General features: G+C 68.3%; 48 protein-coding genes (1 of these 48 running past the window's edge). 31 read left to right on the top strand and 17 right to left on the bottom strand.

The annotated features are described in order from the left end of the window. Both QC765_RS14690 and QC765_RS14685 read right to left on the bottom strand, forming a co-directional pair. On the bottom strand, positions 1–1,081 hold the beginning of the coding sequence (locus tag QC765_RS14690; RefSeq protein WP_278315188.1) for a beta-ketoacyl synthase N-terminal-like domain-containing protein. The gene continues 3,374 nt to the left of window position 1, outside the view; the window shows 1,081 of its 4,455 coding nt (coding positions 1–1,081); the start codon lies at positions 1,079–1,081; the stop codon falls past the left edge of the window. Between the two features lie 8 nt (positions 1,082–1,089). Beyond that, positions 1,090–7,842, bottom strand: coding sequence for a type I polyketide synthase (locus QC765_RS14685; protein WP_278315187.1), 6,753 nt, complete (start codon positions 7,840–7,842; stop codon positions 1,090–1,092). Positions 7,843–8,230: 388 nt separating this feature from the next. On the opposite strand from QC765_RS14685, the gene QC765_RS14680 reads away from it, so the two are divergent. Continuing rightward, positions 8,231–8,575 (top strand): cupin domain-containing protein, encoded by a 345-nt coding sequence (locus QC765_RS14680; RefSeq protein WP_278315186.1) that lies wholly within the window; start codon positions 8,231–8,233, stop codon positions 8,573–8,575. 161 nt (positions 8,576–8,736) lie between these two features. On the opposite strand, the gene QC765_RS14675 is transcribed toward QC765_RS14680, so the two are convergent. Further along, entirely contained in the window at positions 8,737–9,201 is a 465-nt protein-coding gene (locus QC765_RS14675) for a DoxX family protein (RefSeq protein WP_278315184.1), read from the bottom strand. A 94-nt stretch (positions 9,202–9,295) separates the two neighbouring features. Here QC765_RS14675 and QC765_RS14670 point away from each other — a divergent pair, with 94 nt between their 5' ends. The 4 genes from QC765_RS14670 to QC765_RS14655 all read left to right on the top strand — a co-directional run bounded on the left by QC765_RS14670 (position 9,296) and on the right by QC765_RS14655 (position 13,560). Then, positions 9,296–9,739, top strand: a complete 444-nt coding sequence (locus tag QC765_RS14670) for a Fur family transcriptional regulator (RefSeq protein WP_278315183.1) — start codon at positions 9,296–9,298, stop codon at positions 9,737–9,739. An 18-nt stretch (positions 9,740–9,757) separates the two neighbouring features. After that, entirely contained in the window at positions 9,758–11,986 is a 2,229-nt protein-coding gene (gene katG, locus QC765_RS14665) for a catalase/peroxidase HPI (protein WP_373876768.1), read from the top strand. 150 nt (positions 11,987–12,136) lie between these two features. Continuing rightward, positions 12,137–12,754: a class I SAM-dependent methyltransferase gene (locus tag QC765_RS14660; protein ID WP_278315182.1), complete on the top strand. Its 618-nt coding sequence runs from the start codon at positions 12,137–12,139 to the stop codon at positions 12,752–12,754. 62 nt (positions 12,755–12,816) lie between these two features. Further along, positions 12,817–13,560 carry an AAA family ATPase gene (locus QC765_RS14655; RefSeq protein ID WP_278315181.1) on the top strand — a complete coding sequence of 248 codons (744 nt, stop codon included), beginning with the start codon at positions 12,817–12,819 and terminating at the stop codon, positions 13,558–13,560. Between the two features lie 33 nt (positions 13,561–13,593). On the opposite strand, the gene QC765_RS14650 is transcribed toward QC765_RS14655, so the two are convergent. Then, positions 13,594–14,151, bottom strand: coding sequence for an MOSC domain-containing protein (locus QC765_RS14650; protein WP_278315180.1), 558 nt, complete (start codon positions 14,149–14,151; stop codon positions 13,594–13,596). Between the two features lie 185 nt (positions 14,152–14,336). On the opposite strand from QC765_RS14650, the gene QC765_RS14645 reads away from it, so the two are divergent. The 5 genes from QC765_RS14645 (at position 14,337) to QC765_RS14625 (ending at position 18,206) form a co-directional block, all read left to right on the top strand. Next, on the top strand, positions 14,337–15,536 hold the full coding sequence (locus QC765_RS14645; RefSeq protein ID WP_278315179.1) for an alpha/beta hydrolase family protein: 1,200 nt from the start codon (positions 14,337–14,339) through the stop codon (positions 15,534–15,536). 262 nt (positions 15,537–15,798) lie between these two features. After that, positions 15,799–15,987: a hypothetical protein gene (locus QC765_RS14640; protein WP_278315178.1), complete on the top strand. Its 189-nt coding sequence runs from the start codon at positions 15,799–15,801 to the stop codon at positions 15,985–15,987. Between the two features lie 119 nt (positions 15,988–16,106). Continuing rightward, entirely contained in the window at positions 16,107–16,646 is a 540-nt protein-coding gene (locus QC765_RS14635; RefSeq protein WP_278315177.1) for an RNA polymerase sigma factor, read from the top strand. Between the two features lie 107 nt (positions 16,647–16,753). Beyond that, complete coding sequence (locus QC765_RS14630; RefSeq protein WP_278315176.1) at positions 16,754–17,161, top strand: DoxX family protein; 408 nt, start codon at positions 16,754–16,756, stop codon at positions 17,159–17,161. Between the two features lie 490 nt (positions 17,162–17,651). Next, on the top strand, positions 17,652–18,206 hold the full coding sequence (locus QC765_RS14625) for a C40 family peptidase (protein WP_278315175.1): 555 nt from the start codon (positions 17,652–17,654) through the stop codon (positions 18,204–18,206). A 73-nt stretch (positions 18,207–18,279) separates the two neighbouring features. On the opposite strand, the gene QC765_RS14620 is transcribed toward QC765_RS14625, so the two are convergent. Beyond that, complete coding sequence (locus tag QC765_RS14620; RefSeq protein ID WP_278315174.1) at positions 18,280–19,467, bottom strand: hypothetical protein; 1,188 nt, start codon at positions 19,465–19,467, stop codon at positions 18,280–18,282. Positions 19,468–19,695: 228 nt separating this feature from the next. On the opposite strand from QC765_RS14620, the gene QC765_RS14615 reads away from it, so the two are divergent. After that, the gene (locus QC765_RS14615) at positions 19,696–20,754 is read left to right on the top strand and encodes a beta-ketoacyl-ACP synthase III (protein WP_278315173.1); all 1,059 of its coding nucleotides are present in this window, start codon (positions 19,696–19,698) and stop codon (positions 20,752–20,754) included. Here the strand turns inward: QC765_RS14615 and QC765_RS14610 are convergent. Further along, positions 20,751–21,953 carry a PrsW family intramembrane metalloprotease gene (locus QC765_RS14610; protein ID WP_278315172.1) on the bottom strand — a complete coding sequence of 401 codons (1,203 nt, stop codon included), beginning with the start codon at positions 21,951–21,953 and terminating at the stop codon, positions 20,751–20,753. The genes QC765_RS14615 and QC765_RS14610 overlap by 4 nt on opposite strands. A gap of 81 nt (positions 21,954–22,034) precedes the next feature. Between QC765_RS14610 and QC765_RS14605 the strand changes: the two genes are divergently transcribed. Beyond that, complete coding sequence (locus QC765_RS14605) at positions 22,035–22,526, top strand: M15 family metallopeptidase (protein ID WP_278315171.1); 492 nt, start codon at positions 22,035–22,037, stop codon at positions 22,524–22,526. A 77-nt stretch (positions 22,527–22,603) separates the two neighbouring features. Continuing rightward, positions 22,604–22,912 (top strand): hypothetical protein, encoded by a 309-nt coding sequence (locus QC765_RS14600; protein WP_278315170.1) that lies wholly within the window; start codon positions 22,604–22,606, stop codon positions 22,910–22,912. 18 nt (positions 22,913–22,930) lie between these two features. Here QC765_RS14600 and QC765_RS14595 read toward each other — a convergent pair whose 3' ends face one another. Beyond that, positions 22,931–23,656, bottom strand: a complete 726-nt coding sequence (locus QC765_RS14595; protein WP_278315169.1) for a cupin domain-containing protein — start codon at positions 23,654–23,656, stop codon at positions 22,931–22,933. 89 nt (positions 23,657–23,745) lie between these two features. On the opposite strand from QC765_RS14595, the gene QC765_RS14590 reads away from it, so the two are divergent. The 4 genes from QC765_RS14590 to QC765_RS14575 are packed head-to-tail and all read left to right on the top strand — an operon-like array spanning position 23,746 to position 30,283. Then, positions 23,746–25,671: a hypothetical protein gene (locus tag QC765_RS14590; RefSeq protein ID WP_278315168.1), complete on the top strand. Its 1,926-nt coding sequence runs from the start codon at positions 23,746–23,748 to the stop codon at positions 25,669–25,671. A gap of 9 nt (positions 25,672–25,680) precedes the next feature. Then, positions 25,681–27,186, top strand: a complete 1,506-nt coding sequence (locus QC765_RS14585) for a hypothetical protein (protein ID WP_278315167.1) — start codon at positions 25,681–25,683, stop codon at positions 27,184–27,186. A gap of 17 nt (positions 27,187–27,203) precedes the next feature. Next, the gene (locus QC765_RS14580) at positions 27,204–28,655 is read left to right on the top strand and encodes a glycosyltransferase (protein WP_373876767.1); all 1,452 of its coding nucleotides are present in this window, start codon (positions 27,204–27,206) and stop codon (positions 28,653–28,655) included. Beyond that, positions 28,652–30,283 carry a glycosyltransferase family protein gene (locus tag QC765_RS14575; protein ID WP_278315165.1) on the top strand — a complete coding sequence of 544 codons (1,632 nt, stop codon included), beginning with the start codon at positions 28,652–28,654 and terminating at the stop codon, positions 30,281–30,283. Before QC765_RS14580 ends, QC765_RS14575 begins: the two co-directional genes overlap by 4 nt. Here the strand turns inward: QC765_RS14575 and QC765_RS14570 are convergent. From QC765_RS14570 to QC765_RS14560, 3 genes are all read right to left on the bottom strand, one after another. Further along, positions 30,276–31,409 carry a cellulase family glycosylhydrolase gene (locus QC765_RS14570; protein ID WP_278315164.1) on the bottom strand — a complete coding sequence of 378 codons (1,134 nt, stop codon included), beginning with the start codon at positions 31,407–31,409 and terminating at the stop codon, positions 30,276–30,278. The two genes, QC765_RS14575 and QC765_RS14570, sit on opposite strands and share 8 nt — an antisense overlap. Before the next feature lie 42 nt (positions 31,410–31,451). Then, positions 31,452–31,787 carry a hypothetical protein gene (locus QC765_RS14565; protein ID WP_278315163.1) on the bottom strand — a complete coding sequence of 112 codons (336 nt, stop codon included), beginning with the start codon at positions 31,785–31,787 and terminating at the stop codon, positions 31,452–31,454. A 65-nt stretch (positions 31,788–31,852) separates the two neighbouring features. Further along, the gene (locus QC765_RS14560; RefSeq protein WP_278315162.1) at positions 31,853–33,088 is read right to left on the bottom strand and encodes an NADH:flavin oxidoreductase/NADH oxidase family protein; all 1,236 of its coding nucleotides are present in this window, start codon (positions 33,086–33,088) and stop codon (positions 31,853–31,855) included. Between the two features lie 154 nt (positions 33,089–33,242). Here QC765_RS14560 and QC765_RS14555 point away from each other — a divergent pair, with 154 nt between their 5' ends. Further along, positions 33,243–34,715: a bifunctional phosphatase PAP2/diacylglycerol kinase family protein gene (locus QC765_RS14555; RefSeq protein WP_278315161.1), complete on the top strand. Its 1,473-nt coding sequence runs from the start codon at positions 33,243–33,245 to the stop codon at positions 34,713–34,715. A 76-nt stretch (positions 34,716–34,791) separates the two neighbouring features. Further along, positions 34,792–35,277 carry a VOC family protein gene (locus QC765_RS14550; RefSeq protein ID WP_278315160.1) on the top strand — a complete coding sequence of 162 codons (486 nt, stop codon included), beginning with the start codon at positions 34,792–34,794 and terminating at the stop codon, positions 35,275–35,277. Positions 35,278–35,361: 84 nt separating this feature from the next. Here the strand turns inward: QC765_RS14550 and QC765_RS14545 are convergent, their stop codons facing one another. From QC765_RS14545 to QC765_RS14535, 3 genes are all read right to left on the bottom strand, one after another. Further along, entirely contained in the window at positions 35,362–35,817 is a 456-nt protein-coding gene (locus QC765_RS14545) for an SRPBCC family protein (protein ID WP_278315159.1), read from the bottom strand. A gap of 73 nt (positions 35,818–35,890) precedes the next feature. Next, on the bottom strand, positions 35,891–36,358 hold the full coding sequence (locus QC765_RS14540) for an SRPBCC family protein (protein WP_278315158.1): 468 nt from the start codon (positions 36,356–36,358) through the stop codon (positions 35,891–35,893). Positions 36,359–36,484: 126 nt separating this feature from the next. Further along, positions 36,485–38,701, bottom strand: a complete 2,217-nt coding sequence (locus QC765_RS14535; RefSeq protein ID WP_278315157.1) for a DEAD/DEAH box helicase — start codon at positions 38,699–38,701, stop codon at positions 36,485–36,487. A gap of 100 nt (positions 38,702–38,801) precedes the next feature. On the opposite strand from QC765_RS14535, the gene QC765_RS14530 reads away from it, so the two are divergent. Both QC765_RS14530 and QC765_RS14525 read left to right on the top strand, forming a co-directional pair. Continuing rightward, positions 38,802–39,566, top strand: coding sequence for an arsenate reductase/protein-tyrosine-phosphatase family protein (locus tag QC765_RS14530; protein ID WP_278315156.1), 765 nt, complete (start codon positions 38,802–38,804; stop codon positions 39,564–39,566). Then, positions 39,563–40,225, top strand: coding sequence for an arsenate reductase ArsC (locus tag QC765_RS14525; RefSeq protein ID WP_278315155.1), 663 nt, complete (start codon positions 39,563–39,565; stop codon positions 40,223–40,225). Before QC765_RS14530 ends, QC765_RS14525 begins: the two co-directional genes overlap by 4 nt. 190 nt (positions 40,226–40,415) lie before the next feature. Here QC765_RS14525 and QC765_RS14520 read toward each other — a convergent pair whose 3' ends face one another. Next, positions 40,416–41,654, bottom strand: coding sequence for an APC family permease (locus QC765_RS14520; RefSeq protein ID WP_278315154.1), 1,239 nt, complete (start codon positions 41,652–41,654; stop codon positions 40,416–40,418). Positions 41,655–41,862: 208 nt separating this feature from the next. On the opposite strand from QC765_RS14520, the gene QC765_RS14515 reads away from it, so the two are divergent. After that, positions 41,863–42,750: an endonuclease domain-containing protein gene (locus tag QC765_RS14515; RefSeq protein ID WP_278315153.1), complete on the top strand. Its 888-nt coding sequence runs from the start codon at positions 41,863–41,865 to the stop codon at positions 42,748–42,750. A gap of 154 nt (positions 42,751–42,904) precedes the next feature. Here the strand turns inward: QC765_RS14515 and QC765_RS14510 are convergent, their stop codons facing one another. Both QC765_RS14510 and QC765_RS14505 read right to left on the bottom strand, forming a co-directional pair. Beyond that, on the bottom strand, positions 42,905–43,840 hold the full coding sequence (locus tag QC765_RS14510) for a patatin-like phospholipase family protein (protein WP_278315152.1): 936 nt from the start codon (positions 43,838–43,840) through the stop codon (positions 42,905–42,907). Positions 43,841–43,916: 76 nt separating this feature from the next. Beyond that, the gene (locus QC765_RS14505; protein WP_278315151.1) at positions 43,917–44,744 is read right to left on the bottom strand and encodes a tRNA (adenine-N1)-methyltransferase; all 828 of its coding nucleotides are present in this window, start codon (positions 44,742–44,744) and stop codon (positions 43,917–43,919) included. Positions 44,745–44,959: 215 nt separating this feature from the next. Between QC765_RS14505 and QC765_RS14500 the strand changes: the two genes are divergently transcribed. The 5 genes from QC765_RS14500 (at position 44,960) to QC765_RS14480 (ending at position 53,261) form a co-directional block, all read left to right on the top strand. After that, positions 44,960–45,754, top strand: coding sequence for a RecB family exonuclease (locus QC765_RS14500; RefSeq protein WP_309297308.1), 795 nt, complete (start codon positions 44,960–44,962; stop codon positions 45,752–45,754). 182 nt (positions 45,755–45,936) lie between these two features. Next, on the top strand, positions 45,937–47,823 hold the full coding sequence (locus QC765_RS14495) for a non-ribosomal peptide synthetase (RefSeq protein WP_278315150.1): 1,887 nt from the start codon (positions 45,937–45,939) through the stop codon (positions 47,821–47,823). A 7-nt stretch (positions 47,824–47,830) separates the two neighbouring features. After that, positions 47,831–49,042, top strand: a complete 1,212-nt coding sequence (locus QC765_RS14490; RefSeq protein ID WP_278315149.1) for a cytochrome P450 — start codon at positions 47,831–47,833, stop codon at positions 49,040–49,042. Then, on the top strand, positions 49,039–52,371 hold the full coding sequence (locus tag QC765_RS14485) for a non-ribosomal peptide synthetase (RefSeq protein ID WP_278315148.1): 3,333 nt from the start codon (positions 49,039–49,041) through the stop codon (positions 52,369–52,371). The genes QC765_RS14490 and QC765_RS14485 overlap by 4 nt, the downstream gene beginning before the upstream one ends. Next, a complete protein-coding gene (locus QC765_RS14480) occupies positions 52,368–53,261 on the top strand; it encodes an ATP-grasp fold amidoligase family protein (protein WP_278315147.1) in 894 nt (297 codons plus the stop codon). Before QC765_RS14485 ends, QC765_RS14480 begins: the two co-directional genes overlap by 4 nt. A gap of 20 nt (positions 53,262–53,281) precedes the next feature. Here the strand turns inward: QC765_RS14480 and QC765_RS14475 are convergent, their stop codons facing one another. Next, on the bottom strand, positions 53,282–53,884 hold the full coding sequence (locus QC765_RS14475; protein WP_278315146.1) for a TetR/AcrR family transcriptional regulator: 603 nt from the start codon (positions 53,882–53,884) through the stop codon (positions 53,282–53,284). Positions 53,885–53,982: 98 nt separating this feature from the next. Between QC765_RS14475 and QC765_RS14470 the strand changes: the two genes are divergently transcribed. The 4 genes from QC765_RS14470 to QC765_RS14455 all read left to right on the top strand — a co-directional run. Then, on the top strand, positions 53,983–54,918 hold the full coding sequence (locus QC765_RS14470; RefSeq protein ID WP_278315145.1) for a sterol desaturase family protein: 936 nt from the start codon (positions 53,983–53,985) through the stop codon (positions 54,916–54,918). Next, positions 54,915–56,018 (top strand): DUF6670 family protein, encoded by a 1,104-nt coding sequence (locus tag QC765_RS14465; RefSeq protein ID WP_278315144.1) that lies wholly within the window; start codon positions 54,915–54,917, stop codon positions 56,016–56,018. The genes QC765_RS14470 and QC765_RS14465 overlap by 4 nt, the downstream gene beginning before the upstream one ends. A 33-nt stretch (positions 56,019–56,051) precedes the next feature. Then, positions 56,052–56,921, top strand: coding sequence for an SDR family NAD(P)-dependent oxidoreductase (locus tag QC765_RS14460; protein WP_278315143.1), 870 nt, complete (start codon positions 56,052–56,054; stop codon positions 56,919–56,921). Between the two features lie 109 nt (positions 56,922–57,030). Next, the coding region (locus QC765_RS14455) for an acyl-CoA thioesterase domain-containing protein (protein ID WP_278315142.1) at positions 57,031–57,671 on the top strand (641 nt) is incomplete at its 3' end.

Here is a 57,671-nt window from a genome sequence, read left to right as displayed (position 1 = left end):
GGAGCTCGGCGCTGTCGCCGGCGACGGTCCCGGTGCCGTGGGCCTCGAGCAGGCCGATCGCTCCGGGCGCGGTGGGGTCGAGCGCGGCAGCCTCCCAGGCCCGCTGCACGGCGGTGACCTGGCCGGAGGGGTCGGGGTTGAACAAGCTGGCGGTGCGCCCGTCGCTGGCCACGCCGGTTCCGGTGATGACGGCGTAGACGCGGTCCCCGTCGCGCTCGGCATCGGCGAGGCGCTTGAGCGCGATGATGCCGGTGCCCTCGCCGATGAGGACACCGTCGGCGCGGGCATCGAAGGGGCGGATCTGTTGTGCCGGGGAGAGGGCGCCGAGCTGGTTGAACACGCTCCACAGCGTGACATCGTGGCAATGGTGGACCCCGCCTGCGAGCATCATGTCGCAGCGGCCGCTGGCGAGCTCGGCGATGGCCTGGTCGATGGCAACGAGGGAGGAGGCGCACGCGGCGTCGACGGTGTAGGCGGGACCGCGCAGGTCGAGCCGGTTGGCGATGCGCGAGGCGGAGAGGTTCGGCACGAGCCCGATCGCCGCGTCCGAGGTGGGCGGGCGCAGCTGTGCCTGGAAGGCTTCCTTGACCTGCTGCAGTTGCTCGCCCGTCATGTCCGGCATGATCTCGCCGAGGGTGCGGACGAGCTGGTGGGCGGTGCGCACCTGCTGGTCGAGGCGCACAAGGCCAGGCGTGAGGTAGCCGCCGCGCCCGAGGACCACGCCGATGCGGGACCTGTCGTGCGGCAGCGCGCCGTTGCCACCGGCGTCATCGATGGCATCGGCGGCGACGCGCAGGGCGATCAGCTGGTCGGGCTCGATGTCGTCGACGCTGTTGGGCATGATCCCGAATCGCGCCGGGTCGATGTCGGCCTCGACGAATCCGCCGCGCCGGCAGTAGAAGGCATCGGCGCGGGGATGATCGCGGGCAGCCGGATCGTAGAGCGATTCGTCCCACCGGTCCGCGGGCACATCGGTGACGCTATCCACGCCGCGCACGAGGTTGTTCCAGTACTCGGCGAGGTTGCTCGCTCCGGGGAACAGCGCGCCCATGCCGACGATGGCCACCGGCTGATGGGTCACTGCCGGGGTCACCACTCGGACGCGGTGTAGACGACGGATGGCTCGTTCTCGTCTCCCCAGGCGAGCTCGCGAAGCAGGCTGGTGGTGCCTTCCTCGGGGTCGATGAGGGCGACGCCCCGCTTGGCGTAGGTGCGCATCAGCTCAGGGGTGACCATGCCATTGTTCTCCCCCGTGGGCGCCCAGGGGCCCCAGTGGACGGTGAGGCCACGGCGCTTCCCCGCGACGGTCCAGTTGCGGCCGAGGGTCTCGAGCTCATCGTTGGCGGCGGCGTAGTCGGATTGACCACGGTTGCCGAGGACGGCGGCAATGCTGCCGAAGAACACGAGGAACCGCGGGCCGTTGGCGAGCTCCTCGGCGGCGGTGATGAGCAGCCGCGCTCCATCGACCTTGGTCGTGAACACTCGTGCGAACGACTCGGGGGCCTTGTCGGCGATGAGCTTGTCCTCGATGACCCCGGCCGCGTAGACGATGCCGTCGATGCGGCCATGCTCGGCGTGGATGCTGGTGACAAGCTCGGTGACGGCCTCGGCATCGCGGATGTCGGTGGATCGGTAGTGGACGGTGGCGCCGAGGTCGCGGAGGCGCTGGAGGGTGCCGCGGACCTCGCGGGCGGCGAGGAGCTGGTTGATCGTGGTCTCGATGCCCGCGGGCGAGCGCTGGCCGGTGGCAATGAGCGCGGCCCGCAGTTCCGCTGCGGTGGTTGCTTCATGGATGCGTGGATCGTCGGGCTCGGCCGCGAGCGGGGTACGGCCGACGAGCTCGATGTGGCAGCGGCTCGCGGCAGCGAGCGTGGTGGCGAAGCGGGCGGTGATGCCGCGGGCGCCACCGACGAGCAGCACCACGGAGTCCTGGTCGAGGCCGAGCGCGGTGGCCTCGGCGGTGCCATCGCCGCTGGGCCCGGCACCTGCGGTAGCGACGGTGCCCAGGCTGGTGGGCTGCAGAGCGAGGCCCGAGCGGGTGCCAGCGTCGAGCAGGACGACGGGCTGGCCCGGCCCGGCGGCGGTCTCGGTGATCAGTTCGGTGGCGAGGAGCGCGGGACCGGTCTCGGTGGATTCGATGACGGTGGCGTGCAGTTCGGGGTACTCGCGGGCGACGGTGCGGAAGAAGCCGCGAAGTCCCTCGCCGGGCCCGGCGGCGAGGAGCCACCGGGGAGAGGCGGCAATGAGCTCTCGCAGGAGGGGAAAAGCGTCGGGCAGCGCGGGGGCGGAGTCACGCGTGGTGCTGGCGAGGTAGAAGACTCCCTCGACGGGCGTGGCGAGCGCGTCGCGGATGTCTGCGAAGGTGGCGGGCGCGATGGTCGCGGTCGCGCCGTGGGCACGCAGCTGGATGGCGAGGGCCTCGGCGAGGGAGCCTGAGCCGACGATGAGCACGCGCTGGCCGGCCACCTCTGGTGTGGCGGAGAGCGGTTCGAGTGGCACGTGCCGCATGATGAGGCGCTGCGGGGCCGTCACGATTGCCGAGGCATCGGGGGCGGTCAGGTCAGCGGGGCTGGCAGCGCTGGCCGGCGCAGGAGTGGCAACGGCGGCGGGCCCGGTTTCCCCGTTGAGCTTCGCAACGAGCAGGGCGGCGATGGCCGCGGCGGTGCGCGCGCGGGATACTTCCTCCAGCTCGCTATCATCGCCACCGGTCAGGCCTAGCTCGGAAGCAAGCTCCCCGGCGATCTCGGCGCGCTTGATCGAGTCGACGCTGAGATCGGCCTCGAGGTCGAGATCCGGCTCGATCATCTCCACGGGGTAGCCGGTGCGGCGGCCGATCACGTCGAACACCTTGGCGAGCACGGTCTCCTCGGTGTGGGCGACCGGCTGCTCGGGCTGGGCTGGCCCGGAGGACAGCTCGGACGACGGCGCGGGTGCCTGGGATGCGGGCTCCTGGGATGCGGGTGCCGTCGCGGCGATCTCCGGCGCTAGGTAAGCGGGAGCGGCATGGCGGTAGCCATTGTGCGGCAGGGCAGCTTCGGTCCCGAGGTAGCCGAGGAGCACGTCCCGCTGCGCGGCGACCATCTCGCGGCTGTTGCGGAGGAACTCGGTGATAAGCGCTTCTGCTCCGGACGAGGCGTGTGTCATGGGACCTATTCTCACGGGGGTTGCCGGGGCGAGCGCGCCCTCGGGGATGGAACCATCAGCAGTGCGCACGAGGTGGCCGTCCACGGTCCAGCCGGGGCGCTTCACTGTCGTCGCGGGGTCGGGCGCCACGGCGCCGCGGCCCTCGAAGAGCCACTCGGTGCGCAGGTCCGCACCGGCGGCAGCGAGCCGCGCGAAGCCCTCGAGGAGACCGCGCAGCCCCGAGCTCTGTCCATCGTCGAGCGGGATGGCCACGTGGGCCTGCTCGCCGAGGATGGCGCCTGTGAGCTTGGTGAGCACCCGTCCGGGGCCGACCTCGATGAAGATCCGCGCGCCGTCGTCATGCATGGCCTGGATCTGCTCGCGGAACCGAACGGGCGCGCTGATCTGCTCGGCGAGCCCGCGCCGCACCGCATCGGCATCGTCGTCGTGCACGGCTGCGGTGGTGTTGGCATACACCGGCACATCGGCCGCGTAGAAGCGGGTGCTGGCGAGATGCTTCGCGAAGGTGGCGCTCGCCGACGCCACGACGGGGCTGTGGAACGCGCAGGAGACGTTGAGCCGGGTGACCGAGAGGCCCGCGGACTTGAGCGCGGCGACGGCGGCATCGATGGCTGGGGTGGGTCCGGAGATGACATTCTGCCGCGGGGCGTTGTCGTTGGCGATCACCACGTCGCCCTCGAGCCCGGCCGCGGCGAGGGCCGAGGCGACGTCCTGCGCTGTCGCCGATACCGCGGCCATGGCGCCCCGGTCGGCGAGCTCGTCGGCTGCCTCGGCGATGGCGGTGGCGCGCGCGGCGCTCAGCTCGAGCAGGGTGCCCGGGTCGATGACCCCGGCCGCGGCGAGCGCCGCGAGCTCCCCGTAGCTGTGCCCGGCAACCATGTCGGGGGTGATGCCCGCGCGGCGCACCACGTCATGGAACGCCATTTCCACCATCCCGAGGGCGGGCTGCGCGACGGTGGTGTCGGTGATGGCGGCGCGCTGGCGGTCCGCGGTCTCCTTGGTGAACGCGGCCGGCGGGTAGAGCGCGCGGGCGTAGCGCTCGCCGCGTTGCAGGTGATGCTGGAGCTCGGGGAACGCGACCATCAGGCCGGCGCCCATCCGGGGGCGCTGGCTGCCCTGGCCGGGGAACAGGAACGCGACCTTGCCGCTATTGATCGTGTCGTCCACGCGCTCGTGCACGGCCTTGGCGGGCTCGCCGCTGGCGATGGCCGTGAGGGTGCGGTGCAGCTCGTTTGTGCTGGCGGCGACGAACGCGATCCAGGTGGGCTCGCCCCGCGCTGCCGAGGCATCGGCTTTCTGGGCTGCCGCGAATGCCCAGTCCCGGACGGTCCAGTCCGCGCTGCTCGAGGCATCGATCCTTGCGAGCAGGCCGCGTGCTTCGTCGAGGGCCTTGTCCCGGCTCGCGGCGCGGAAGGTGAACAGCTCGACGGGCCAGTCATTGCAGGCATGGGCGGGCGCGACATTGCGGGCGTGGCCGCGAAGCACGGCGTGGAAGTTGGTGCCGCCGAAGCCGAAGGCGCTCACTCCGGCGATGCGCTCGGAGGGGTGCTTCTCCCACGGCAGTGGCTCGGCGTTGAACACGAAGGGGCTGCTGCCCTCCTGCCAGGCCGGGTTGGGGCTGCGCACGTGCAGGGTGGGCGGCTTCACGCCGGTGTGGATGGCCAGGGCGACCTTGATGAGCCCGGCAAGACCCGCGGCGCACTTGGTGTGGCCGATCTGGGACTTGACCGAGCCGATGGCCACCTGGCCCGCCGCGACACCGGAATCGGTGAAGAGGTTCGTCAGGGTTGTCAGCTCGGTGCGGTCGCCAACAACGGTTCCGGTGCCGTGCGCCTCGACGAGGCCGACAGTGGACGGGGATTCACCAGCATTGCGGTACGCCCGCTCAAGCGCTGCCCGCTGCCCCTCGGGCCGGGGCGCGGTCAGGCCGAGCGACCGGCCGTCGCTGGCGCTGCCCACTCCCCTGATGACGGCATACACGCGGTCGCCGTCGCGCTCGGCGTCGGCGAGGCGCTTGAGCACCACGCACCCCGCGCCCTCGCCGAGCGCGATGCCGTCGGCGGAGCTGTCGAAGGTCGCGGAGCGGCCGGTGGCGGAAAGCGCGTGCACCGAGGCGAACATCAGGTAGTCGTTGATGCCGTTGTGCAGGTCGACGCCACCGCACAGGACGGTGTCCGCCCCGCCGGCGACCAGTTCCTTGCAGCTTGCATCGAGCGCCGCGAGCGAGGAGGCGCAGGCCGCGTCCACGGTGTAGTTGGCGCCGCCAAGGTTGAGACGGTTAGCGATGCGACCGCTGATCACATTGGCGAGCACGCCGGGGAACGAGTCCTCGGTGAGGCGTGGCAGTTGCGCGTCAAGCTCGGGGGGCAGGTCGCCGATGTAGGAGGGCAGCACATTGCGCAGCACGCCCGCGTTGGAGAGGTCACTGCCTGCCTCGGCGCCGAAGATCACCGCGGTGCGCTGCCGGTCGAACGGCCGGGTGTCATAGCCAGCGTCGCGCAGCGCCTGGTCCGCGACCTCGAGGGCGAGCAACTGGGTGGGCTCGATGCTGCCGAGGGAGCGCGGCGGGATGCCGAAGCGCAACGGATCGAACGGGATGGGCGGCAGGAATCCACCCCACTTCGAGGGGGTCTTGCCGTCGCCGCCGTCGGCGTTGAAGTACACCGCCGGATCCCATCGCGAGGCGGGCACCTCGGTGACCGAATCCACGCCAGCGAGGATGTTGGACCAGAAGGTAGAGAGCGTGGGGGCCTGCGGGAACATCGCGGCCATGCCGACGATCGCGATATCGAGTGGCTCGGGCTCGGGCGCGCTCGCCGGGTCGATGCCGAGCTCTCTGCCGCGCTTCGCGTACCACTCCGCTGCGCCACTGGTGAGGGAATCGTGCAGCGCGGAGACGGTGGTGACCGAGTCACGTAGCAGGGCCACGTCCCCCGCCATGAACATGCCGTCATGGAGCTGCTGCTCCGCGCTCACCTCGACGAGCTGCCCGCCGGACCGATCAACGCCCTTGCTCGCGACGCGGAGCCGGCCGATGTTGAGCTGCTCGAGCTTCTCCCACAGCTCCCGGTCGGGCACGCCCTGCTGCTGCAGCTCGGTGCGGGTGCGCGCGAACTCGGCCGCGAACTGGCTATCGACGCAGCGGGTGGCGTGGCCCGGCGCCGTCTCGAGAAGCACGGTGCGGGTTGCCTCGACGACGTGCCGCTGGAACCCGGGGACGATCGCGCCGGACTCGACGGCCTCCTCGGTGAACAGGTAGGCGGTGCCAGCGAGCAGGCCGATACGCACGCCTGCCTCGGTGAGCGGGCGGGCGAGCGCTGCGACCATCGCTGCCGAGCGGGAGTCATGGATGCCGCCGGCGAAGAAGACCTCGATGCGGGTGGCGGCATCGGGATGAGCGCCGAGGAACTGCTGGAGCTCCCCGATCTGTGCCTGCCACAGCGGGAAGCTGTGGCGGGGCCCGACGTGCCCGCCGCACTCGGCGCCCTCGAAGATGAACTTGCGGGCTCCGCCGCCGAGGAACTGCCGCAGCAGGCCGGGCGAGGGAACGTGCAGGAAGGTGCTGATGCCCTCGGCCTCGAGGCGTGAGGCCTGGGCGGGGCGCCCGCCAGCGATGATGGCGTGGCTCGGGCGCGTGGCGAGCACTGCGTCGAGCTGCTCCTCCCGCAGCTGCGCGTCGGCAAAACCCAGGATGCCCACGCCCCACGGACGGTCCCCCACCAGCTCCTTGGTGGCCGTGAGGATCTCTTGGGAGCGCGCGCCCGAGTTGACGGCGAGCGCGATGAATGGCAGCGCGCCAGCCTCGGCGACCGCTGCGGCGAACCGGGGATGATCGCTCACTCGCGTCATCGGTCCCTGGGCGAGAGGCAGTGCCGTGCCCAGTGCGTCCGCCAGCGGCGATCCCTCGTCGAGCACCTCGCGGGCTAGGTCCCGGCCGGGCGCATCGACCGCTGCGGCGATCGAGTCCAGGATGGCCCGGATCGCGGCCGGAACGGTCTCGAACCTCGACGCGAATACCTGCGCGAGGTAGGCGTCCTCGCCGACGGGGAGGACGAGGCCAGTACCGTCGCTTCGCCGGAGGGCACGTCGCACCACGCGCTGCCCATCCTCGATCACGGACTCCGAGCCGTCGAGCCCCGCGAGCACCCCGCGCTCCTCGGCAGCGATGGTGGACTCGCGCAGCAGGGCGAGCTGGACGTCGAGCACCACGCCCCGTGCGCCGCCCATCACCGCGGCGGCAGCGGTGTCAGGGCCGATGCCGCCCGCCAGCCAGATCGGGATGTCGATCGTCTCGTCGGAGCACACTTGCTGGAGCAGCACGAAGCTGCTCGTGGTGCCAGCTGGACCGCCAGCCTCGCAGCCTCGCGCGATGATTCCATCAGCGCCAGCACGATGCGCTTCCCTCGCCTGCTCGATCGAGGTCGCTTCCACGAGAACGCGTCGGCCCTCGAACTCGGGGGCCCGGTCCAGGGCATCGACGCCAAGAACGACCGTCACTGCTTCGTCGGGCAGCGCATCGGCGCCAAGGGAGCAATCATCCGAGATGCGAACGCCGAATCCGCCGGGGATCGCCGCGGCCGCCACAGCGAGCTCGCGGCGGGCCAGGGACGAGCCGCGCCCAAGGTCAAGAATGCCGTGCGCGCCGGCATGGCATGCGGCAGTGACGATTCGCGCGTTCGGCCTCCGCAGGGGCGTCATCGCCAACACTTGTTCATCATTAGTGTCGGCGTTGCGCATCAAGGGCCTCACGAATTCGTTGGGTCATTGCTCGGGTCAGCACGATGCCTGGTTCTGGGCGCCGCTAGGTTCGTTGGGGCTGGTAGCGGGCTTTGCCCGCAAGGACAAATACCCAGTTCAACCAACATTATGTTAGGAACCGCGAGGATAGTCGGTCAAGTCCCCTACAATGACGAAGGACACATTCTGCCGCTCGGCGGGGCATTGTTCACCGTGCGTTCACATGGAGTTGCACGGCTCGCTCGCGCGGGCGAGGCCATCCACGCCGCGCTGCTCTCAAAGGGTGGACACGATCTGCGTGCGCCGCGTATTTTCAGACCAGAGCCAGCAGGCAACCCCAAGGACCGTCATGGCAAATCTGAGGGAACTCGCCGAGTCCCACCTCGCCGCAGCGCGGACGGGCAAGCATGGTCGCAGCGCCGAGCTCATCGCCAATGACGGCCCGCTCCGGCAGACCGTGATCGCGCTCCGGAAGGGCATGGAACTGGCCGAGCACAACTCCCCGCCCGCCTCGAGCCTTCAGGTACTCGTGGGACGAGTTCGCGTCGACATCGAAGCAGGGGCGCAATGGGAGTTCAACGAAGGGGAATTGTGGATCCTCACGCATGAACGCCATTCGGTGCTCGCCCTTGCCGACAGCGCATTCCTGCTCACCACGGTCACGAACCAACAAGGCCAGGACTCATACACCTGATCCGGGCGCAACCGCTACCGGGGCCAGCCGGCGCAAAAGCACCGGAAACCCTCAAACGCGATAGAAGCAGACCGGTCTAACCAGCAGGATCTATCGCGTTTGCAGCCGAACAGCCGGTCGGCCCTTCCCCGAGACCGATGGCAGGCCCAGTCCCGGCTCCTCTAGTCCCGACTCCGCCGCAGCAGCGCAGGCCGGTCCGCCCACGCTCGCGTGCACCACAACGCCCACACCACGAGCACTGGCTGGAACAACAAGCGGGCGCCCCGCGCCAGGTCGCTTTCCAGGCCGAACGCATCCGTCCCCGTCACGAACTGCGAGATGTTCCCCGGGAAGATCGCCACAAAGAACGCCGCGACCACCCAGCCCACCAAAACCCGCCAGCGCCCCTGCCGCGCCAGCAGCAACGCGGCCCCCAGCGCGACCTCCACCACGCCCGAGGCGATGACCACCAGATCCGCGTCCAAAGGCATCCACCCCGGCACCTGCGCCAGGAACTCCGACCTCGCCCACGTCAGATGCGACAGGCCCGCGAACAGCAGGAACAAGCCAAGCACCCAGCGACCAACCGTCCGCGCCCAACCGCCTGCGCGAGCGCGCGAACCATCCCGATCATGATCATCAGCCATGGATGAGAGAGTACGCGCGGAGCAACCCGAGCCCTACCGCAATCCACTCCCGCAAACACTTGATTGATTCCAGAAAGTGGTCCACACTTGGGGTGTGAGCACGCGACCGGATTTTGAGCGCTTGTTGCGCGGGGCAGCCCTCCGCGTGACGGCGCCGCGCCTGGCGGTGCTGACAGCGGTGCATGATCACCCGCATTCGGATACTGACTCCATCATCAGCGTGGTCCGCCAGAATCACGGTGCTGTGTCGCACCAGGCCGTGTATGACGTGCTGCGGGCCCTGACATCGTCTGGATTGCTGCGACGTATCCAGCCGACGGGGTCGGTGGCGCGGTACGAGACGCGCGTTGGTGACAACCATCATCATCTGGTGTGCCGGAGCTGCGGCGTCATTGCTGATGTCGACTGCGCCACTGGTGCAGCCCCGTGCATGACCGCGTCGGATGACCACGGTTTCGAGATCGATGAGACCGAGGTCATCTTCTGGGGCTTGTGCCCCGCCTGCTTGGCTTCAGCCCAATCCGAGCAAATCCCTTGACCACTGGAAGGACAAGCCGTGCCTGATCGCCCTGACGGTTTCGATGAGATCAATGACCCCCAGGAGGGGCAATGCCCGTTCGGGGGCACCAATCCGAAGCACCCGACGGCGGGCGGGGGCAATCGCGACTGGTGGCCTAACCAGCTGAACCTGAAGATCCTCCGCAAGAACACTCCTGTGTCGAACCCGATGGGCGGCGATTTCGACTACGCCGCGGAGTTCAAGACGCTGGATCTTGCCGCGGTGAAGAAGGACATCGCCTCGGTGCTGACCAACTCGCAGGATTGGTGGCCGGCTGATTTCGGGCACTACGGCCCGTTGATGATCCGCATGGCGTGGCACAGCGCGGGCACCTACCGCATCAGCGATGGTCGCGGCGGCGCCGGTGGCGGACAGCAGCGGTTCGCGCCGCTGAACAGCTGGCCGGACAATGGCAACCTCGACAAGGCGCGGCGCCTGCTGTGGCCGGTGAAGCAGAAGTATGGCCGCAAGCTGTCCTGGGCGGACCTGATCGTCCTGACGGGCAACGTCGCTCTCGAGACCATGGGCCTCGATACGTTCGGCTTCGCGGGTGGCCGCGTGGATGAGTGGGAGCCCGATGAGGATGTGTACTGGGGCCCCGAGTCCGAGTGGCTCGATGACAAGCGCTATTCGGGCGAGCGTGATCTGGAGGATCCGCTCGCGGCCGTGCAGATGGGCCTGATCTATGTGAACCCGGAGGGCCCCAACGGCAATCCCGATCCGCTGGCCGCGGCGGTCGATATCCGCGAGACGTTTGGCCGCATGGCCATGAACGACGAGGAGACTGTCGCGCTCATCGCCGGAGGCCATACGTTCGGCAAGACCCACGGCGCGGGCGATCCAGAACTCGTGGCAGCCGAGCCGGAGGGCGCCCCCATCGAGCAGATGGGCCTGGGCTGGCGCAACGCGCTCGGCAGCGGAAAGGGCAACGACACCATCACCAGTGGCCTCGAGGGCATCTGGACCAACACCCCCACCAAGTGGGACAACACCTTCTTTGACATCCTGTTCGGGTTCGAGTGGGAGAAGTTCCAGAGCCCGGCCGGAGCTTGGCAGTGGAAGCCGAAGGACGGCGCGGGCGCGAACACGGTGCCCGATCCGCACGATCCGTCGGCCAAGCGCGAGCCCGTCATGCTCACGACCGACCTGTCGCTGCGCTTCGACCCGGACTACGCGCCCATCTCGCGGCGCTTCCACGAGAACCCGGACGAGTTCGCGGATGCGTTCGCGCGCGCCTGGTTCAAGCTCACCCACCGCGATATGGGCCCCAAGGTCCGCTACCTCGGCCCCGAGGTTCCCGAGGAGGACCTGATCTGGCAGGACCCGGTGCCGCCGGTGACCCACAAGCTGATCGACGCGAAGGACATCGCGTCGCTGAAGAAGCAGATCCTCGGTTCCGATCTCAGCGTCGCCGAGCTGGTCTCCACGGCCTGGGCGTCGGCGTCGACGTTCCGTGGCGGCGACAAGCGGGGCGGCGCCAACGGTGCTCGCATCCGCCTCGAGCCGCAGCGCGGCTGGGAGGTCAATGAGCCCGAGAAGCTCGCCAAGGTCCTCAGCACGCTCGGCGGCGTCCAGCAGGACTTCAACAACGCCCAGAAGCGCGGCAAGCAGGTATCGCTGGCCGATCTGATCGTCCTCGGCGGTTGCGCCGCGGTGGAGAAGGCAGCCAAGGATGCCGGCCATGACATCGAGGTGCCGTTCGCGCCAGGCCGCACCGATGCGACCGAGGAGCAGACCGACGCGGAGTCGTTCGCGCCGCTCGAGCCGACCGCTGATGGCTTCCGCAACTACCTGCGCGATGGCCACCGGCTGCCCGCCGAGTACCTGCTGCTCGACCGTGCCAACCTGCTCACCCTCAGCGCTCCCGAGCTGACGGTCCTGGTCGGTGGCCTGCGCGTGCTTGGCGCGAACTACCAGCAGTCACCGCTCGGCGCGCTGACCACCACCCCGGAGAAGCTCACCAACGACTTCTTCGTCAACCTGCTCGACATGGGCATCGAGTGGCAGGCCACCAGCGAGGACTCGACCACGTTCCATGGCGTCGACCGTGCCACCGGCACCACCAAGTGGACCGGTACCCGGGCGGACCTCGTGTTCGGCTCCAACTCCGAGCTGCGTGCCGTCGCCGAGGTGTATGCCTGCGACGACGGGCGCGACAAGTTCGTCCGCGACTTCGTTGCCGCTTGGGACAAGGTCATGAACCTGGACCGGTACGAGCTCGCCTGACACTGAGTCGCACCAGGGCCGGCCGCGCATCGCGGTCGGCCCTGCTCGCGTCGCGGGAGATGCGAGTGTGCAAGATCCGACAGGCGTGAGCACGAAAGTTGTCGTTCGTCGCGCACTCGCGGCGGTGCACGACCGCAGTACCCTGGCAGCATGGGCATCTACGGTGACACGATCCTGCCTCGCATCATCAACGTGGCGTGCGGGACCAAGCTGACCGGGCCGCAGCGCGAGCAAGCCTGCGCGGGGCTCACCGGCGACGTCGTGGAGATTGGTTTCGGATCCGGGCTGAACATCCCGTACTACCCCCCGGCGGTCTCCCGCGTGCTGGCCATCGAGCCCGCCGACGCCGCATGGCATATCGCCCGCAAGCGCGTCGCCCACTCGCCCGTCCCCGTGGAGCGCCACGGCCTCGACGGGCAATCGCTCCCCCTCGACGATGCGAGCTGCGATAGCGCCCTGTCCACCTGGACGCTCTGCACCATTCCCGATGTGGCCGCCGCGCTCCGCGAGGTGCGCCGCGTCCTCAAGCCCGGCGGCACCTTCCACTTCGTCGAGCACGGCCTCGCCCCCGACTCCACCGTGCAGAACTGGCAACATCGCCTCAACCCGCTGCAGCAGAAGCTCTTCGGGGGCTGCAACCTCGACAGGCCCATCGTGCCGCTCATCGAGGATGCCGGATTCACCATCAGCAGCATCGAGGAGTTCTACGAGAAGGGCACGCCCAAGTTCCTTGGCGCGCTCTCGCTAGGCGTTGCCACTCGCGCATGACCGACCAGCGGTGCGCTTCGGTTGACGGCAATGGCGGGCACCCCAGGGCTCACGATGGTGCGTTGCCCGACGGCTTGGCGGAGCACGGGCAGTACCTGCGCCACATCATGCTCGAACCGGGCACCGACGATCGCTATCCGTTCAACCTGCCCGTCATCGGAAACCTTGCCCCGCCCGAGGGCCTCGGCATCCCTCCCGGCATCACATTCCTCACCGGCGACAACGGGACCGGCAAGTCCACGCTCCTCGAAGCCATCGCCGTCGTCGCCGGATTCAACGCTGAAGGCGGGACCACCGCATTCCGGTTCGCCACCCGCCGCTCCGAATCCGACCTTGCCCACGCAATCCGCATGCAATGGGCCGCCCGGCCCCGCACCGGATTCTTCCTCCGCGCCGAATCGTTCTACAACGTCGCCACCGAGATCGAGAACCTGCGGGCTACACAGTTCTATGGCGGGCACTCGCTGCATGAGCGCTCGCATGGCGAGTCCTTTCTCGATGTCGTCAATCATCGCTTCGGCCCGAACGGCCTCTACCTCCTCGACGAGCCCGAGGCCGCGCTATCCGTCCGCGGCTGCCTCGCGCTCATCGCCCGTATCGTCGACCTCCTCGATCACGGTTGCCAGTTCATCGTCGCCACCCACTCGCCGATCCTGCTCGCGGTGCCGGGAGCCCACCTGCTCGAGATCAGCGACGACGGCTCCATTGCGCCCATTGGCTACGACCAGTCCGAGCCCGTACGGCTCATGCGTGCATTCCTCGACCAGCCCAGCACGTTCCTGCACCACCTCCTCGCGCCGGACTAGCGGCGGGGTGGGCGCGCCGGATTAGCAGCGCGCTCAACCGAGTGGCTGCGCGCGCATAACGGGATCCGCCGCCCGCGCGGCATCCAGAAGCACCTCGCACGACAGGATCGCCTCGCCGAGCCCGAGCACGCCACTAGCAAGCACTCCCGCGCGGATGCCGCCCCTGCCCACGAGCGCCTTGCGCATGCCGGGCGCGATCATCGTGTCCATCCAGGCACAAGGATGCGCGGGCCGCCCACCGTGGAACACGACGCTGCCAGCCCCGGTCGTGAGTGTGAAGTCCTCGCCGCGCAGCCGATCGAGCTCCACGCCGCGGACAAGGATGTTGCGGCGAGCGAGCTCGGGCACGGCGCTCGTGCCCGCTCGAGCGCAGGCGGCGTCCCAGGCCTCTGCGGCAAGGAAGGTGACGGCGGCCTCGGTGTGCGCGCGGACGTTGAAGAAGCGATCCCCGCGGATGCCCTTGCCCGCGATGCATTCGATGGTGCCGGGCAACTCGGTGGGAACGGTGGCGGGGCCGTCCTTGGGCCGTCCGAAGTAGGCGTGCGCGGGCGAGACGAGGAACCGCACGATGCGGATCGGATAGTCGGGCATGGCTGCTCCTCGCGATGCTGGGGCCGCGTGCTGACGAGCATCCCACCAAAGAGCGCGGCCCGGCAAGCAAGCCGGGTATCAGGCCCGGGTGCTCGCCGCATGCGCGATACAGCCGCGAACAACCGTTCATGATCATGAAACACGTACGGCCACAGGCACTCCCGGACGAGCGCTAGCGTCGCGGAGTGCTGATTCGTCGTTTCGCGCCCGCGTTCGCGGTCCCTGCCGCCCTGCTGTGCGCCACTCTCGTGATCCCTGCTGCGGCGCCTGCTCATGCGCAGTCCGCGCCAGTCTGGTCGGGCCTTGATGTGCGGGAGCATGCCGACCCGCTGCCAAGCGCTCCAGGTGTCTTGGTGGCGGCTACGGAGCTCGATGCTTCGCTCTGGCTGCCCGGTACGGCAGAGGCGCATCGCTATGCCTACACGACGCGGGACCAGCATGGCCGGATGGCGCTGAGCACGGCCGCGGTCTTCCTGCCACAAGGTCCGCCGCCGCGTGGGGGCTGGAAGACCATCGCGTTCGCCCATGGCACTGTTGGGCTTGGCGACGATTGCACCCCGTCCGCCCTGCCGTGGTACGAGGAGGGCGCGGCGTACCTCGGCGGCTGGCTGGATGCCGGATATGCGCTGGTGATCACGGACTACCAGGGCTTGGGCACCCCGGGCCTGCATTCGTATCTCAATGGCGCGGTCGAAGCGGCGTCGGTGGTGAACTCGGTCCGGGCGGCGCACGAGCTCGATGTCGCGCTGGCTCCGGAGTGGCTGGTGATGGGTCATTCGCAAGGTGGCCAGGCCGCGCTCTTCACCGGCAACCAGGCGGATGTGCTCGATCCGGACGGGGCCCTGGACTTCCGGGGAACCGTGGGCATCGCGCCCGGAGTCAACGTGGAGGATCTGGCTCTGGCGATGGATCCGCTGGTCCTGGTGCCACTGCCGCAGGGGCTGATGAGCTATGCGGTGATGCTGGCGACGGCGGTGCGCGAGGCCGCGCCCGAGGTGCCGGTGAATGATCACCTCACGGCTCGCGGGCGAGCTTTGATCGATAGCGCGGCGACGGTGTGCGGCTGGCAGTTGTGGTACGACGTCGAGGGCGTGCGCCCGGGAGATGTGTTCACCACCGCGTGGCGGGACATCCCTGGGTTTCTCGATGCGGTGCGGGCAATGGCGGAGGTTCCGGTGCGAGGCTACGGCGATCCGGTGCTGATCGTGCAGGGCGGCCTGGATATCGATGTGCCCGCTCCTGTGGTCGTGGCGTTCGCCGCGGAGCTCGAGGCCTCCGGCGCGCCCGTGGAGCTCAAGCTGTACGAGGAAGCCGACCATCGGGACATCCTCGAGCATTCGTTGCCGGAGGTGCGCGGCTTTGTCGAGCAGGCGCTCGCCGACTAGCCGCGCGTCCCACAGGCCGCCCCACAGGCCGCACCACACGCCGCCCGCGGGGATCTGCGAGCGAATGTCAACAAATCACGCCCAGGAAACGGACATCTGTTGACTTTCGCTCGCAGATCCGGAGGTGGACCTCGCGCAGCGGCGGGTGGGAACTTTTCGCGAGCCTGCTGCAACATAAGAGAGAACGGCGCATCGTTCGCGATTCAAGTCGCATCCGCCCGAGGGCCACGAGCCCGACTCCCGCACGAGGAAGGAACCCCCCTTGGTCCCCACCATCGACCCACTCGCCCGTTCCCTCGGGATCGAGGCCGCTCCGATTCCCGTCCTGACCGATGCCGAATGGTCGAGGATGCTCCAGCTCGCCAGCGCTGACCCGGGCCGCCGGACGCTCGACCACCTCGTGCCGGACTCGGTCGCAGGTTTCGACGAACGCCATGCCGCGGGCATGTGATGCACAACACTTCGTACGAGTGTGACATTTAGCAGTCACAAGGCGATATAGCTCATGCACCGGGGGGTGCATCTGTAACCAGGCAGGGGCCTGGGATTTATCACAACCTGGGGGGGATTGTGTCCGAGAAAGAACTGATCGACCGTGCGCGCCGCGGGGACGAGCGGGCATTCGCCGAGCTCGTCACCCGGTACCGCAGCCGGCTGTGGACAATCTGCTACCGCATCACCAACGATCGACACGATGCCGAGGATGCGCTGCAGAATGCGCTGGCAGCAGCATGGCAAAACCTGCACAGGTTCCGGGGGGAAGCGACTTTCGGGACGTGGGCGTACACGATCGCCGCGAACTCGTCGAAGATGATCGTGAGGTCGCGCCGCGATCTCGCGGTCGACCTGCACTCGCTGGACCTCGCCGATGATCAGTTCGATCATGCCGAGCAGACTGCCGACAGGGACGCGATCAATGCCGCACTCGCGAGGCTCTCCGATGACTTCCGAGCGGTGCTGGTGCTGCGCGAGTACACCGCGATGCCCTACCGCGAGCTCGCCGCGCACCTGGGCATCCCGGTGCAGACAGTGCGCTCCCGGCTCAGCAGGGCCCGGGCGCAGCTAGCGCGGGCGCTGGCGGAGACCTATGACCTGGTGGGCGCCGCGTGACGGGACGCCGCTGCTGCAGCGACTTCGCGGTGGCTCGCTAGACCGGGCCGGGAGCCATTCCAGCCCCTCCCGGGCGGACCGCGTGCCGATCGGGCATGCTGGCAGGCATGAGTTCCGCGCCCCCGCCTGCCGTGCCCGCTTCTGATCGCCCTGGCCGTGCCGCGGCGTTGCGCCTCGCCGCGCTCCTTGGTGGCGCGGGCGTGGTGCATTTCGTGGCACCGCAGTTCTTCGATCGGATCGTGCCGCGCTTCCTTCCGGGCGAGCCACGCTGGTACACGCAGGCATCCGGGGTGGCCGAACTGGGCATCGCGGGGGCGCTGGCCGTGCCGCGCACGCAGCGGGCAGGGGCCACTCTCGCCGCGCTGCTGTTCGTGGCGGTATTCCCGGCCAACGTGCAGATGACGGTCGACTGGCTACGGTCGAGCCGGTTGTCGCCGTGGATGAAGGCGGGGGCGATAGCCCGGCTTCCCTTGCAGGTTCCGCTGGTCACCGAGGCGTTGAAGGCGCGCGGGTAGGTAACGCCGGGCCCGCTGCGGGCCGCCTCTCGCTGCCGTTCACGCGCAGGCCGCGAAAATGAGACCATCGTCACATCCCTTGCGCCAACGGATCGGCCGAAATGCCGCGCGAGCTGGGATGATATCGCGCATCGCTGAACAAATGGCGCGGCAGCCCATTCTGGGAGCGACACCGCGGGGGTTGACAGGACTTCTCCGCATTCCGAGTTGGTGAATTTGCAGTTCATAGCAGCAAACTGCCCATCCCACGTGCTAGCACCCGCTTGCTGGAGCAAGCAGTGTGCCCAACGCCACAGCAGCGGCGACAAAAGGCCAGCTCTAGACGTTGCCGTTGCCATTTCGTAATCTTCTTGTGACCGAACGGAGCGGCGGTCCCCCGAGCAACACACGGGGCGGATCAGTCGCCGACCATCCAAAGACAACGGGTGCCAGATTCACTACCCGTTGCCCGTGCCTGGCCGCGGCAATCCAATCCAAGGAGCAACACCCCATGGCTTCCATCACTCTCAAGCGTTCCGCTCGCACCGCCTTCATCGCCGGAATCCTCTCCGCCACCGCGGTCGTCCCCGCGATGCAGGCAGCGGCTGACACGATCTCGGTGCCCGGGATCGGCGCCATCGAGGTCCCCGCCACCGCCGGACCCGTCATCGACATCGCTGCCCCCGCGGGCAACATCACCGACATCGCGGCCCCCGCCGTCTCCGAGGGACAGGCCGTCGCTGACGCCGCCCTCAGCAAGGTTGGCTCCCCCTACGTGTATGGCGCCTCCGGCCCGAACGCCTTCGACTGCTCCGGGCTCGTCCAGTGGGCCCATGGCCAGGTAGGCAAGCAGGTTCCCCGCACCAGCCAGAGCCAGGCCGCGGGCGGCGCTCCGGTGAGCATCAACAACCTGCAGGCCGGCGACGTCGTCCTCATGTACGGCGGTGCCTCGCACGCCGGGATCTACATCGGCAACGGGCAGGTCGTCCACGCGCTCAACTCGTCCTCCCCCGTGAAGGTCGACAACCTCGGGGACTTCCCGTTCCACAGCGCGCGCCGCTACTGAGCAGCACCGCCACTAGCCTGACCTGAGCAGAAGAGCCCGGACAATGATGTCCGGGCTCTTCCTCGTGCGCGCGCTACCCCTCGTCGGCATCCTGCCCGGCTTCCTTCCGCCGCCAGCGCAGGAAGCCCCGCAAGCGACCGGGCGAGGCCGTGACGAGCTCGGCGGTATTGCGCACCGAATCCTGCGCCGCATCCACCGCCGCATTGATTGCTGTGGTCACGACTGTCCCGGTGATGACGCTGCGAACCGCCAGCGTCGCCGCCGGGCGAGCGCTCGCCTGCACCACATCCACAACGGCGCGGGTGATCGCCGTGTGCAGTATGCGCTCCGCATCGTCGGCATTGCCGCCCTCCCAGGTCACGATGTCCCGCGTCGCGCTCACCGCCGCTCCGGTCAACGCGACCGGGGTGTTCACGATCACCTCGCCGAGCAGCGTCCTGATGATCTCGCCGCGCGCTTGCTCCGCCGCGGCCCGCACGACGGGCCCCACTACTCCTGCGGCCGCGCCCCGGGCCGCGAGCTGCACCGCCTTGATCACGAACTTCTGCGCCGTCCCCGACAAGGGGTTGTTGAACGCCAGGTTCACCGCGCGCGCCATCACGGCATCGTCAGCGTCCGTCGGGGTGAGGCTGGAGAGAGTGCCCGCGCCCTGCAGGATGGTGCTGCGCACGATATCGACCGCGGTATCGACCGAGAGCTCGATCAGCATCGGGATCGCCACATCGACCGTCGCATCGAGGGCAGCATCGACCACCACGCTCAGCGCCGCGCTGGTCGTATCGTTGACCAGCGCCGCCCCCAGCGTTTCCTTCGCTGCGGTCTCGAGCCGCCGCGTCACGGGTGACGACGCGGCCAGCGACCCCACATTGCCCACGGCCCAGCCAATGGGGCTCGCCGAGGCGAGCCAGGCGACCTTCGTCCCCGCCCTGCCCACCGGGCTCGCGACGGTGATCGCCGACGCCCGCAGCGCGGGCGACAGCACCGGGCTATCGATGACCATCCCGGCGACTTCCTCGGCGACCTTGCCGACGGTCTCGCCGACCGCCGCCGCTGCAGCGTCCTCCGCCGCTGCCCGGGTCTTGCCGAGCGCGCTCGTGATGGCGCGGTTGATCGCCTCGCTGCCGGCCCCGAGCATCGACGTTGCCGCGATGAGCGGCTGCTTCCGCTCGATATCCGGATTCTCCAGCGCCTGCTTGGCCGCCTCGGCCGCGAGCTGCTCCGGGGTTGCCTTGCGCCGCCACCGCTCCGACACGTTCACCACACGACCTCCGATGCGTGTTGCCGCCGACACCGCATCATAGGCACGGCACGCGCGCCGGGCCGGCCCAAACGGCGGGACCGGCGCGCGCCCGCGAGCAATCCCGCTCCCGCTGGAATTCCCTGCCACGGTAGTGATGGGGGCTATAGGCCCCGGACAAGTGTTGTGGATAGGCTGTTGCGGATAGGTTTAGTGCCACGAGCGTGGCATCACGGCAAAGGAGCCGAACAAGTGGTCAGCATTGCATCGAGGACCGGACACCAGAACGTAGCCATGCTCGGCATCGGCGCGTACCGGCCCAGGCGGTTGGTGAGCAACGACGAGGTGTGCGAGGTCCTTGATTCCTCGGACGAGTGGATCTACGACCGCAGCGGCATCCGGAACCGCCGCTGGGTGAGCGATGACGAGGATGGCAAGTTCCTGTCGATCACGGCGGCGGAGCGGGCGATCGCCAATAGTGGCGTGGAACGATCCGAGATCGGTGCGCTCATCCTCGCGACCAGCACCTGGCCCAACCAGGTGCCCCACGGTGCTCCCGAGGTCGCCTACGAGCTCGGCCTCAACGGCATCGCCGCGTTCGACCTGACGGCCGGATGCAGCGGCTTCGGCTACGGCCTCGCGATCGCCGCGGACCTGATCCGCGCGGGAACCTCGAAGTATGTCGTGGTCATCGGCATGGAGACCATGTCCAAGGGCCTCGACCTCACTGATCGCAGCACCGGCTTCATCTTCGGCGACGGCGCCGGGGCTGTCTTGGTGGGGCCCAGCGAGGAGAACGGCATCTCCCCCACCGTGTGGGGCAGCGACGGCGAGAACTCGTCGGCGATCTCGCAGAACTACGCGCTCGACGAGTACATGGATCGTGCCAACAACCTGCAGGGCACTGACCCGGCCGTGGAGCAGGTCGGACGAATGACGATCAACATGGAGGGCCCGCGCGTCTTCCGCTGGGCAGCGATCACCTTGCCCAAGGCGCTATCGCGCACCCTCGAGGAGTCGGGCATGTCCGCCGACGACATCGATGTGTTCATCCCGCACCAGGCGAATTCCCGTATCAACGACCTGATGAAGAAGAACCTCGGGCTGCGCGACGACGTTCCCGTGGCCAACGACATCGAGAACACGGGCAACACCTCCGCTGCCTCGATCCCGCTGGCGATCGAGGAGATGCTCGTCACTGGCAAGGCCAAGGGCGGACAGATAGCCCTGCTCCTGGGGTTCGGCGCGGGGCTGTCCTACGCGGGGCAGGTTGTCACGCTGCCGCCGACGCCGGAGATCCCGAGCTTCTAGCGGAAGTACGGGTTGCCGCGCGACACGGAAGCGGCGGCAGTCCGCAGCGCGGTGGGCTGGTTGATCACGCGGGCGCGGGCCGCGCGCAGGCCGTGGACGAGCTCGGGCTCATAGCGGGCCCGGTAAGCGCCGATGGCACCGCGCTCGATGCGGTCGTAGAGGATGGCGAGCTCGGTGACCACGGCGTGGTACTCGCGGACCGCATCGGCGGCCGCGCGGCCGTGGCGCTGCCGCACTGTCGCGCGCCAGTCCCGGCGCCCGGCGAGGCACGCGAGGTGGGGCGTCTCGTCGGGCGTGATGAGGTTGGCCGCGACCATCGCGGGGAGCTGCTGGGCAACCACGCGCTGCAGGCGGCGGCGCTGCCAGATCACCAGCACGATGGTGGCGACGAGCGCGGGCAGCATGATGAAGATGTAGACGAGCATGAATCCGTAGCCACCGAGCAGCAAGGTGGACCCATTCCACAGGGCGTGCAGCAGCATCGCGGCGAGCAGTCCGACGACGGGAGCGGCGTACTTGACCTCGCTGCGGGCGCTCTGCACCGCCAGCCCCAGTCCGATGCCCAGCATGATGGTGAACAGCGGGTGCGCGAACGGGCTGATCACGCAGCGCAGCACAAAGGTCAGGATTCCTCCCTCGATTCCCTCGGTACTGAGCGCTCCGGAGAGGTAGAAGATGTTCTCGGTGAACGCGAACCCGACGCCGACCAGGCCGGCATAGACGATCCCGTCGACGATGCCGTCGATCTCGCGGCGCCGGAAGGTGAACAGCCACACCATGAACAGGCCCTTGCAGATCTCCTCGGTAATCGGCGCGGTGACGGCAAGGCTGAATGCGTAGGCACCAAGATCACTGAGAATGGCGGCCCAGGTGATGTTGAGGACCGTGCCGGAGATGAGGGCGATGAGCACGGCCATGCTCGAGCCCCACATGAACGCGGCAAGCAGCATGCGGCCCGGCTCGGGCTCCCATCGGTCCACCCAGAGGAAAAGCGCGGCGAGCGGGATGACCGGCACGAACGCGAGGATCGCTGAGCCAAGGCTGGCCGCGGCTCCGGCTTGCAGCATGGTGAGCCCAAGGAGCAGCACGGCGATGATCGCCATGATGACCATGACGGCGATGGGGACCAGCGCGCGCCTGTTGTGCTCGACGGCCCAGGGCAAGTGCGGGCCCGGCCCTGGCGCGTGTGGTGTTGTCATCGTTCCCCCATCGTGTCGGCAGCGCGCTCGCCAGCGCGGATCAGGCTTCCTGATGCTATCGCTACGGCTAGGCTGGCCCGCATGCGGCGATGGCAGCGAATGCGGACAGGCATGGTGGTAGCGAGCGCGGGGCTGGCCGCGGTGCTGCTTCCCGGGGTGGCGGTGGCCCAGCCGCTCGCTACGGGCTCCGCCGAGGGCACCGACAGGCTCGACCCGCTGCTGGCTCTGGCCTACACCTTGGCCGTGGCCGATGCCCGGGCCGAGGGGGTCGTCATCTCGGTGACCTCGGGCGCCCGATCCGCGGAGCAGCAGCAAGCACTGTGGGAGCAGGGCCTGGCAACGTACGGCAGCCCCGACGAGGCGAGGCGGTGGGTGCTGCCCCCCGATGAATCCACGCATGTCACCGGTGACGCGGTGGATGTCGGCCCGAGGGACGGCGCGGCATGGTTGCAGCGCAATGGCTTCCGCTATGGGTTGTGCCAATCGTTCATCAATGAGTGGTGGCACTTCGAGCTCGCCACGTTCCCGGGCACGCCGTGCCCGCGACCACTGCCGGACGCGAGCTGGCGCTAGAGCAGCAGTGAATGCCTGCCCCGGGGCGCGCTGGCATAATTGATCATGTAACCCGTAACCTACGGAGAGGCAGCGCGATGACAGAGCGCGGCACGGACCAGTCCTCGAGCAACAATGCCCCGGCCAATCCTCCCAAGGGGATCATCGCGGGCAAGAACATCGCCTACATCCTGATCGCGCTCGCCATCATCGCGGTGCCGGGCGCCTTGGCAGCTGCTGCCGGCGGGATGACGGGCGTGGCCATTGCCCTGGGCGTGATCGCCGTGCTGCTGCTCCTCGTCGGGACCCTCCTGTGGCGGCGCTCGGCCCTGGTGCTGAGCGAGGCACTGCCTGATACCAACGATCGGCAGCGGTCCTCCGAGGGGCGTGGCCCGCTCGGCGACTAGTCGGCAGCCGGTAGCCGATCACTCGATGATGCGCAGGTCGCGGTAGTCGAACGCGGGGCTGACCACGCACGTGACGAGCGTGTCATCGATGGCGTGGGCGGACTGGCTCGTGCCCGCGGGCACGAGCACCTGCGGGCTGGCGTCGCGATGGAGACGGTGGCTGGTCCCATCGATGGCTAGCCTGACCGCCCCCGGTCCATGCCAGAGCCACAGCTCATCGGACGCCACGATGTGCTCACGCGTGCCATGCCCCGCGGGGATGTGGAAAAGGATCGCCGAGGCAAGATCCCGATCGCCGCGCTCGGTGCGGGCCTGGCCGGTGCTCGTCCAGGTGCGCCGGAACCAGCCGCCCTCCGGGTGCGGGGCAAGGTCATGCTTCTCGGCGAGCGCGGGCCGCGGCTCGAATCCCCGGTAGGTGCCATCGATGTCACGACGGGCATGCAGCACACGTCGTGCCGCCATGGGGTCGAGCGGCCCGTAGATGTGCGGGAACAGCACGTCGGCAGGAACCCCTGGCGGCGGCGCGGGGTCCGCGGCCTCCCAGCGCACGGGCTGGCCGATCCGCTCGGGGTCGAGCTCCAGCGCCAGCACGTCGCCTGTCCAGCCCCGGTAGAAGGCGTTGGCCACCGCCACCAGGGTCTCCACCGTGCCGGTGCAATGGATGAATCCTTCCGTGGCGAGCGAGGCCGGATGCAGGAGCATTCCCTCGGTCGGCATATCCTCGCGCCGGATCAGGTGGTACATCCCACCATTCAACGCGATCGCGCGTAGCAGATTGCCCCGTATGGAAACATAATCAATCTGTTGCGTTCCATTTCGACGACGGGGCCACCATGCCTTTACGACTTCCTGCGCAGCGCGGCCTCATGGCTCCTTGCGCGCTTGCGATCGCGCTGGCGGGCGGGCATGCCCTGGCTACAGGCACGGCAACGGCGCGAGCAGATGCGCGGATCCCCGCGGGCGATCTTGGTTTCGGTGCCGAAGTCGATTTCCTGGGTGACCGCGACGTCGTGGTGCGGACCATCCCCGTTCCCGAGGGCTTGCGGCCGGAGTTCCTCGAGGCACGAGCGACCATGCCACCGGATGCCTCGCGTGGCATCATCGATGTGGTTCACCAGGACGCGGTGGTCAGCCGGACCGAGCTGACCGCTGCGAGCCTCGCCGATTCGCCGATCGTCAGGCTCCCGCTGGCGGGAACAGACATCTCTGCTGGCGCCACCACGGTGGAACTCGTCTCGACCGCGGTGCCGGAGCGGCTCGACTGCTTCACCTACTGGGACAGGCCAACGATCTCCCTGAGGGAGATCTCGGTCGAGTTCTCCGGTGACGAGTCCCCGCCCGCCTCGATCTCTGGATTCCTCCCGCCGCTGCTCGATCGCGCGGTCATCGCGATCCCGACCGATCCCTCGCCGGTCGAGGTCACTGCCGCCACCGAGCTTGCCACGGTTCTCGTGCACCGATATCGAGGCCAAGGAACGCGTGTGGAGGTCGAGCAGCTCCCGGGGCGCGGTCAGGATCCGGGACAGGACAATGCCTTCCTTGCTCGGCGGTTCGTCATCGCGGAAGCCTCCGGCAGCGCGATCGACCTCGGTACGGAGCCAGGCCGGATGCCGACGCTGCGCATGGCGGGCAGCGGGCCGGACCTCGCCACCCAGGTCCGGGTCCTTACCAGTAGTCTCGCGGCTCTAGCGGCCGCGCCCTCGGCATCGATCGAGGGGGAGGCTTCCCGCCCACGGATCGCGCCCGAGGCCGCGACGTTCCGGGATCTTGGGCTCGGCTCGCCCCGCGCGACCGCGGTAGGCCGGGTGCGCCTGCCTCTCACGCTGGACCAGACCCGGATCGGTTGGGCCGTCGACAACGCCACGTTGCGCCTCATCGGCACGTACACCCCGCTGTCCCCCGCCCAGGGCGGACAGATAATCGTGGCTTTGGGCGACGAGGTCCTCGGCCACTGGCCGATGGAGGCAAGCGGGGCGTTCGACAGGACCATCGAGATCACCGGTCCGCGCCTGCCCCGGTTCATGCCTCTGACCGTATCCGCGGAGATCTCGGGCGCCAGCCTCGACTGCGGGCTGGAGCAACCGGTCACGCTTGCCATGGATCCGGATTCGACGCTCACCGTGGTCGGCGCTGATCCGCGAGAGCCCTGGTTCGAGGCTCTGCCCCAGGCATTGCTGCCGAGCACCCACGCAGGCCTCGAGCAGTTCGACTTCGCACATGCCCGCAGGCTCATCCGCATCGTCTCCGGACTGCAGGCGCTCTCCGCCACGCCCCTGCACCTGCAGATCGGCACGATCGACGACGCGGTGCGCTCTGAGGGGCCGAAGATCCTGATCGGCGCGAGCGGCGCGGACCTCCCGCTGAGCAAGAGCGGCGATGCCTACGTCGTGGACGGGCCTGACGGCTCCCAGGTATTGCTCAACCTGGATCCCTCGCAGCGCTACGGATCACTACAGATCGCGATGGTAGACGGTGATATCGCGCTCGCTACGGACGGCGTGGACGCAAGCGTGGATTCGATCCTTTCTTGGCTCGAGAGCGATCAGAGCAGGTGGTTCGACCTGACCGGGAACGTCGTGGCAGCACTGGGTGATGAGGAACCACGAGCGGTCGCCGTGGGGATAAACGATGACAAGGCAGAGGAAGGCGGCCTGCTTGACGAAAAGGGCAGGCTTCTGGCCCTGGTCGGCATTGGTGCCCTCGTGGTCGGCGGCGTGGCGGCGCTCGGCCTCGCTCTTCGCCGGCGCTCGCGCCGATAGGCTCCGCGCATGGCCAGGGTTCCCCGTCCCTCGGTTCGGTCCGTGGCAATCCTTGCCGCGGCCGCGATCGCTTTCTGGCCGACCTGGCACGGCATGTTTCTCGCGACCCAAGGTGGCGGGGATACCGGCTACTACCCTCTCTTCGTCATCCTGGTCCTCCTCGCGGGCGTCGGGATCGCGACACGGCCGCGCCAGCGCCTACCCATCAGTGATCGCCAGGCGAACGCCATCGCTGGCTTCCTGGGGCTTGTGGTGGCTGGATTGATCAAGCTGCTCGTGGTACCCCGGTATGCCGAGCAGCATGTGCTGCTGCAGCTCGACCTCCTCGCCGCGCTGATCATGGTCCTGTCCGCGAGTGTGCTGCTCTTCGGGCTGCGCCAGCTCGGAACCTACTGGCCACTCTGGTTCGTGCTCATCGCCGGTGGCCCACTGTCCTATCGCCTGCTGTCGAGCCTGCTCGGGGGCGACGCGCGCGCAAACGGAACGGCAAGCATTTTGATCTGCGCCTCCGCGATCGCGCTAGGGCTAGGCCGTCATCGGCGCGAGTCCTTGGCGATCTATGCGCTGGCATGCGCGATCGGGCTCGGTGCGCTGAGCCTGCTGATCGCGCTGGACACTGGCCTCGGGCTAGTGCAGTTCCAGCGCGTTCCCGTGGTGATCGCTGCTGCCGCCACGTGGCTTCTGGTCCGTTGGCTGCGACGGCCTGCCAGCGCGAGCGAGCGGAGGCCACCAAGCATGTCGGGCAGCAGCGAATCATCGTGGCGCTCCGTAGCGGTGCTGGCGGTCGCGGCAGGACTGATCGCCATGATCCCGGTTCCCGAAGCCGGTCGTGCCGTGGTCGCGAGGGGTCCGGACATCCCGCCGCGCATCACGCAGGTAGTCCCGGCCGGCTGGGTCGAGGACTCGCGAGAGGAGTACACATGGGTGCGCCGCTACTTCGGCCCCGAGGCGACCCTGGGCCGCCAGGTCCTGCGCGCGACCCCGCGGAATTCCGAGCTCGAGCTGCTCGAAGCCGGTCCGGCGGGAACCGGTGCGGTCACCACCCTGCTCTATTCCCAGCTTCCAGGCACTCCCATCCCAGCGCGCCGCGTCGCCATCGATACCTTCACCCTGCCGAACCGGGTGCAGCTCGACATCTACCCAGTCAGCACGCTGTATGACCTCGGCGGAACCCGACGCAGCCCTTTGCGCCGCGTAGACCTGGGCCAGGGCGTGAGCGGACACCTCTACTCCGTGATCGATGAGAAGCAGTACCTCACCACCACCCGGTTAGACCTCGCGTGGCAGCGCGGTGATGTGGTGCAGCGGATCGTGCTCACGACTCTCGACAACCGGGATCCCGGCGCGCGCTTCCCGGATCCCGAGCCTTCCATGGCCTCGAACCTGGCCGTGCTGCTGGAGATCTTCTTCCGCGGCAACGAAGCATTGACGGATCTCCAGCCGCAGTTCAAGGATGCCCGGCTCATGACCACCATCGCCCGGCAGCTTGTCGCGGCACAATTCACAGGCTACTGAGCAGCGAGGCCCTCGACATGTCCCCTAGCGCCGAACATCCAAAGGTGGATCCAGGCCATGCCCTCGATGAAGCGATCAACGGGCTCTCCTGGCGGGATCCGCTCGCTTCCGCATCACGAGCCTTCCTGCCTTGGCAGCGCAACATGCTCATTGCCCTCGCCGCCGCCACCGCCGGGTTCATCGCGCTCTGGCCGCTGCTCGCGCTCACCGTCATCATGGCCGTGCTCACCGCTGCCTACGTCGTGACGATTTCCGACCGGGTGCTGCTCTTTGCCCGGGGCCTGCGCGGAGATGCGATCCTCCGGATATCAGATGCCGAGGCGCTTGCCCTCGATGATGACGACTTGCCGCGATATACGATCCTCGTGCCCGCCTACAAGGAGCCAGAGGTCGTGGCGCTGCTCATCAGCGCGGTCGGAGGGCTCGAGTACCCAGCCAGCAAGCTCCAGGTGCTCCTGCTCCTCGAGGCCGACGACCAGGACACGATCACCGCGGCGCATCGCGCCAACCTCGACAGCACAGTGACAATCGTCGAGGTTCCCCCGGCCGAGCCCCGCACCAAGCCCAAGGCCTGCAACTATGGCTTGCACTTCGCCACCGGCGAGATCGTCACCATCTACGATGCCGAGGACCACCCGGAGCCGCTCCAGCTGCGGCGCGCCGTGGCCGCGTTCCGTCGGCTCGGCGACAATGTCGCATGCGTCCAAGCCCAGCTAAGCTTCCACAACGGCAAGCAGAACCTACTCACGGGATGGTTCACCGCCGAGTACGGACTGTGGTTCAGCTTCATCCTCCCCGGATTGATGAGTAGCCGCTCCCCGATCCCCCTGGGGGGAACCTCGAACCACCTGAAGCGATCAGTCCTGGAGCACATCGGCGCATGGGACGCGTTCAACGTCACCGAGGACGCTGATCTCGGGGTGCGCATCGAGACCGCGGGCTACCGCACCGCTGTGCTCGAATCGACCACCATGGAGGAAGCCAACAGCGACCCCATCAACTGGATCCGCCAGCGATCCCGCTGGTACAAGGGCTACCTGCAGACCTGGCTAGTCCACACCCGCAGGCCGATCGTGCTCTACAAGCAGCTAGGGCTGGTCTCGACGCTTCGGATGACCGTGCTGCTTGCTGGCACGCCATTGATCGCGATCCTCAACACCGTCTTCTGGATGATGACGCTCACCTGGTTCCTGGGGCAACCGACACCGGTTGGCGAGCTGTTCCCCGCGCCGATCTACTATCCCGCGATCGCGTGCCTCGTCCTCGGCAACGCGGCCACCTTGTTCATGGGGTTGATCAGCATCCGGGAGAACGACCAGCACGACCTTCTGCTGCCAGTCCTGACGGTGCCGCTCTACTGGATCATGATGAGCGTGGCGGCCATCAAGGGCGGCTGGCAACTGCTGCGCAACCCCTCCTTCTGGGAGAAGACGGCGCATGGGCTACCAGGGGCGGGCAGCTCGACATGAGGCGGGACGCGATCGCGGGCCTGGCGAGCGGTGTGCTCTACCTCGCGGTTGGACTATGGCTGGCACTGCGGCACCACTACCTGATGGGGGACGCTCTCGCCCGGGTCGCCAGCGCCGAGGCCGTTCTGCATAGCCGCGATCCCCACCTCGCCGCTCTCGGTTTCGTGTTCACTCCGCTGCCCGCGATGGCGCAGCTCCCCGCAGTGGCATTGACCCCGTGGATTCCGGAGATCACCCGGTTCGGGCTATCAGGCGTCCTCATGTCCACCCTCTTCATGGCCGGAACGGTCTACCAGGTCTCCGGCATCGTCCACGACCGCGGGATCGGTGGATGGCCCGCTTCCGCCCTGGTAGCGGCGTTCGCGCTCCACCCGATGATCATCATTCATGGCGCGAACGGGATGAGCGAGGCCGTGTTCCTGTTCTTCCTTCTATGGACGGTCCGGCGCCTCGTGCGCTGGTATCACAGCGATGACGCCAATGATCTGGCGGTCGCCGGGCTCGCGCTCGCTGGCGCCTACCTTGCCCGCTATGACGCCGTCGTGGTGGTAGCTGCGGGAATCCTCGCCGTTTATCTGGTGAGCTACACCCGCCGTTCGCTCCGCCTGCCTGCTCCGGCGATGCTCGATGCCGTCATCGTAGGGTTTCCGTTCGCGGTGGCGTTCGCCATGTGGGCGGGAGCCAGCTGGCTGCTCACCGGCGACGCCCTAGCGCAGTTCTCTTCCCAGTACGGCAATACCGCGATCCTCGAGGCCTCCGATGTGCCTAGGATCTCCGCCACCGAAGGGCTGGGATTCTCGCTCGCGGAGATCATGGTGCTCGCGCCCGCGCTGCCGATCGTCGCGCCCATCGCGTTCATGATGTTCCTCGCTCGCCGGGAGCGTGAGCTCATCGTTCCCGTCGCGATCATCGCGTCGGTCCTGGTTTTCCAGGCGATCGCGTTCACCCGGGGCCTGACGTTCCCGTTCCTGCGGTTCTACATCTGCGCGATCCCGCTGGTCGTACTGCTGGTGATCCACCTATATCCGAGGGCGGGAGCGCCACGGCCACGGCGCCGCGGCCGGTTCCGCGGACCCGCGCCTGCCCTGCCCCGCTCGCGCGCATGGGGAAATGCCGGAGTGCTCCTGGTGTGCGCGTCCCTGCCGGTCAGCCTGTGGAGCTTGACCGATCGCACCCTCGCGACCCAGCACTACGCGTTGACGGCGATCGTTGCGCCCGGGGTCGCGGAGCGGCTCGGCATCCAGCATGAGGCGAGAAGCATCATCAGGTCATTCTCGACCGAGCGGCGTATCGCCACATTCCTTGACTCCCAAGTTCTTCCGGCGGGGTCCGTGATCGTGGATTCGGTCTACGGGTTCGCCATCACCGCCGCCTCCGAGAACCCGGAACAGTTCGTGATCCCCTCGGATGGGGACTTCGTGACGATCCTCGATGATCCCGCCGGGAACAGCGTGCGCTACCTGCTCGTAGTGCCGAACGAGGGACGCGGCGCGACCGATGCGGTCAATCTGCGCTATCCGACGATGTTCGAGAACGGCTCGCAGATCGCGACTCTCGAGCTCGAGGTTCCCAATGATGGTGCCAACCAGCCGCCGTGGCGGCTCTATCGCGTCATGCCATCTAGCTGAACTGGCCGATCATCCCCCACAAGGGGTCACCCGGGCCGACGTCCATGGTGCACTGGCTCGTGCGCGGGTCGGGAACGAAAGACCAGACCAGCACACCTGCTGCACCGAGCAGGTGGTACTCCCTTATTCGTGCCGCGATCAGATCCGCGCGCTCCTCGACGGACCGGCACGAGCCCGCGGAGACTCCGATCTCGGCGACCAGCAGTGGCTTGCCGAGCTGCCGTGCTTGCTGGGACCTCGCTTCGAGGCTCTCCCGATGCTCGCCGACCTGTAGGGGATCGTCGATGGCGTAATCATGGAACTGCAGCACATCGACATGCCGCGAGGCGCTCGGAACCATGAAATCCTCGCCCGCGGTGCCGCACTGGTCCCCGCCCAGATAGCCGGCCGTGATCAAGCGGCCCGGGTCCAGCGCTCGGACAATGGCTCCAGCCTCGTCGAAGAACCGCCGAAGAACGAGGGCCGCGTCCGCCGGGCACTCCCTGCTCTCCGCCGCGCACGAGGCATCGGTGCATGCAGCAGGCTCCGGCTCGCCTACCAGCTCCCACGCCGCGACAACCGGTGAATCCGACCATCTCGACACCAGGCTGCGCGCCCAATGCTCGAATGTCAGCAGGGGCATGGGCGCATCACGCCATCCCGAGACGTACCAGGGGTATTGCTTGAAGACCTCTCCATCGCAAGCACCGTCTTGCCCCGACAGCACTGGGATGACCAGTTGCCCGTGCCTTTCCGCGGCGCGGAGCACTGCATCAAGGGGCTCGTAGTTGATCTCGCCGCTCGTCTTGTCCACGGCAAAGGTCTGGAATGCATTGAACCGGGTCAGCGATCCCTCCGGCAAGGCACCGAAGTACTTGTCGAGATCGACCTCGGCTCCACAGCCATCGTTGATGTCCCAATCCGTAGCGAGCTGGTAGGCGTTGAAGCCTGCTGGCCACCATTCCGTGCCGTCCAGCATGAGCGAGCCGGAGGAGATCGCTACGCGCGGTTCAGCAGGCGGGGCCGGGCGGTCAGGGGCAGGAACGCACGCGGCGATCGCTGTGATCACCAGGACGCCCGCAACGATCACACCAAGCCGGTCCCCGCTGCGCCTCCCCACACTGCCACCACCGTTCAAGCCAGGCAATATCCGCATGATAGGCGCCAACGCGATCGCGCGGGCTGGGTGCTAGACCGCCACGAGGGTGCGGCTGCCACGGCGGTCCCGCAGGGCGGCGCCGGTGGCATCGACCATGTCGAAGCCGTCGGTGATGATGGCGCCCAGCTCGAACACGACCGCCGCGATCGCGCGAGTGATGAGCATGGCGATCTGCCCGACGTGGTTGACAGCGGACTCGATGAGCTGCTGCGCCATGTCGAGGATCTCGGTGAGCAGCGTGCCGACCTCGCGCACCACATCGGCGACGAGAGTGGTGGCGATGACCGCGACCTGTCCCACGTGGTTGACCGCGGAGACGATGAGCTCCTGCACCGTGTCCTTGCTCGATTCGACCATTCCGACCATTGCGAGTCCTCCCCTGCTTCCATGCCCCTCGGGCGGTTTGCCTGACCTAGCGTAGCGGCTTCGGGCTAGAACTGGCCGCGCCGCAGTGGGCGGCGCAGGGTATCGAGGCCGGCGGCGCCCGCATAGCGCGCGATGCCCACGAGGGGGTGCTGGCCGGCGTCCGGCTCCTTCGCGTCGCCCATTCGCCAGAGCTGGGTGGTGTGCCACGTGAGCTCGGCCGCGGCGTCGAGCTTGGCAACGCCAATGCGCCTGGGGCGTGTGGACGATGCCGCTGCGGCGCCGCTGAGCAGTCGCGAGGGCAGGTCGGGCTCGAGGGCCATCGGGCGCCCGAGGCCCACGACGTCGATGTCGCCACCGGTGATCGCATCGGCCATGACGCTGCCGGTGCGGAAGCCGCCGGTGAGCATGATGGGGATGGTGACTTCCTCGCGGACCTTGCGAGCGAAGTCGAGGAAGTATGCCTCGCGCGCCACGGTGGATGCCTTGGGGTTGCCGAGCATGAGCGCGGGCGCCTCGTAGGTGCCGCCGGAGATCTCGAGCAGGTCGACCCCGGCGCGGGCGAGCTCGGCAACGACGGCGAGGGACTCGTCCTCGGTGAATCCGCCGCGCTGGAAGTCTGCTGAGTTGATCTTCACGCTCACGGGGACGCTCCCGCCCACCTCCGCGCGGACCGCGGCGACGATCTCGAGGAGGAACCGGCGGCGCCGGGCCGCGTCGCCGCCCCATTCATCGGTGCGCTGGTTGGTCAGCGGCGACAGGAACTGGCTGATGAGGTATCCGTGCGCGGCATGGATCTGCACGCCGGTGAAGCCCGCGCGGATGGCGATGGCCGCGGTGCGGGCGTAGCGACCGATCAGCTCGAGGATCTCGTCATGCTCGAGTGCGCGCGGAGTACCGAAGGCCCCAGCCATGCCGGTCACGGGGATAGCGGAGGGCGCGACGGGCGTGCTGCTGAGGTTGCGGGGTGCCTGGCGGCCTGGGTGGTTGATCTGCATCCAGGCGTGGGTGTTTCCGGCCTTGGCGGCGGTGGCCCATTCCTGCAGCTGTGGCAGGTGGCGGTCGTCGTCCACGGCGACGTTGCGTGGTTCGCCGAGCGCGCGGCGGTCGACCATGACGTTGCCGGTGATGAGCAGCCCCGCCCCGGATCGTGCCCAGCGGTCGTAGAGGGTGACGAGGCGATGGTCGGGCGCGTGGGACCGGGTGCCGAGCTGCTCGCTCAGCGCGGACTTCGCGATGCGGTTGCGCAACGTGGCGCCGCAGGGCAGGCCGAGGGGCGCAGCAAGGCTGGAAGTGGTTGTCATGGGTTTTCCTCGTTTCCACGATCGCTCATCGACCGTTGTTGACCATCGTTCAACAGTCTGGCCCAGGTTACGCGCCAGGGCCCATCGGGGACAAGGATCGAACTTGCGACCCGAACCGTCGCGCCCGCCGCCCCGCAACCGCTAGCGTTCAACCATGCGCCGCATCCTCGCTCCGGTGATGACTCTCGACCAGGAGCTCATGGCCCGATCCGTCCGCAGCCACTCCCCCGCGCTCGACGCCGCCATGCAGGCCGCAAGCACCATCGCCAACAACGGCAAGCCCTGGTTCGCCATCGCCGCCCTCCTCGCCCGCCAGCCCGGACCACCCCGCCGCGCCGCCGTCCGCGGCATCCTCTCCGTCGCCGCGAGCAGCGCGCTCGCCAACGTGGCCTTCAAGCTCACCATCCCGCGCGGTCGCCCCGATCACGCGATGCTTCCTCCGCACCGGCGCCGCATCACGCCACCGCGCACCTCGTCCTTCCCCTCCGGGCACGCCGCCATCGCCGCCGCATTCGCCACCGGCGTCGCACTGGAGTCCCCCATCCTCGGGCTCGCCGTCGCGCCACTGGCCGCCACGGTTGGCTACTCACGCGTCCACAACGGTGTCCACTGGCCCTCCGACGTCATCGTTGGCAGCCTCATCGGCATCGGCGTCGCCTTCGTCACCCGCCGATGGTGGGCGCCCCAGCCGGCAGCAGGGCCTGCACGTACTACGCCTGGAAACGCCCCGGCCCTGCCCGGCGGCGAGGGCCTCCTCATCCTCGCCAACCCCGAATCAGGCAGTACCGACCAAGCGCGGCGCGCCTGCATCACCGAGCTGCTGCCCGCTGCCCGGATCCTCGACATCCCGCTCGGCAGCACCAACAGCAGCACGGTGGACAACATTCGCCGCCTCGTCGACGAGCACGAGCCCATCGCGGTCGGCGTACTCGGCGGGGACGGAACCGTCCGCACCATCGCCGCCGCGATCCAGCACACCGGCCTCCCCCTTGCCGTGTTCCCCGGAGGCACCCTCAACCACTTCGCCCTCGACATCGCCACGCCCACGGCTGAGCACACCGCCCACGCCGTCACCACCGGTCAATCCCAGCGCGTCGACACCGCGACCGCCCAGCTCGACGACGACATTCCTCATCTCTTCCTCAACACGGCCAGCCTCGGCACCTACCCGGCAGCGCTGCAGGCCCGCACGAAGTGGGAGCGGCATCTTGGCAAATGGATCCCCCTCGCGCTCGGCATGATCCGTGAGCTCGCCGCGGCGGAGCCCCTCTGCATCACCCTCAACGGCATGCCCATGCGTGCTCGCACCATCTTCATCGGCAATGGCACCTACCATCCCACCGACCGGATCCCCGTGGCCCGCACGACCATCAACAGCGGCACCCTCGACATCCGCCTGATCCGGGCCGACTATCCCCTCTCCTACACCCGCGCCCTCTACGCCGTCATCACCGGCACCCTGCGCACCAGCCCCATCCACGAGCACCTCACGCTCCCCCAGCTCGACATCACCCTCGCCACATGCACTCCCGTCGCGCTCGACGGCGACCCCATCAGCGACACCGACCACTTGCGCATCCGCACCAGCCACCAAGTTCTGACGGTTTACTCGCCGGCAGGAGAGTGAGTCGCGGGCGCGATGATTCCCGCTGCCCGCACTGGTCTGAATAGCTGTATCTGTTGCGAAGCATAGGGAGGCCATCATGGCTGCGTCGATCACTCCGCGTATCGTTCCGAACCTCTGGTTCAACTCCGAGGCCGCGGAGGCTGCCGAGTTCTACACGTCTGTGTTCCCCAACTCCAGGGTCCTGCGGACGAGCTTCTATCCGCAGAACGCGCCCATGCCGGCCGGAACCGTCCTGACGGTTGATTTCGAGCTCGATGGGCAACGATTCACCGCCATCAATGGCGGCGCCGACATGCCCTTCACCGAGGCGATCTCGCTGCTCGTGACATGCGCGGACCAGCAAGAGGTGGACTACTACTGGAACGCGCTCGCCGATGGGGGCAAGGAGGTGCAGTGCGGGTGGCTCGCGGACCGGTACGGATTGTCCTGGCAAATCGTCCCGGAGGGGCTCGAGGATCTGCTCGCTGGCGATGATGCCGATGCGGTCGGTCGCGCCTTCACGGCGATGCTGGGGATGACGAAGCTTGATATCGCGCAATTGCGGGCAGCGCGCGAGGGCTGACAATTCTGGCGGGGCCGCGAACAGTGAAGATCCCGCCACGTAGGAGGTGGCGGGATCTTCACGATCGCGAGGCTCGGGGTGGTGCTACTGCTCGACCTCGGACTTGATGCGCTCGAGGGTCTCGTTCATGCCTTCGATGAGTTCCTGCTCGAAGGTGTCGTTTCCGCCGAGGAACGTCTTGACGAGGAGCTGGGAGATCTTGTAGGTGCCGCGAGGTGCTTCGCGGCGCTCGATGATGCGGGTGCCCTCGCCCTGCGGCTCGAGTGTGTAGGACCACACGGTGTTGTTGTCGAGGATGCGGAAGGCGATCTTCTTGTTCGGCTCGAACTCGACGACCTTGGCGCGAGTGGGCCAGAACAGGATGCCCCGCTGGTTGATGTTGAACGCGAGCGAGCCCTCGCGGATCTCGCCGCCCAGCACGAACGTCTTGCGGGTCTGCGGGCTCCATTCGCTCATCCGGGGCAGGTCGGAAACGACGTTCCACACCTTGGCAGGCTTCGCGTTGGTTTCGATGGTGGCTTCGAGCAGCGGGCTGACCACAGGTTCTCCTCCAGGAGATATAACGGACACGGTGTCTGTGAACCAGTCTACCGGTGCTGGCGATGTGCCCGGCCTAGTCCTTCTCGACCACGGCGGCGAGGGTATCGAGGCCCTGGCTGAACTGCTTGCCGAGCATCTTCTCCATTCCGCCAAACAGCGAGGCGGCGCGGGTCAGCAGGGTCTGCGGCCCTTCCATGGTCCAGGTGACCGTGCAGGAATCCCCGTGCTCTCCGATGATGAACCGCACTTGGTTGGTGGACTTCAACGGCTTGGTGAAGACCAGCGACATCGTGACCGAGGTGGGCTCGACAGCCTCGGTGATGACCATCTCCCCCTCGCCGGCCTTGCGATTGCCCGACCAGGCGTAGCTCGCTCCCGTGCCCATGCGAGGCCCGGTGTACTCGCGCTTGAGGTGGTCGTCGAGGTTTTCCCACGGCGACCAGTCCTGCCAGGCGTGGAGATCCGCGATGTGCGCGTAGACCACGGCGGCGGGCGCGTTGATGGTGCGTGAACGTTCGACGGTGAAAGTCTTGTCGGCCATGGCTTCTCCCCTGTCGGGCCCAGTCCTGTCGGGCCCGGTCCTGCCGGGCCCAGTACTGTCAGGCTCAGTGCGATGGCATCAGTGTGGCAGAGAAGTGTGGCGCAGGGCACAGGCTATGCGGTCCTGTTACGGAACATCTTGCGCCTGCCGGATGCCCAGCCGGACGCGCTCGATCTCGAGCAACGCTTGCTCTGCCTGCGATTCCGGCAGGCCCGCCAGGCCCGCCGCTGCTGCCTCGGCCTGCATGTCGCTCGTGCGGGCGAACTCATCGAACAGCGCTCGCTTATGCTCCTGCACGCCCCGGATGTGCTCGTCGACAGTGTCCTTGGCGAGCAAGCGATGCACCTGCACCGTGCGGACCTGGCCCATGCGATGAGCACGCGCGATCGCTTGCTCCTCGCTGCTCGGCTTCCACTGCGGCTCCGCGAGGATCACCACCGACGCGGCCTGGATGTTCAGTCCCACCCCACCGGCATCGATCTGGCAGAGCAGCACGGCGGTGCCGTCGTGCTGGGCGAAGCCCTCGACGAGCTGCTGCCGCCGCCCCGCTGGCACCGATCCCGTGATCGCTCCGGCCGCGCGTTCCCCGAGCGCGGCGGCCATCGCGTCGAGCACGTCGCGGAAGAAGGAGAACACAAGTACCTTGTGCCCGTCCTCGCTGGCCTCGTCGACGAGCTCGAGCATTCGTTCGAGCTTCGCCGATCGTGGCGATTCCCAAGCCGCGCGGCGCATCCGCATGAACGTTCCCTCGACTACCGCGACTCGATATGCGGCCTCGTCCTCGGCAGAAAGCTCGACCCATTCCTCGACGTCGATGCGCTCGGGCAGCTCGGCGAGCACGTCCTCCTGGTTGCGGCGCAGGTAGACCGGTGCGACGCGGCGGCGGAACGCTCGTGCCCCTGCCAGCGTGGCTGCCGCATCGAGGTTCTCGCCTACCTCGGGCTGCAGGTAGCCGACCAGTGCCTTGAACTCGGCGACCCGGTTCTCCATCGGTGTGCCCGACAGGAACATCACGTGCTCGGCCTGGATCGCGAGGTGCCGGATCACCCCGGAACGCTGCGTCTCTGGATTCTTCACGTAGTGGGCCTCGTCCACGATCAGCGTGTCGATCGGGGTGTGCGCGAGGCCGAGGCTCGCCACCGTCCCGAAGGTGGTCACCGCGACCCCGCCCTCGGCGAGCCACGCATCAATGGCGTCGAGCTTGTCGCGGCCGTGGGCGCTATGCACGGGCAGCATGGTGTGGCGGGATGTTTCCTTGACCCAGTTGACCTGCACGCTTGCCGGGCACACGACCAGGGAGCGGGGCTGGCCGCGCGCGGCCAAGTGCGCGAGCACGGCGAGCGCCTGGACGGTCTTGCCCAAGCCCATCTCGTCGCCGAGCAGCGTGCGCTCGCGGTGCAGCATGAACTGCGCGCCGAAGCGTTGGTAGCCGCGCAGCGAGGAGCGCAGCAATGAAGCATCGAGGTCGATCTCGCTGATGCGGCGGGCGAGCTCATCGTCGAGATAGCCGCGCGAGCCCTCGGTATCGGTGGCGCCCGCAGCGATGCCCAGGGAGGAGAGGTAGGCGTAGAAGCCCGCCGGGTCCGCGCGGAACCACTGCCACACCTGCCGAGGCGAGTACGCCCGCGGATCGAGCCCAGGCATGGCGGCCCGCATCCGGTGCTGCAGCGCGACGGATGCGGGCTCGGTGAGCACATGCTCGATGTCGATGAGCGCCGCGAGGATGCGATGCTTCGCCGCGGTGCCCGTGAACAGCATGCGCCACCAGCTGCTCGCACGCTCGGCGGCTGGCAACGCGTGCGCTAGTCGCTGCGCGAGGGTGTGGATGTCCGCGAGGTCGAGGGCGGCCGCGTCGGCCCGGTTGATCGCCGCGACGATGGCGAGGAGCTGTGCCTGCGCGGGGTCCTCGCGGTCGGGCTCGATGCGCAGGGGCGTGGCGCTGATGACCTCGTCGGCGATCGCGCGGGCAGCGGAGACGACCTGGGTGGCGGTGTGCGTGCCCACCCCGGGGATGAAGGTCAACTGCTGGGGGTCGGCCTGGGCGGCCGCGGCAACGGTGCTTACTCCTGCTGCCTCGAGCGCCGCGAGCCGCGTGCCCCGATCGAGGTGGGGGCGCAGGTCGTCGATAGGGATCGCGGCGAGCTGCGCGATTGCCCTGGCGCCGATGATCGCCCGGACTTGCTGCTGGGCCGCGGCGCGCAATTCCTGGGGTGCCGCATGCAGCGCGGTGGCGCTGTCGATCAACCAGCGCGCGGCGTTGATCGCTTCGCGGGCGGGGGTGCCGATGCGTTGCCGGGCCGCGTCGTAGGCGTGCTGGGGCAGCCTCGGGTGATCCACCGGCATGGTGCAGATCCTAGATCGTGGGACCGGTGTTGCGCTCCCGGCATTTGCTCCATGATTATTGAGTCAATTGTTACTGATCTATTAGAGGAGAGGTGGCGCCATGACCACGACGGCTGGGTCCACTGGCTACGGTCCCGCAGGTCCGGCTGCCCTTGGCTCGGTTGCAGCTGATTCAGCGCGCGATGACCGAGCCCTCAGCGACGCCCATCGCCGCGCCACCCTCCACGCCGCCCTTGCCGACCCCGCCCGCGTCCGCATCTCCGACCTCCTCGCCATCGGCGACCATTCGCCCACCGAGCTCCAGCGCGCCCTCGGCATGCCCTCCAACCTGCTCGCCCACCACCTCAAGACTCTCGCCGCCGCTGGGATCGTCCACAAGCAGCGGTCCGAGGCCGACCGCCGCCGCGCCTACTGGACCCTCGACGCCGACGCCCTCGCCCAGCTGCTCCCCCGCGCCGCGCGCGCCACCGAGCGCATCGTCTTCCTGTGCACCCGCAACTCCGCGCGGTCCCAGCTCGCCGCCGCGCTGTGGACCCAGCACAGCACCATTCCCGCTACCTCGGCAGGAACCCGCCCCGCGCCGGCGATCCACCCCGGCACCCTCGCCGCCGCCGAGCGCCACCACATCCCGCTGCGGCCCCAGCAGCCACAGCGCCTCGACCTCGCCGACGGAGACACCCTCATCGCCGTCTGCGACAACGCCCACGAGGAGCTCGACGCCAGCGTGCCCCGCGCGCACTGGTCCATCCCCGACCCCGTACGCACCGGAACCGACGGCGACTTCGACACCGCCATTGCCGAGCTCGCCACACGCATCGCCCGCATCGCGCCCCACTACCGCCCAGCAACAAGGAGCACACCATGAGCAGCCCCACCCAGTACCACCGCCGCGACCTCTCCCTGGATCACCACATCGCCCTCAAGACCGCCTCGACCCGCCTCACCGAGCAGTTCACCGGCATCTTCGGCGCCGAGACCATCGAACGGTTCCTGCACACCTCCTACGAGCAGTTCGCCGCGCGCGCAACCGTCCCCAACTTCCTGCCCCTCCTCGCCGAGCGCTTCGCCAGGCAACGCCTGACCGCCCTCGCCCGCGTCGAAGGACATGCCCACGACGGCAAGCCCGCCGTCCTGTTCCTGTGCACCCACAACGCCGGACGCTCGCAGATGGCGCTCGGCTACTTCCAGCACCTCGCCGGGGGCAATGCCATCGCCTGGTCCGGCGGATCCGAGCCCGGCACCGAGATCAACGCCGCTGCCATCGAGGCAATGGCCGAGATCGGCATCGACATCACCAACGAGTACCCCAAGCCGTGGACGGACGAGATCGTCCAGGCCGCTGACGTCATCGTCACCATGGGATGCGGCGACGCCTGCCCCATCTTCCCCGGGCACCGCTACGAGGAGTGGGCCCTCGCCGACCCCGCCGGGCTCACCGTCGACGACATCCGCCCCATCCGCGACGAGATCGAGCGTCGCGTCCGCGCCCTCCTCGCCGAGCTCGACGTGCCCGCGATGGCCTGAGCAGGGCTGCCGGCCAAGGGCCTAGTTCGAGGTGGGGTCGCGGCTGATGGTGGGTTCGCGCGGCTGATGGTGGAAACTTTTCCCGCTCCAGCCAGTAAAAGCTTCCACCGACGGCTGGCGACGGCCCGCTGCAGACGGCCCATGGGAGACTGCCGGACGGCGCTGGACATTGGTAAATGGTGACGGCGGACTATCGCGCACCGTTCCGCCGTCGCACTCCGTACACCGCAGCTCCCAGCGCGAGAACAACCAGGCCAGCCACCACCGAGGCCAGCGGCAGCGCGAGGCCAAGGACGACACACCCAAACGCGCCCGCCAGCGGCACCGCCCTGGCCCGCACCGACCGATCCAGCGTCCACGCCGACACGTTCGCCACGAGGTAGTAGAACAGCACCGCGAACGCCGAGAACCCGATCGCCCCCCGCACATCGAGCACCAGCACTAGCATCACCACCACGACACCCACCGCCATCTCGGCACGGTGCGGTACACCGAACCTTGAGTGCACGGATGCCAGCGCCGAGGGAAGATGCCCATCGCGCGCCATGGCGAAAACCGTCCGCGAGACCCCGAGCAGAAGTGACAGCAATGCGCCCGCGGCCGCGACCACCGCTCCGCCTCGAACGACCACCTCCGCCCCCGGCATCGAGCTCACCGCCTGGGCCAGCGGATCATGCGCGCCCGCGAGGCCGTTGGTGCCCAGCGCGGACACCACCGCCACCGCGACCAGGAGGTAGACGCCCAGCGCAATCGCCAGTGCCCACCCGATCGCCCGCGGAATCGTCCGGGCCGGTTCACGCACCTCCTCGCCGAGCGTCGCGATCCGCGCGTATCCCGCGAAGGCGAAGAACAACAGCCCCGATGCCTGCAGGATGCCACCCGCACCGGCGCTCTCCGCACCCGCCCACGGCCAGGCGGGTCCGCCTGATTCGATCAGCGCGATCACCACCACGCCCAGCAGCACCAGCAGCACAAGCCCCACCATCAGCCGGGCGGCGCTCGCGGACTTCTGCACACCCGCATAGTTCACGGCGGTCACCACAAGCACCGTCAGCACCGCGACGGCGGTGGCATTGCCCGGCCACGCGTAGGCACCAACCGTCATCGCCATGGCCGCGCACGACGCTGTCTTTCCCACGACAAAGCCCCAGCCCGCGAGATAGCCCCAGATGGGGCCCAGTCGCTCCCCTCCATAGACGTACGTGCCACCCGACTCGGGATATAACGCGGCCAGTCGCGCAGACGAACGCGCATTGCAATACGCCACCACCGCAGCGATTGCCAATGCGACCAGCAACCAATCTCCCGCAGCAGCCGCAGCAGGACCCAAGGCCGCGAAGATGCCCGCCCCCACCATCGCGGCGAGGCCCACCATCACCGAATCCACCACGCCCAGCGACCGCGACAGTCGCGCATCCTCGGTTCCCATGACGCACAAGCTAGTGCCTGCGGAGCCGCGCTGCGCGACGTGCGGCCCGCCGCGGGGTACCCGCCGCTGGTGGCCCGCCGCTGGTGGCCCGCCGTGGGGTGGAAACCTTTCCCGGCCAGAGCGGGAAAAGTTTCCACCAGCGGAAGCGGCTCGCTGCCAATCCCCGGGAAGCGGAACCAACCAGCCCCAGTTCCGCGTCCTACCAGGCATGCTGCCCAAGAAGGTCGTTCATGCGCTAGCCCGCCACGATGGGGTGATCACCAGGTCTCGCGCGCTCGAGCTTGGAATGTCCCGGCACCAGGTCGATGGCCGCGTCGCCACGGGTGAGTGGCGTTGCCTCCAGGCCGGGGTCTATATCCCGGCGGACCGACCCGTGACCACGGCGGCCCGGCTGCGCGCCGCTGTCCTCGCGGCGGGTCCGGGAGCGGTTGCGCGGGGCCCGTCCGCTGCTTGGTGGCATGGCGTTCTCGACGATCCGTCTGCCGTTCCGCTCGTGATGATCCCGCGTGATCGACGTGCCTGCATCCGCGATGCGAAGGTGCTGCGCCGAGACATCCCGGCGGCGGACCGAACCCGATTGCATGGTGTCGCGGTGGTCTCCCGCGAGCTCGCGATCCTTGAGACTGCTGTCTCGATGCCCGATGGCTCCGTGTTCCTCGATCGCGCGCTGCAGCGGCACACTCTGCTGCCATCTCTGATACAGGCCCACGAGCGGAACCTGCCGCGGCGCGGCGGCGCACGCTCGGCGTGGATGCTCGCGATCGCTGCGACCGGCGGCGCGTCCGAGGCGGAGCGGCTGCTCGTGCGGGCCCTGCGCGGCACTGGCATCACCGGGTGGCGGTTACACGTGCGCAGCCACGGGTTCGAGATCGATCTCGCGTTCGAGCGCGAGCGAGTCGCGATCGAGGTGGACGGGTGGGCGTGGCACCGGGACGCTGGCCGATTCGCTCACGATCTGCAGCGGCAGAACACCCTGGTCAACGCAGGATGGCATGTGCTGCGGTTCGGCTGGCATCGCCTCGCGCATGATCCGAGCGGCGTTCTCAGCGAGATCCGTACTGCGCTCAATCGCGCGAGGCGGGAGCGCTTCCTTTGATCCTGGCTGGCCGAGATGCAAAGGCCATCTGCCTCGGCCCTTCGGCCAGTGGAAACTTCTCCCGCTCGGAGGGGGAAAAGTTTCCACTGGGGAGCCAGGGAGGCAAGCGAGGCCGGGAGGCCCCGGAGCCAGGGACCCCGGACGGCCGAGGCGGCTATTCCTCGAGCATGTCGTGCATGGCGATCGCGCCGAGGTGGACCGCCTCGCGGTAGCCACCGAGGTGCTTGGGGTGGCGGATGACGCGCTCGGCCCCGTCGGGCGGCCGGACCTGGAGGATGTGCGGAGCGAGATCGGGGTTGGTGCTGTGCTGGTGGAGGATGTCGTTGTCGGCGGTTTCCTGCTCGTAGCGCTCCAGCCAGGCGGGCCGCGCGCCCGGCGCGCGGCGGGCGAGCCACGCGCGCATGAACGCGCGCTGGTGGACCGGGATGCGCGTGGGGGACGTGCTGACGGGGGTGGTCCGGAGCACGAGGATGTGCGTGGAACCGTGGGACATGGCGGTGCGGTACGGGATGGGCTCGGCCACTCCGGCGTCGACGTAGCGGTGGCCGTCGATGGGGATGGGCGGCGCGCCGAGCAGCACGAGGTTCGCGGTGGCGGCGAGCGCTCGCTGGAGGCTCTCGATGTCATGGATCCGGGGACCGAGGTCCACAGCGAGGCCGGTATCGGCATCGGTGGCGATGGGATGGAAGCTGGTGCGATTGTCGAGGACGCGCTGGTATTCGAGGGGGATGATGCGCGTATAGACGGTGCGCGCGAGGTGGTGGGTGTCGACCACCGCGCCGGGGCCGAGGATGTTGCGGGGGCGCCAGACGTGCGGGACCACGGCGGGATCGGAGTAGGCGGCCGCACCGAGACCAGCCTGACCGGCGAGGGCCCAGGCGGCGTTGAATGCCCCGGCGGAGGAGCCGTAGAGGGCGTCGAAGTGCGGCAGGTAGCGGTGCGCGCCGAGGGTGGTGAGCATGCCGGCGGAGTAGGCGCCGCGGGGACCGCCGCCCTCGATGGAGAGGGCGAGGCGATGGTTATCAGGATGGCCCGCGCGGCGGCTGGCGAGCAGCTCGAGCACGGGGTGCCTGCTGGGTGCGGGCGTCACCGGGCCAGTGTGGCACTTCTCGCTGCTGGGCACGAGTCCAGGTGCGGCGCCCACGTGAGCGGAGGTACGGGCGCGGCTAGCCCTTGCTGGGGCGTCGCTGCGGCTTGGGCGCGATGACCCCGTCGGCGAGGCGCCTTGTGGAGATGAGGAACGCGGTGTGGCCCTGCATGCGATGCTCGGGGCGGACGGCGAGGCCAACGACGTTCCAGTCCCGCACGAGGGATTCCCAGGAACGGGGCTCGGTCCAGCATTGTTGCTCGCGGAGCCCCTCGACGACGCGGGAGAGCTGGGTGACCGTCGCGACATAGATGATGAGGACGCCACCGGGGATGAGGGCCTTGGATACGGCGGGCAGCACTTCCCAGGGAGCGAGCATGTCGAGCACGGCGCGATCAACCTGGCCGGTGAACTCGGAGACATCGCCGACGGTGAGGTGCCAGTTCGCGGGGATCTCCCCATGGAAGTTCTCGACGTTGCGAATAGCGTGCTCGGCGTGGTCGTCGCGGATCTCGTAGGAGATGACCTCGCCGGTGGGGCCGACGGCGCGCAGCAACGAGCAGGTGAGCGCGCCGGATCCTGCTCCGGCCTCGAGGACGCGGGCGCCGGGGAACATGTCGCCCTCATGGACGATCTGCGCGGCGTCCTTGGGGTAGATGACCTGCGCTCCGCGTGGCATCTTGAGCACGTAGTCGGTCAGCAGGGGGCGCAGGGCGAGGTAGGCGGTGCCATTGGTCGACTTGACGACGCTGCCTTCCTCGGAACCGATGAGGTCATCGTGAAGGATCGCGCCGCGATGGGTGTGGAACTCGCTCCCGGCATTGAGCAGCAGGGTGTAGCGCCGGTTCTTCGAGTCGCTGAGCTGGACCCGGTCGCCGTCGCGGAATGGTCCGCTTCTGGTGCTCATGCTGGGGGTGTCCTCCCTTGGTACGTGACCGTGACACAGTACATGGTCGCGAGGGTTGCAGGTGTTGTCGGTGCTCGTGCCTATCCTTGGTGACCATGGATTCCGAGACGCCGCAGGCCACCGTCCAGAAGGACGGATCGAGCACCGTCCCGCTGGACGCATCGAGCACCGTCCCGCTGGACGCCGCGACCACGAGCACGGCCACCGGGTCGATGGTGCGCAAGCCGCTGGCGTTGTCGCCGTCGCGGGCGAATGATTTCAAGCAGTGCCCGCTGCTATACCGGTTCCGCGCGATCGATCGGTTGCCGGAGCCGTCCACGAAGGCGCAGGCGCGGGGAACGCTGGTGCATTCGGCGCTCGAGTCGCTGTATGGGTTGCCTCGCCCGCAGCGCAGCCAGGAGCAGGCGATCGATCTGCTGGGCCCTGCCTGGGAGCGGCTGGTATCGGATGACCCGGATGTGATCGAGCTAGTGGGCGAGGATCGGGAGGGTTTTCTCAGGGAGGCGCAGCGGCTGGTCGAGCGGTATTTCACGATGGAGGATCCCACGCGCTTCGACCCGGAGTCGTGCGAGCTGTTCGTGGAGGCCGAGACGGGTGACGGCGTGCGGCTGCGCGGGTTCGTGGATCGTATCGATATTGCTCCCACCGGCGAGATGCGGGTGGTGGACTACAAGACGGGCCGGGCACCTAGGCAGCTTTATGCGGGCAGCGCGTTGTTCCAGATGAAGTTCTATGCATTGATGCTGCTGCGCACGCGCGGAGTGATCCCGCACCAGTTGAAGCTGATGTATCTCGGCGACGGCGGGGTGATGACGCTCAGTCCGGACGAGGCGGAGCTGCGGAGCTTCGAGCGGACCCTGGATGCGATCTGGGGCGCGATCCGTGCCGCGGGTCGCAGTGGGGAATTCCGGCCGAGCCCGAGCAAGCTGTGCGGCTGGTGCGATCATCAATCGTTGTGCCCGGAGTTCGGTGGGACTCCCCCGGAATACCCGGGGTGGCCGGGCGACTAGCGCTCGATCTGCGAGCCCGGGCTCGCCACGGCCCGGCAACTTGTCGACAGGCAATTTATCACGTCTCTGACGTGTCGCGCGCCGAAATTGTCCGATACCGTTAGCTTAGGAGATCTTCCTCACACTTTCCGTATGGAGGAAGGGACCCGTGGGTATACCCGGGCAATCTTGAGGAGCAAAAGATGACGGCTCGGCTGGCTTCGCATCGTTCGGCAACACAGGTATCGGCTCACCCGAGCCTCCCGCACCCTCGGACAGGGATCGCGGAGAGGGTCGCGCGGAGGGCAGCCGATCAACCAGGCGCCCTGGCTATCCGCGGTAGCGGCGAGGATCTCGACTACCAGAACCTTGTCGCTCAAGCCCTGGCCCTATCGAGCAAGCTGCGGGACGCGGGCGCGCGCGAGGGCGACCTCGTCGCCCTGTGCCTGCCACGCTCGGTCGACCTGGTCGTCGGTGCGCTCGGGATTCTCGCGAGCGGCGCGGCTTACGTGGCGCTGGACCCGTCCCAGCCTGATGCCCGCCTGCAGTACATGCTGGACAACAGCGGAGCCAGCGTCCTGGTAGCTCACGAATCCGTTGCCCGCCGCCTGCGTACCGGAACCGTGCTCGTTCCTCGCGTCCCGCCGGGCGGTGCCAGCAACGGGGCAAGTCCCGCAGCATCCCAGCCCGCAGCCCCAGCGTCCCTCGCCTATGTCGTCTACACCTCGGGATCGACCGGCAATCCCAAGGGCGTCCTGGTCGAGCAGGACGGGCTGCTCAATCTCGCGGACTGGCATGCTGGCGCTTTCTCGCAGGCTGCGACCGATCGCTCGGCGCTGCTGATGAACCCGGGCTTCGATGTGTCGGCGAACGAGATCTGGCCGACTTTGCTCTCGGGCGGATCCCTGCACGTTGCCGACGAGGCGATCAAGAACGATCCGCCACGCCTGCGTGATTGGCTCGTCGCCGAGGGAATCACGCAGTGCTTCGTCGCTGCCCCGCTCGCCGAGGAACTGATCGCTCTGGACTGGCCTGCCTCGACCGCGCTGCGCTACCTCCATACCGGCGGCGATATCCTGCACCACCGCCCGCCCCCGGGCCTGCCTTTCACGCTGGTCAACAACTATGGCCTCTGCGAGGTCACCGTCACGGCCTGCTCGGGCATCGTGGAGCCTCCGAGCGAGGGCCAACCGGAACTGCCGCCGATCGGTCGCGCTATCGACAATTCCTACCTCCGTGTCATCGACGAGGCCGGCGAGCCGGTTGCCGATGGCGTGGCTGGCGAGCTTCTCGTCTGTGGACGGTGCGTCGCCAGGGGCTATCTCAATCTCCCCGATCAGACCGCGCAGCGCTTCATCACGGATCCGCTGGACCCCGCGGTCCGCGCCTTCCGTACCGGTGACCGGGCGCGGGTGGGCGCTGATGGCTCGGTCGAGTTCATCAATCGGGCGGACGAGCAGATCCAGATCCGCGGGCACCGGGTGGAGCCAGGCGAGATCATTCATGCCCTCAACGACTATCCGGACCTGCGGACCAGCGTTGTCGTGCCGGCGCAGGGGCCGGGGGGCGTGCGGCTCTGCGCTTTCGTCGTCGGCGATCCGGATGAACGCATCGACATCACCGCGCTTCGCGCGCATGCAGCCTCCCGGCTTCCGGAACACATGATCCCCAGCCTGATCGTGCAGGTCGACGAGCTTCCCACCACGGCGCACGGGAAGGTCGACAAGAGTGCCCTCATCGATCTCGCGGTCTCGTTCGGCCGAACACGGCGGAACCCCCAGCGCCAGGCACTGGTAGAACCGCGGAACGAGCAGGAAAGCGTGCTCGCCGCGCTGGTCGCCGAACTGCTGTGGCTGGAGGAGGTCAGCGTGGAGGAGAACTTCTTCCTGCTCGGGGGCCACTCGCTGCTCGGCGCCCAGCTGATCGGTCGGATATCCGAGATCTTCGGGGTGGAGATGACGATGCTCGCCTTGTTCGACAATCCCACCGTCGAGGAGATGGCGATCGAGGTGGAGAGGCTGATAACCGAGCAGATCGCAAGGATGTCGCCCGAAGCGTTGTTCAGCGACGCCGGGGCCTACGAGGAATGAGCGCGCCGTGAGCGCCGGCCGCGCGTCGCTGAGCCTGTACCCGCTGCTCGATCCGGCTGTTCTCAGCGATCCCTACCCGCTGTACGCGCGCATTCGTGAGCACGCTCCCGTGATCTGGGATCCCTACCTGCATGTCTGGGTGGTCGCGCGCTACCAGGAGTCGGCCGAGGCGCTCGCGCGCTTCAGCGCCGAGCGCGCCGCCACGCCGAGCGCGTTGCTCGCGCTCGGGATGGGCAAGCTCGTGCCGATGGCCGAGGTGATGCTGCGGCAGATGCTCTTCCTCGATGCGCCCGGCCACGGCCGGATACGAGGTCTCGCGGCGTCGGCGCTGAGCCCCCGCCGGGTCGCCTCGATGCGCGCTCGCATCGAGGCAATCGCTGGCTCGCTCGTGGACGCGGTCGCCGACGATGGCGAGATGGACGTCGTCGCTGATCTTGCCGAGCCGCTACCGGCGATGGTCACCGCCGAGCTCCTCGGGCTCCCGGCTTCCGATCACGTCCTGCTGAAGCGATGGTCGCGTGATTTCGCCGATGTGCTGGGAACGTTCCAGCACAATCCCGCGCACGCTGCCTCGATCATGCGCAGCATCGACGAGATGACCAGCTACTTCCGCGACGCGCTGCGCCACCACGCCGACGAAGGCATGATCGCGGCACTGCTCCGGGCCCGCGCTGACGGCGACCGGCTGACCGAGGAGGAGATCATCGCGAACCTGATCCTGGTGATGGTCGGTGGCCAGGAGACCACTACCCCACTGATCGGCAACGGCACGCTGACACTGTTGCGGGCCCCGGAGGCTGCTGCTGCGCTGCGCGCCGACCCCGGCCTCATGCCCTCAGCCATCGAGGAGCTCCTGCGCTTCGAGAGCCCGAGCCAGCACACCGACCGGGTCGCCGCGACGGACACCACCATCGCTGGAGAGCCCATATCTGCCGGAGACACCGTGGTGATCGTCCTCGCGGCAGCGAACCGCGATCCCCGCCGCTTCGTGGATCCCGACCGCTTGGACCTGCGCCGGGCCGACAACAAGCACCTCGCCTTCGGCTGGTCCAGCCATACCTGCTTCGGCGCCGGGCTCGCCAGGCTGGAAGCGCGGATCGCGCTGGAGACCCTTCTGCGCCGGATCCCGGCACCGATGGCCGATGAGGATTCCGTCCGCTGGCGAGCGAATCATGCGTTCCGGAGCCTGAGCGCGTTGCGCGTGCGGTGGGGCTCATGACGTCGGAACGAGGCACCAACTTGGACGAGGCCCGCCAGGCCTTGCTGCGCCGCCGCCTCCGCGGTCTTGGCAATGCCGGCGATCAGCGCGCGCGCCCCGCTGCCGGACCCGGGCACCGGCCGGAGGGGCCTTCGCGGCTGTCCGCTGCCCAGGCGCAGCTCTGGTACTTCGCGACCTACGCGCCCGGGACGACTGCCTACAACGAGATCGTCACCCTGCGAAAGACTGGAGACTTCGATGCTCCCGCTTTCCGCTGGGCGTTCAACGAGATCGTGCGCCGCCATGAGGCGTGGCGGACCTCGTTCGCCGAGGTCGACGGCGAGCCTCGCCAGATCATCAGCGAGCCCAGCCCCTACGAGCTTCCGCTCGCTGACTTCAGCTCGCTGGCCGCCGAGGACGCGATGGTCGCGGCGCGGGAGCTCGTGGCCCAGGACGTCCTGCGCCCGTATGACCTCGCGGCCGGTCCCCCGCTCCGGCCACATCTTGTCCGGATGGCTGGTGACGATCACTACCTGTTCCTCGCGGCGCACCACATCGTCTTCGACGGGGTCACCATCAACACGATCGTGCTTCCCGAGCTCATTCGCCTCTACCAGGCGCGGTCCGAGGGGGTCGTGCCATCGCTCCCCGCTCCTGTCGCGCAGTACCGGGACTTTGCATCGTGGGAGCAGGACTGGCTCCGCGGCCCCGAGGCCGCGCGCCGCGTGGACCAGTGCCGGAAGCGGCTCGCGGGGCTGGCTCCGCCGGAGCTGCCGCATGATCATCCGCGCCCAGTGCGCCGTGCTTTCGCTGGCACTGCCGTTCAGCTTCACCTTTCTCCCCGGACCGTAGAGCGGCTGCGGGAGGTCGCTGCCAGGCGCGGAGCGAGCCTGTTCCAGGCGGTCGCCGCGGGCTATGCGTTCTGGCTAGCACGGTATACCGAGGAGGGGGAAGCCAGTTTTGCCATCGCCAGCGATCTTCGCCGCCCGGCCTTCGCGTCAATGGCCGGCTACTGCCTGAACACGGTCGTGCTGCGCGTGCCGCTGGCACGCACCATGTCGTTCGAGGAGCTGATAGGCGCTACCCGCAGCGAGATACTCGCGGCTCTGGACTGCGCGGTGCCATTCAGCCACCTGGTGCGCGCCCTCAACCTGCCGCGCGATCCCCGCGCGAATCCCGTCTTCCATGCTTTGCTGGCCCTAGAGCCTCCCCCGGCGTCGCCCGATCCTGACTGGAGCTCGCCCCAGATGGACAACGCGCTTGCCGACATCCCGGTCAGCGCTGTCTGCGACATCAGCGTCGAGCTCGACGAGCAGCCCGACGGCTCCATCTCTGGTCGCCTGATCGCCGACTCGGCGCTGTTCGACGATCCGACGGCCCGGCTCATGGCGCATCATTTCCTGATGGTCCTCCGGCGAGCTGCCGACCAGCCTGGACGCCCGCTCAGCGAGATCACGGGCCCGGCTGCCACAGATCGCCACAACCAGCTCGCCGTCTTCAATCCCGCGGTCCCGGCCGGGCAGTTCCGCGCGGTCCACCAGCTAGTTCTCGAGCAGGCCCGGCTTGCCCCTGATGCAGTGGCGGTGGAGGTTGGCGGGCGGCAGCTGACCTACGCCGGGATGGTGGAACGGGCCCACGAGATCGCCGATCTGCTGGCGACAGAGGGTGTCGGCCGCGGCGATGTAGTGGCCGTGGTTCTCGACCGCACCATCGACCTGGTCCCGGCCTTGCTCGGGATCCTGATGTCCGGGGCGGCCTACCTGCCGCTCGAGAAGACCCACCCCGCCTCGCGCGTCCGGTTCATGATCGCCGACGCCGGAGCAAGGGTGATCCTCACGGACGCGGGCACGCGCCACGCCGTGCCTGCCGAGGGCATGGCAGTACTGGTGATCGAGCACGCGGCGGGCACGCCTCCGACTCCTGCGCGACCGCGGCCCGAGAGCATCGCGACGGACCTGGCCTACATCATCTACACCTCGGGTTCCACCGGCGCCCCCAAGGGTGTGCAGGTCGAGCACGGCAACGTCGCGCACCTGGTGGCGGCGATGCCCGGCGCCGTTGGGCTGGCCAGCCGGGACAGGGTGCTGTCGGTGAGCTCGTATGCCTTCGATGTGTCGGTCGGGGACATCTTCCCGACGCTGGTCGCGGGTGGGACGATCATCCTCGCCACCAGCGAGCAGATCCAGGATCCGCGCCTCCTCGCCCGCTTGATCGACCAGTCCGCGCCGACGTTGCTCTGCGCGACCCCGACCGCGTGGAGCGCGCTCCTGGCTGCCGGGTGGCAGGGAAAGCATGATCTTACTGCGGGCAGCGTCGGCGAGCCCCTGCCTGAGGCCCTCGCCTCCGACCTGCTCGCGTGCTGCCGCAGGGTGTGGAATGGCTGGGGCCCGACCGAGGCGACGGTATATGCCGGCGGCGGGCTCGTGCGGGCGGGCGAACCGATTACCGTGGGGATCCCGTTCCCGGGGACCCGGGTGCTGGTCATGGACGTGCACGGAAGATTGCTGCCCACGGGGGTTCCCGGCGAGGTGGTGATCGCTGGCCGCGGCATCGCGCGCGGCTACATCAACCGGCCAGGGCTGACCGCCAGCCGATTCGTTCCCGATGGCCTTGCCCCGGCGAACGAGGGGGGCCGGGCGTACCGTACCGGCGACCGCGGCCGATTGCTCGCGGATGGCCGGCTGCAGCACCTCGGTCGGCTCGACGAGCAGATCAAGCTGCGCGGCTTCCGCATCGAGCCAGGAGAGATCGAGGCAGCGCTCAGCGAGCATCCGGGCGTGGAGGCAGCGGCCGTGGCCATGCGGCCTGGCCAAGACGGCCAGCCACGCCTGATCGGATATGTCGTGAGCAGCGACGCTCCCGGTGTGGCAGAGCTGCGTGACTGGCTGCGCTCGCGCCTGCCGGAGTACATGGTGCCCACGGCTTGGGTACTCTTGCCCACCCTCCCGAGGCTCCAGAGCGGAAAGCTCGACCGCGCCGCGCTACCAGGCCCGGGTTCCGGATGGGGCAGGACTGGCGATGGCATCAACGGGTCTGGGAACGACGACGTGATGGCGGAGGAGCCGTCGACCCCGGCGCAGCGGCAGCTGGCCCGGATCTGGTCGGGGCTGCTCGGGAGCCCGGTGACAGACACGCGCGCGACATTCTTCGACCTCGGTGGTCACTCCCTGCTGGCCGCGCGAGTCGTTTCCCGGATCGAGAGCGAGCTCGGAGTGCACGTGACGCTCGCCGACTTCCTCGAGCGCGGGACAACCATCGCCACTCTGGCACAACTCGTCGAGGCAAGCACAGGAGCTCCGGAAGATATGCCGGACCGAGAGCCCGCGAAGAAAGGAACTCCGCGATCATGATCTCTACCGCGACGCGCTACCTGTCCCGGGCGCATCTAGCGATGGTGCGAGCGATGCCGGTGACGGCACGCCGCTCCTACGGGTACATCCTGGCGATGGGGCGCCCACCTCGGCTCCGCCACCCACGAACGTTCACCGAGAAGGTGAACTGGCGCATTCTGAAGGACCGGCGGGAACTGCTGGCGGGCACGTGCGACAAGCTCCGCATGAAGGAGCTTGCCTGGCATAGCGCAGGGGACATGGTGCGCGTGCCCCGCACCTTGTGGAGTGGCCGGGACCTGCGCGAGCTCGCGGATATCACGCTTCCGCACCGCTGGGTGCTCAAGCCGAACCACCGTTCCTCCGGAATCGTGATCCTCGGCGAGGGAACGCCGGACATCGACGACCTGATGGCTCGAACGAGCAACTGGCTGGAGAATCCGAACTGGGAGCTCGGCGGCGAGTGGGCCTACAGCAGGGCACGTCCGATGTTCATCATCGAAGAAATGATCGGGGATGGCAGCACTCCACCCTCCGACTTCAAGTTCTTCGTGTTCGATGGCGTTCCGCGCCTGGTGATGACCAGTGTCGACGCGGGGCGCACGATCAACACCTACACGCCGGACTGGACGCCGTACGATCTGCGCTCGCGCAAGCAACTGGGCGCCCCCATGCCTCGTCCTGACAGCCTGGACCGGATGCTGGAGGCAGCGGCGCGGATCGGTGCTCCGTTCGACTTCCTGCGCGTCGATCTGTATGACCACGAGGGCGTGGTGTGGTTTGGCGAGACCACGCCGTATCCCGGCAGCGGGATGTCGTTCTTCAGCCCCCGGGGTAGCGCCGACGTCGAGCTTGGCAGCTGGTGGACCTTGCCGGATCTCGCGGAGCACACCGACCGCCGGGTGGCATAGCCCAGCCACGATGGCGCGCCTCAGCGCTGACCGGTGGCCAGCGCGTCGATGAGGCGCTTGCTGCGCGCGCTCATGTCGGCAGCGGTCTGCTCGGGGTGCCGGAGCCACCAGTTGACGAGCGAGGTCACCGCGCCCATCCAGACGTCGGTGAGCGCGGAGAGGTCGTTGGGGTCGGTGATGCCGGTGGCATCGAACACGGTGGCGATGCCGCGCGCAGCCTGGCTGGCGATGCGCCGGCGGGCGATGCGGACCGTGTCCCCTGCTGGTCCTTCGCGGGGCGCGGAGCGATCGAAGAGCACGTTCCAGTCGTGCGGGCGTGGCTCGAGGGCAGCGAAGATCGCATCGAGCGTGTGTTGCGCCATCTCCAGGCTGGCGGTGCTGGCGATGGCGTTCTCGATGGCATCAGCGAGGACGGCGGCCGCGCGCTCGACGCACGCGGCGTAGAGGCCATCCTTGGTGCCGAAGTAGCCGTACACCAGTGGTTTTGAGACTCCGGCCTGGCTGGCGACCTCGGCGAGGGATAGCCCTGCGTAGCCCACACGCCCGATGTGATCGGCGGCGACGTCGAGGATCTGGCGCTCCCGCTCGGGGCGGGGCACTCCTTTGGTTCCGGCTGTGGCCATGGTCTCCATCCAAGCATTCGCGGGCAGGGGGTATTGACGCGGCCACCCGGGTTTGACTAAATAGTAACTTACTACTTGGTCAATTAGGAGGTGCAGCGATGCTCCACGACATCTGGCAGCAGATCGAGAACCCGATCCTCTACGCACTGCCCGTGTTCGCCGTATTCATCGCGATCGAGGCGATCGCGCTGCGGCACCACCACCGTGAGGCCGCGCAAGACGCAGCGGGCATCGAAGCAGCAGGACCGCGGCCCCTCGGGCACCTCGGGATCGACACGCGCACCAGCCTGAGCATGGGCGCGGGCGCGCTCGTCTTCATGGCCCTGTTCAAGCTGCTCACCATGGTGGCGTTCGTCTTCCTGTTCACCTACCTCGCGCCCTGGCACCTGCCCACCGACACCTGGTGGTACTGGGTCCTGCTCTTCGTGATCGTCGACATCGCCTGGTACTGCAACCATCGCTTCTCGCACCGGGTACGCATCGGCTGGGCCGCTCACCAGGCCCACCATTCCTCCGAGTTCTTCAATCTCGGAACCGCGCTGCGGCAGAAGTGGAACCCCTGGTCCGAGGCAATCTTCTGGGCCCCGCTCCCCCTGCTCGGGTTCTCCCCCTGGACCATCTACGTGGCGTTCGGGCTCAATCTCGTCTACCAGTTCTTTGTGCACACCGAGACGATCGGCAAGCTCCCCCGGCCCTTCGAGCTTGTCCTGAACACCCCATCGCACCACCGCGTGCACCACGGCAGCGACCCCGAGTACCTCGACAAGAACTACGGCGGCGTGCTGATCATCTGGGATCGCTTGCTCGGCACGTTCCAGGAGGAGCTGCATCGACCCAGGTACGGGCTGACCACGCCAGTGGGCACCTACAACGTCTTCAAGCTGCAATACCACGAGTACGGCAACATCTTTCGCGATGTACGCTCGGCCAGATCCTGGCGCGACAAGCTCGGCTTCATCTTCGCCCCGCCCGGATGGAAGCCGCGGCAGGCACCATCGACAGCGACCCCCCAAGCCGAGGAGGCAAGCGCATGAGCAACCTCGCTGCAGCGTTCCCGCGCAAGGCACTCGGGCTCGGCACCCGCCTGCTGATCGACCATGTCGGGCCCCGCCTCGATCACCGGATGAGCTCCTCGACGACGCCGTTCGACAAGCCCACGATGATGCGACCGCACGTGGGGTCCCGCCGCTGGGCATGGACGCACTACGGGGTCTTCCTGCCGAGGCTGCCCGAGCCCTACCGGTTCCTGAACACGATGACCTTCATTGGCGCCACCGGCACCCGCTGCTTCGACAACGACTACCTCGCGGTGCCCGACGCCCGCGACACCGCGACCGTCCTGTCCACCACGGCGACCGGACCGCATCATCACTACCAGGCTTATGACGCGCGGCGCGATTGCGATTTCCTCGAGGACGGGTCCGTGCTCTCGTGGGGCGAGGATCTCACCATCACCGCGGACCATCCCCGGTACCAGGTACGGGGCCGATACAAGCACCTCGAGGTGGACCTTGCCGTCGTCGCGACCGATCACGCTTCCTGGTTTGTTCGCACTCCCCCCTACGACCATTTCAGCCTCCTCGCCACGGTGACGGGAACGCTCACCGACGAGCGGGGAACCACGCGGATCTCGGACCTGTGCACGGTCGAGTACGCGCGATGCATGTCTCCCCAGGCGCTGACGCCGCGACCGCTGCCCGAATCCGCGAAGCTTCCCGTGGACTTCTTCACCTACCAGATCGTCAATCTCGATGAGCGGACGCAGTTGCTGCTCACCGATGTGCAGGCCGCGGGCTCCACCGCCTGCCGGCTGGCGCACCTGCGATCGGTGGACGGGCCCGCCGAGGTCCATGACGATGTCACCCTCGAGGTGCTCGAGCACCGCCCTGCCCCTGCCATCGATCCGCTGGGGCGAACGATGCGGATCCCGGAGCTCATGCGGTGGACCGTGCGGAGCAGCGACAGCGACGAGATCGTGGGCAAGCTCCTGGCACGCGTGGATTCCGAGCCACGCTACGGCCACGGGCGCGGCTACGTCGCGGCCTGCACCTACGAGGGCGAATGGCGCGGCAGGCCCATCACCACCACTGGCTACCTGGAGTGGATCGACTGCCTCCCGGAGCCCCATGCTTGACCACGAGCCACTACTCGGAAAGGGAGCCCGCGCATGAGACGCAAGCCCGCCATGCACTACCTGCTCAACCCGCCGCAGCGGATCACCGACACCGTGCGCTCGATCATTCCGGGGCAGCTCGAGCGTTCCCGGAGGAACTCCATCGCGAGCAGGGTCATCGTCGTGACCGGAGCTTCGAGCGGTGTGGGCCGGGCCACCGCGCTCGCTCTCGCCGCGCACGGCGCCACGCTGTTCCTGGTCGCCCGGGGTGCAAAGGCGCTGCATGAGGTCCGTGACGAGATCCTCGCGGCCGGTGGCGCGGCGGAGGCACTCACCGGTGACCTGACGAGCGCGGAGGACACCGCTCGCCTGGCCAAGGAGATCCTCGCGCGGCATGGACGGGTGGACGTACTGGTGAACAACGCAGGCCGGTCCATCCGCCGCAGTGGAGCCGAGGCCGCGGATCGCTTCCATGACTACGAGCGCACCATCGCGGTGAACTACTTCGGCGCGGCACGGCTGGCGATGGCGCTGCTGCCGTCCATGCTCGAGGCCCGCTCCGGGCACATCATCAATGTCGCGACCTGGGGGGTCGCTGCTGGCTCCATGCCGTTGTTCACGGCCTATCACGCATCGAAGGCCGCGCTCGGCGCGTTTGGCCGCAGCCTCGGCGCCGAGACCAGGCCCCACGGCGTGCACATCTCCACGATCGGTTTCCCGCTGGTGCGCACGGCGATGATCGCCCCGACGGCCAAGTACGCCACGGCCCCCGCGATCAGCCCGGAACGTGCCGCGGAGTGGATCATCGACGCTATCCGCACACGGCCGGTAGAGGTGCACCCGCGCTACGCCCACGCGCTCCGCGCGATCGGGGCGCTCTCCCCGCGCGCGGTGGATGCCCTGGTGTGGCGCATGGGCATCTAGTTCAAGCGCGGCCGCACCCGAGCAGGGCTGGCCCTCCCGCCCGATAAGCTGGTCACGATGTCCCAGGCGCACTCGCGCGCTGGTGCTGGAATCAAGCGAAGGAACCTCGATGGCGCAGCCGTTCTACCTGCCTCTCCCTGGGCGGGGCGACTCCGAGTGGGAGCACGTCCAGCCCACCAGCTCGACGGTGAGCGTGTGGTCATCCTCCATGCAGCACGGTTCCCCGCCCGCGGCACTGCTGGTGCGCGCGCTCGAGCAGTGCGAGCCGCGCGACGATGCCCGGCTCTCGCGAGTGGCGGTCGAGATCCTCGGACCGATCCCGCTCACTGAATGCCGCGTCCGCGCCCACGTCACTCGCCCGGGACGCAAGGTCGAGCTCCTGCGCGCGGAGCTCGAGGCCCAGCGGGACGATGGGACGTTTCGCGCGGTGGCGACCGCGCAGGCCTGGCGGCTCGCGACCGCCGACACCAGCGATTCCACCATCGTGCACGACCAATCCATGCAGCACCGCGACACCGGCCGGGATGCCGATCCGGCCAAGTTCTTCCCGCCCGGCTACGTGCACATGGTGGAGTGGGTACTGCTGAACAAGCCCGGCGGGAGCGGGCCGGGCCAGTTCTGGGGCCGGCCCCTCGTGCGACTGGTCGGCACGGAGCCGCTCACTCCGTTGCAGGGGCGTTCCCCCCGAGATATGGACACCAATACCTATGCGGCGGAAGTCATCATAGTCGATCTCTGCTCGAACTCGAT

Source organism: Hoyosella levis, assembly GCF_026008515.1.
In the GTDB taxonomy this organism is placed as follows: Bacteria; Actinomycetota; Actinomycetes; order Mycobacteriales; family Mycobacteriaceae; genus Lolliginicoccus; species Lolliginicoccus levis.
Note: the sequence above shows the minus strand (reverse complement) of the source record. Positions and strands in the feature narration are given on the sequence as shown.

Excerpts from the sequence above, each read along its gene's own strand:
- QC765_RS14685 (WP_278315187.1), bottom strand. The coding sequence starts at position 7,842 with ATGACGCCCCTGCGGAGGCCGAACGCGCGAATCGTCACTGCCGCATGC.
- QC765_RS14680 (WP_278315186.1), top strand. The coding sequence starts at position 8,231 with ATGGCAAATCTGAGGGAACTCGCCGAGTCCCACCTCGCCGCAGCGCGG.
- QC765_RS14675 (WP_278315184.1), bottom strand. The coding sequence starts at position 9,201 with ATGGCTGATGATCATGATCGGGATGGTTCGCGCGCTCGCGCAGGCGGT.
- QC765_RS14660 (WP_278315182.1), top strand. The coding sequence starts at position 12,137 with ATGGGCATCTACGGTGACACGATCCTGCCTCGCATCATCAACGTGGCG.
- QC765_RS14650 (WP_278315180.1), bottom strand. The coding sequence starts at position 14,151 with ATGCCCGACTATCCGATCCGCATCGTGCGGTTCCTCGTCTCGCCCGCG.
- QC765_RS14630 (WP_278315176.1), top strand. The coding sequence starts at position 16,754 with ATGAGTTCCGCGCCCCCGCCTGCCGTGCCCGCTTCTGATCGCCCTGGC.
- QC765_RS14625 (WP_278315175.1), top strand. The coding sequence starts at position 17,652 with ATGGCTTCCATCACTCTCAAGCGTTCCGCTCGCACCGCCTTCATCGCC.
- QC765_RS14610 (WP_278315172.1), bottom strand. The coding sequence starts at position 21,953 with ATGACAACACCACACGCGCCAGGGCCGGGCCCGCACTTGCCCTGGGCC.
- QC765_RS14605 (WP_278315171.1), top strand. The coding sequence starts at position 22,035 with ATGCGGCGATGGCAGCGAATGCGGACAGGCATGGTGGTAGCGAGCGCG.
- QC765_RS14600 (WP_278315170.1), top strand. The coding sequence starts at position 22,604 with ATGACAGAGCGCGGCACGGACCAGTCCTCGAGCAACAATGCCCCGGCC.
- QC765_RS14595 (WP_278315169.1), bottom strand. The coding sequence starts at position 23,656 with ATGTACCACCTGATCCGGCGCGAGGATATGCCGACCGAGGGAATGCTC.
- QC765_RS14590 (WP_278315168.1), top strand. The coding sequence starts at position 23,746 with ATGCCTTTACGACTTCCTGCGCAGCGCGGCCTCATGGCTCCTTGCGCG.
- QC765_RS14585 (WP_278315167.1), top strand. The coding sequence starts at position 25,681 with ATGGCCAGGGTTCCCCGTCCCTCGGTTCGGTCCGTGGCAATCCTTGCC.
- QC765_RS14580 (WP_373876767.1), top strand. The coding sequence starts at position 27,204 with ATGTCCCCTAGCGCCGAACATCCAAAGGTGGATCCAGGCCATGCCCTC.
- QC765_RS14575 (WP_278315165.1), top strand. The coding sequence starts at position 28,652 with ATGAGGCGGGACGCGATCGCGGGCCTGGCGAGCGGTGTGCTCTACCTC.
- QC765_RS14565 (WP_278315163.1), bottom strand. The coding sequence starts at position 31,787 with ATGGTCGGAATGGTCGAATCGAGCAAGGACACGGTGCAGGAGCTCATC.
- QC765_RS14560 (WP_278315162.1), bottom strand. The coding sequence starts at position 33,088 with ATGACAACCACTTCCAGCCTTGCTGCGCCCCTCGGCCTGCCCTGCGGC.
- QC765_RS14555 (WP_278315161.1), top strand. The coding sequence starts at position 33,243 with ATGCGCCGCATCCTCGCTCCGGTGATGACTCTCGACCAGGAGCTCATG.
- QC765_RS14550 (WP_278315160.1), top strand. The coding sequence starts at position 34,792 with ATGGCTGCGTCGATCACTCCGCGTATCGTTCCGAACCTCTGGTTCAAC.
- QC765_RS14540 (WP_278315158.1), bottom strand. The coding sequence starts at position 36,358 with ATGGCCGACAAGACTTTCACCGTCGAACGTTCACGCACCATCAACGCG.
- QC765_RS14535 (WP_278315157.1), bottom strand. The coding sequence starts at position 38,701 with ATGCCGGTGGATCACCCGAGGCTGCCCCAGCACGCCTACGACGCGGCC.
- QC765_RS14530 (WP_278315156.1), top strand. The coding sequence starts at position 38,802 with ATGACCACGACGGCTGGGTCCACTGGCTACGGTCCCGCAGGTCCGGCT.
- QC765_RS14525 (WP_278315155.1), top strand. The coding sequence starts at position 39,563 with ATGAGCAGCCCCACCCAGTACCACCGCCGCGACCTCTCCCTGGATCAC.
- QC765_RS14520 (WP_278315154.1), bottom strand. The coding sequence starts at position 41,654 with ATGGGAACCGAGGATGCGCGACTGTCGCGGTCGCTGGGCGTGGTGGAT.
- QC765_RS14515 (WP_278315153.1), top strand. The coding sequence starts at position 41,863 with ATGCTGCCCAAGAAGGTCGTTCATGCGCTAGCCCGCCACGATGGGGTG.
- QC765_RS14505 (WP_278315151.1), bottom strand. The coding sequence starts at position 44,744 with ATGAGCACCAGAAGCGGACCATTCCGCGACGGCGACCGGGTCCAGCTC.
- QC765_RS14495 (WP_278315150.1), top strand. The coding sequence starts at position 45,937 with ATGACGGCTCGGCTGGCTTCGCATCGTTCGGCAACACAGGTATCGGCT.
- QC765_RS14485 (WP_278315148.1), top strand. The coding sequence starts at position 49,039 with ATGACGTCGGAACGAGGCACCAACTTGGACGAGGCCCGCCAGGCCTTG.
- QC765_RS14480 (WP_278315147.1), top strand. The coding sequence starts at position 52,368 with ATGATCTCTACCGCGACGCGCTACCTGTCCCGGGCGCATCTAGCGATG.
- QC765_RS14475 (WP_278315146.1), bottom strand. The coding sequence starts at position 53,884 with ATGGCCACAGCCGGAACCAAAGGAGTGCCCCGCCCCGAGCGGGAGCGC.
- QC765_RS14470 (WP_278315145.1), top strand. The coding sequence starts at position 53,983 with ATGCTCCACGACATCTGGCAGCAGATCGAGAACCCGATCCTCTACGCA.
- QC765_RS14465 (WP_278315144.1), top strand. The coding sequence starts at position 54,915 with ATGAGCAACCTCGCTGCAGCGTTCCCGCGCAAGGCACTCGGGCTCGGC.
- QC765_RS14460 (WP_278315143.1), top strand. The coding sequence starts at position 56,052 with ATGAGACGCAAGCCCGCCATGCACTACCTGCTCAACCCGCCGCAGCGG.